Here is a 56937-nt window from a genome sequence, read left to right on the forward strand (position 1 = left end):
TGCCGGATCGCAATGTACTCATCGAGCGTTTCACGGGTCCGGCGGGCGATCCCTTCAAGCAGTTCCCCTGTGCCGGCAATATGTTCGTCGACATATTTCTTTGCTTCGACTTCCTTTTCGAGCATCAGGTAAAAACGCTCGATCCGGTTCTGGATTTCCGCGATCCGCTTTTTGATCACCTCGGTCTCGAGGGTACCTAAATCATGCTTCAGCTCTTCCAGTTCTTCTTCCATACCGTCGAGTTCCGAATCGAGTTCAAGATGGCCCAGGAAATAACCTTTCAATTCCATTTCATGGATGCCGCTCCGGATCTCTTTAATCGAAGCCGGGATTTTGGACGTGATCTCCGCAAGAAGTGCCGGAACTTCCTGGATGAGGGGGAATACCCGCTCCCCTTCTTCTGAAAGTTCGGCGACGATTTCCCGCGCCTGCAGGTAGTTGCCGTTGGCGCTCAGTTTTTCATACTCATCGAACTTCGGCGCGAATGCCTCCAGCCGTTTCTCGAGCGGTCCGGCTGCATTGCCGAACGTATGCTGATGGGCGAGAAGGGCCTTTCTGGCCTGTTTGTGCTGACTGATGAGCACTTCCATTTCCGAACGGTTTTTCGACTCGCTGTCCACGAGGTCATCGAGTTCCGCCAGGATCTGATTCATCTGGCCTTCGATCTTCCCGATTTCGTTTGCCGCCTCCGTCTCCAGCTGGCGCGCCTTCCCGAAGTGGAATTTATCGGCCGCTTCATCAGCACTGAGCAATTTGGCATTGATGGAAGGGACATGGACGTCCTTCACTTCCGACCACATGCTGCGCCATCGGGCGGTCAGTGCCTCTGTCTGGCCTGTCATGTTCAGGCGTTTCACGCGTTCAAGCTCTTCCAGCACCGGTTTGTTTTCAACCTGCAGTTTCTGGTCTTCCAGACGGTCAATTTCATTTTTATGTTCATTTCGCTTTATATACAGCACGATGAATGTCACGATCAAAAGAAGTATCGCAATGATGAGGAATGTCGTCATCATAAGCCCCCTGTTCCCATTTGCGTTAGCATCAACATTTACATTCCATTTTAACATGCTTTGCTTCGCTGTGTCGGCTAAATCCAAAGAAAGCGAAAAATTATTTCAGCAGGTCCTGGTATTTGCCAATAAAAACCGCTTCCCTCTATAATTGAAGCCACGATCAGAAAAGGAGAGACGCTCTATGTTTACACAAACCGCTTATTCCGGAACAGCCGCTGAGCAATACGGCCTGCTGGCCAAGCAGCTGGACGCGCTTCTTGAAGGCGAGACGAACCGCATCGCCAACTACAGCAATGCATCGGCGCTGCTGAACCAGTTCCTTGAAACGACGAACTGGGTCGGCTTTTATTTGATGGAAGACGGGGAACTTGTGCTCGGGCCGTTCCAAGGATTGCCGGCCTGCGTACGCATTCCGGTCGGGAAAGGGGTATGCGGGACAGCGGCAGCAGAACAAAAAACAGTCGTCGTGGAAGATGTCCATGCTTTCCCCGGCCATATCGCATGCGATGCAGCCAGCCAGTCGGAAATCGTCGTCCCGCTCGTGAAAAACGGCGAAGTGATCGGTGTGCTCGACATCGACAGCCCTGTCAAGAACCGCTTCAGCGAGGATGACCGCGCAGGCATCGAGCAGTTTGCCGAAGTGCTGCTGAAACATGTATGATCGGAAAAAGCCGGACAGCCGTCCGGCTTTTTTCGATTCCTTTTTTCGTTGCTTCCTTTACGCTTCCTGCAGCCGCTTGCTGTCAGGATTCACTTTTGCGAAAGCCTGTCGCAGGTCCGCTTCGATATCTTCCGCATTTTCCAACCCGACCGAAAGCCGCAGGAGCGAATCCGAAATCCCCATGGCTTCCCGGCTTTCTGCCGGTACCACAGCATGGGTCATGGACGCGGGGTGCTGGATCAGCGTCTCGGCGTCGCCGAGGCTGACAGCGATCTTGATCAACTTCAGTGCATTCATGAACGCCTGTGCCTCTTTCCGTCCGCCTTCGATCTCGAACGAAATCAGCCCGCCGCCTCTTCGCATCTGCTGACGGGCCGTCTCAGCCTGCGGATGGCCGCTATCCAGCGGATAGTAGATCGTTTTCACTTCCGGCTGTCCTTTGAGGAACCGGAGAACCGCTTCGGCGTTATCCGTGTGGCGGTCCATCCGGATGTGGAGCGTCTTCAGGCCGCGTAAAATCAGCCAAGCATCAAAAGGCGATATGATTCCGCCCACATCCTTCTGGACGGTCATGCGGAGCGCTTCCATTTCTTCGGCGTCTTTCCCGACAAGGACCCCAGCCACTACATCCCCGTGGCCGTTCAAGTACTTTGTTGCACTGTGGAGGACAAAATCTGCACCTGCCAGGAGCGGATTCTGCAAATACGGAGAGCAGAACGTATTATCCACCACCATTTTTAGTCCATGTCTCTTCGCGACTGCAGCAGCCGCTTGCAGATTGACGATTTCCATTGTCGGGTTGATCGGCGTCTCTACGTAAATGCACACTGTTTCGGGCCGGATGGAGCGCTCGATCTCTTCTTCCGTCCGCATGGCCGCCAAATCATGGGTGATTCCGTATTTTTCTTCCATCATTTCCAGAAGACCGAATGTGCAGCCATAGACACCCCGTGAAGCCAGAATGTGATCTCCGGCTTTGGTCAGATGAATCAAAACCGCACTTACCGCCGCCATTCCTGAGCCGAATGCAAGTGCGCCGGCTCCGTGTTCGATTTCAGCCATCCGCTCCTCGAGAACGCGGACCGTCGGATTGCCGAGCCGTGAGTAAATATTGCCCTGGTGCTCGCCGGCAAATCTTGCTTCCCCTTCTTCCGCTGTCGGAAATGTGAACGTCGACGTCTGGTAGAGCGGCACAGCTAAACTGTCGTGATGGCGGCTGCTCTCATAGCCTGTATGGATCAGTTCCGTTTCAAATTGCAACTTTTTTTCTCTCATCCTTTACACCCCTTCTTGTAATAGAAAGCGCTTTCATCCCTATCATCTCCATCTTATCACTTTCTCCTAAAAAAAAGAAAGTGCCCGTCTGGCGGGGACTTCAGGAAAAACCGAAAGGCATGAACTGAAAATCCGGTAATTATCCGTTATTTCGACGCAATCAGTTGACCGGCACCGAGAATCCGGGTTATACTGTTCGTTGTGTAAAATAATCGCAGCAGTTGCATGGGCGTGTCTGTCTATTTTATTCCTTTTAAAAGGTGTACCGCGTAACCCTTGGCTGCAGGGCGAAGGTGCAGGAACATAAAATAGCTGCCGCATGAATGCATCTGGTTTTTATTTTACGACAAAAACCAATTATGAGGAGGAGTCATCCATGGCTCGTTATACAGGTCCATCTTGGAAATTGTCCCGCCGCCTCGGAATTTCACTGAGCGGTACAGGAAAAGAACTCGAAAAACGCCCTTATGCTCCAGGCCAGCATGGTGCTAACCAGCGCAGAAAGATTTCTGAATACGGTCTGCAGCTTCAGGAAAAACAGAAACTCCGTTTCATGTACGGACTGACAGAACGCCAGTTCAGAAACTTGTTCGTAAAAGCCGGTAAAATGCAGGGCAAGCACGGTGATAACTTCATGATCCTTTTGGAGTCACGCCTTGATAACCTCGTTTACCGCATGGGCCTCGCGCGCACACGCCGCCAGGCACGCCAGCTCGTCAACCACGGCCACGTGCTCGTTGACGGTTCACGCGTCGATATCCCGTCATACACAGTGAAGCCTGGGCAGTCCATTTCACTCCGTGAAAAATCCCAGAACCTCGACATCGTCAACGAAGCGGTTGAAGTGAACAACTTCACACCGGATTATGTAACTTTCGATGGCGAGCAGAAAACCGGCACATTCACCCGCTTGCCTGAGCGCAGCGAACTGTCCGGCGAAATCAATGAAGCGCTGATCGTCGAGTACTACTCACGTTAAGCTAAATGCTTTTCAGGGTGCAGCATCCGAAATCCGAGATTCCTTGTTATATCAAGGAATCTCGGTTTTTTTTGTCTTTTTTTGCTCTACGTAAGAGTCTTCACTAAACTCATTTCTCAGCCTGAAGAAATCGCTTCAGGCGGACGCTTTCCGCGGGCAGGCGACAAGCCGCTTCGACCGCGAACGGTCTGCAGGGTCTTGCCTTGCCTGCTTTTCCCGCTGGAGTCGCCGCCTGCCGCTCTTTCTTCTGGAGTTCAGCCGCCGATTTCCCGGCTCAGCTGAATCAGAATCATAAAGTGCCGGTTAAAACGTCGTTTTTCCTGTTCCATTCTTCGAACACATTCCAGATCACCAGTGAATTTAACCGGTTTTCGACAGATGACAGGAACGTGCAGAAAAATAGTTCCTGCTGGATCGCCGTTCCAAGCAGCTGCTTCTTCATCTATGAACTCTCCTCTCTCAACGAGGTATATGCCACCTCTTCTGTAGCCTCCTAAGTTATTTCATTTACAAATTGAAATTAAGCTTTATCGGTTTTTGTCGAACAAAATTATCTATCTTCCCCTTATGTCCTATATACTGGGAAAAATGAGGAATATAAGTAATGAAAAAGTTCTTGAAATTCAGCCTGTACAGTATACTTGGTCTTATCGGTCTATTTGTCGTTCTACTCATCTTTGTGCCGACCGAAAATCCAAATGAACGTGCTGTTGTCGATAATCCAGAAGCCGTCGCTGATACTCCTGCAAAAGAAACTTCTGTAACTGAAGTTTTAACAGAAGAGCCTACGGAAGAAGAAACTGCTGCAGATCCGATCGGCACTCGTTCAAATCCTTTGCCATTCGGTGATACAATTACAGCAGATGTAAACATTTACGGTGATGGAATCGATGCTTATCCTGCTTCACTGGATTTGACGGTGACGGAAGTGATTCGGGGACAAGATGCATGGAATATCGTCCTCGCGGAAAACCAGTTTAATGAGTCTCCTACAGAAGGTTACGAGTACGCACTGGTGAAAGTTAAGGGGGCACTTAAAGATGCAGAAACTGAAAATTACCCATTCCACCTGTTCTCAATGGATTTTGAGTATGTAGACCAGGAGGGCACTACGTATCCGCTTGTGTCAACAGTTACTCCACAGGAGCTTAGTGGAGAACTATACAACGGGGGAGCTGTAGAAGGCTATGTCGCCAATCAAGTTAAAATTGGTGATAATTTTTAATGTAACATTCGAGCCGGCATTAGGCGCACCTATCTTTTTCGCAACTCAATAAAACGCAAAATGGCCCTCTACCGCTATTGGCAGAGGGCTATTACTTTTAGCGGATTAGAGAGGCTTGTGCGCAATCCGCGGATACATGTCAATCCAGCGAAATTAAGGATTGACAACCCATCTCAGAAGAAAGAGCGACAGGCGGCGACTCCGGAGGGATCAGCGGGCCAAGCGATACCCTGCAGGACGCGAAAGCGGCCGAAGCGGATCGCGGACCGCCCCTCGGAAAGCGTCCGCCTGAAGCGATTTCTTCGGGTCAGGATAATCACATTTTCCTCATACCCGCTCGATCAGTTTATCCGTAAACGCGCCTGTCGCATTCAATTTTTTCGTCCGTTCCAAGTGATCCGCCCTGTTCACGGTATAGACGTGCAGCAGCATGCCTTTTTCCCGGACTTTGCGGACGAAGGCGCCATTGAGGCTCTGATAGTTAATGCCGATGCCTGTCGCATAATCGCGGATCTCTTCCAATTCCTCATCTGTAAGATCTGCCTCTCCCATAAAGCGAAGAAGGCGGATCAAGGCGAGCTTTGGATACATGTTCTTCAGCCGCTTCAGACTTTCGCCATCGAACGACTGGATCACCACTTTCCCCAGCGGCAGTTCTTCTTCCAAAAGGCCATATTCCTCCAGAAGGAGAATCAATTTTTCTTCCACTCCCGGGTACTCGTGTGGCGCTTTCAGTTCAATGTAGTAATTGACGTCCGTCCCGAATTCCTCAAACACTTCCCGGAGAGCGGGCACTCTTACACCCGAAAATTCGGGACTGAAATACGAACCGGCATCCGCCTTCTTCACTTCTTCGAGTGTATGCTCTTTGACGAGCCCTTCCATATCGGTTGTCCTGTCCATTTGAATGTCATGCATGGCAACCAGTTCCCCATCCCGCGTCATCTGCAGATCCACTTCGATATAGTCCGCTTTCATCTCTTCAGCCAACCGGTATGCCTCCATGGTATGCTCTGGCGCAAAACCGCTCGCCCCCCGATGGGCGATGATCAGAAAATGATCAGGATCCAACAGTTTAACACCGCTCATTTGCTCATCCCCTTTTTCCCGAAAACACTCTGTTGTGTTTGTTTTCCCTGAACGTCCGATGCGAAACGCCTCCACTGTGCTACACTGAAATAAAGGAGGTGCCTTTCGTGCGTATCATATCCATTTGTCCAAGCAATACGGAACTACTGGTTTACCTGGATGCAGCCGACCAGCTGGTAGCGGTAGACGATTTCTCCGACTGGCCAAGCCAAGTGAACAGCCTTCCCCGGCTTGGTCCGGATCTCGCCATCAGGATGGATGAACTGGAAGCGATGGAACCGGACCTTGTCCTCGCTTCGCTCAGTGTTCCGGGAATGGAGAAAAATGTGGAAGAACTCGTTTCAAGGAAAATTCCGCATCTTGTCCTGGACCCCCAGTCGCTCAGTGAAATCGGACAGGATCTCCGGACCGTCGGCGAAGCGATCGGCATTGACCCGGAACCATTCCTGCAGCGGTACAATGAAATAATCCAGGAAGTGCAGTTACGCGGCAGCCGGGCACAGACGCACCCTTCCCTTTACTGGGAATGGTGGCCGAAACCGGTCTTCACACCGGGCGGAGTCAACTGGCTCACCGAAATCAGCCGGCTCACCGGGGCCCGGAATGTCTTTGAAGATGAAGATACACCGAGCCTGAAGACTGACTGGGATGCGGTCCGGCAGCGGGATCCGGATTACATTCTCCTCGCCTGGGTCGGTGTGCTCACATCCAAGATCAATCCGGCAGTCGTCAGGAAACGGCCCGGCTGGCAGGAAATGAAAGCGGTCGAACGGATTCATATAATGGAAGAATCTCTTTACTGCCGCCCTTCCCCCCGCCTGCTCGACGGCGCCATCCGGCTCGGCCGGCTCATTCATCCGGAGCAGTTCCGGGACATGCCGGTCCCGGACTGGCTGTCGGCGCCATGACAAAGCCGGCCGCTTTCCGCGGCCGGCTTCGTTTTATCCGAATTGGATCATATGGTACTTCTTTTTGCCTCTGCGGATAATCGTGAACGCGTCATCGAGGCGGTCTTCTTTACCCAGCGTGTACTCCAGGTCCTTCACTTTCTCGCCGTTCACGGAAATCGCTCCGTTCGTCACGTCTTCCCGTGCCTGGCGCTTTGATGGCGAAATCGCCGCCTCCACTAAAAGGTCTATGATATTGACCGGCGCTTTCGGGAAATCGGATGACGGCACATCCTTGAACGCATCCTTCATTTCAGCCGCAGTCAATGACTTCAAGTCCCCACTGAACAGTGCCTGGGTGATCCGGACCGCTGTTTCAAGGGCTTCTTCTCCGTGGATCAGTTTTGTCATTTCTGACGCAAGCGCCTTCTGGGCTTTCCGAAGGTGCGGTTCATCTTCAACGGTCTTCGCCAGCGCTTCGATTTCTTCCCGGTCCAGGAACGTGAATACCTTCAAGTATTTGACGACATCGGCATCCGCTGTGTTGACCCAGAACTGGTAGAACTCATACGGCGAAGTCTTTTCCGGATCCAGCCATACCGCGCCGCCGGCCGATTTACCGAATTTCGTCCCGTCCGCTTTCGTGATCAGCGGAATAGTGATGCCGAAAGCTTCGGCCTCTTCATCATGGGTTTTCCGGATCACTTCAAGCCCGGTCGTGATATTGCCCCACTGATCAGACCCGCCGACCTGCACGCGGCAGCCGAAGTGGTCGAACAAATGATTGAAATCAATCGCTTGGATCAGCATGTAAGAGAATTCCGTGAACGAAATGCCCCCTTCCAGGCGGGAAGCCACCGTATCTTTCGCCAGCATGTAATTGATGGATAAAAGTTTTCCGTAATCCCGGAGGAACTCGATGATATCCATATTGCCGATCCAGTCACGGTTATTGACGAGCCGCGCACCGTTCTCTGTCCGAAAATCAAATATCCGCTCCATCTGATTCCGGATGCCTTCCACGTTCCTGTCGATCTGTTCCACTGTCTGAAGCTGACGTTCTTCCGTCCGTCCAGACGGGTCACCGATCATCCCTGTTGCTCCTCCGACGAGAAGAATCGGCTGATGCCCATGCATCTGAAAGCGCCGCAGGACGAGAAGCGGGACGATGTGTCCGATGTGCATACTGTCTGCAGTCGGATCGACACCGCAGTAAAGGGCGATTTTTTCATCATTCAGCAGTTTTTCCAATCCTTCTTCGTCCGTCTGCTGGTAAAGCACGCCCCGCCATTTCAAGTCATCGATCAATTCATTCGCCATCTCTGCTCCTCCTTCTTCCTGAAAACAAAAAAGCCCTGCATGATCGGATCATCATGCAGGGGCGCTCAATGCGCGGTACCACCCGGCTTGGAGAAACATTCTCCCGCTCAAATGCGCCTTACGCGGCGCCGACGGCAAACTCCAAGCCTGTAATTCGCGACACGCAGCCTGTCCGGTTTCCACCAGCCACCGGCTCTCTGAATCAGGGAATGCGCATCCTACTTCGGACTCTTCTTCGTTTTCGGCTATTCAAATATACATATCAGTGTACTCCATCCTGCGCGATTGTCAATCCTTTCGTCATGAAGGAAGTATTATGCTATAATGGGAAAAGAATTTTAGGGGGGGAAGTAAGTGAAAGAACGCTTAACGGCTTGGTTCAATAAGGCCGAAGAGTCCTATGATAAATTTGTCTCCAGCCGCTGGATGAAGAGGCTCCGGATCACTTCCGGGGTCCTCTGGAACCTTGCACTGCTGCTGGCCGTCATTCTCGTGGCCGGCGGTGTGTTCGCCGCTTCCGCAGGGGCCGGCTATTTTGCATCGCTCGTCGATGAAACGAAGCTCCAGACAGAAGAAGAAATGCGTAAACAGATCTATACGTACACAGAAACTTCAGAACTGTACTTTGATGAAGAAAAGTACTTGGGGAAAGTGCGGACGGACCTGGAACGTGAAGAGACCCGTCTCGAAGATGTCGCACCTGTCGCGCTTGATGCCGTCCTTGCTACAGAAGACGAGTATTTCACAGAGCATCCGGGGGTCGTTCCGAAAGCTGTCCTTCGGGGACTGGTCCAGGATCTGACGAATGCCCCTGAACAGACGGGCGGTTCCACATTGACCCAGCAGCTCATCAAAAACCAGATCCTGACAAACGAAGTATCGTATGAACGGAAAGCGAAAGAAATGCTTCTTGCCATGCGATTGGAAAAATTCATGAGTAAAGATGAAATTCTCGAAGCGTATCTCAACATCATTCCTTACGGCCGCAATTCTTCCGGCGCCAACATCGCGGGGATCGAAACCGCCGCACAAGGGATATTCAACGTTTCAGCCAGTGAACTGAGCCTGCCGCAAGCGGCTTTCATCGCCGGCATCCCACAGGCGCCTTACCGTTATACTCCGTATACGAGCGCCGGTGAACTGAAAGGTCCGGAAGGGCTTCAGCCCGGCATCGACCGGATGAAGACGGTTTTGTTCCGGATGAAAGAAGTAGGCTATATTACAGAAGAAGAATATGAAGCTGCGATTTCCTACGACATCACAAAAGATTTCCGTCAGCACGAGAACCGTTCTTATGAAGAATACCCGTTTCTGACATTCGAACTTGAACGGCGCGCAATCCGCATTTTGATGGATGTTCTCGCCGAACAGGATGGCATTGAGCCGTCATCTCTTCTTGAAAACGATAAGCTGTATGAAGAATATGCGATCAAAGCTGAACGCGCCCTGCACTCGGGCGGCTACCGCATCCATTCGACCATCGACAAAGAAGTGTATGATGCCATGCAAAAAGCGAAAAATGAATTCGAGCAGTACGGATATACGTATCCTGAAGGCTCGCTCGATGCCAATGGCGAGCCGGTTGAAGTTCCGCAGCCTGTCCAGGTCGGAAGCGTCCTGCTCGATAACGAGACTGGCCGCATCATCAGTTTCATCGGCGGCCGCGACTACGACCTTGAAAAGTATAACCATGCGACGCAGGCTTACCGCTCGATCGGTTCGACTGCCAAGCCGCTGCTCGTCTACGGACCGGCCGTTGAACAAGGCGTGATCGGCGCCGGCAGTCCGGTCGTGGACGTAAAGTTCTCGCTCACGATTCCAGGACAGCCGACGTACAAGCCGTCGAACTATTATGCCTCCCAGGAACTTGGCATCATGCCGGCCCGCCGGGCACTGGCTTTATCACAGAACCTGCCGGCACTCCGGCTGTTCAATCAATTGCGGGATAACAAGCCCCTGCAGTATGCAATGAAAGCAGGCCTTACCCGCCTGACTCCTGATGATAATGTCCTGTCCGCCGCGCTTGGCGGCGGTGTCGAAGCGACTGTCGAAGAAGTCGCGAACGCATACTCCGTATTCGCGAACGGCGGTAAATTCATTGATGCTTACATGATCGACCGCATCGAAGACGCGGATGGGAATGTCGTTTTCGAACAGAAAACTGAACCTGAACAAGTCTTTTCTCCGCAGACAGCTTATATTCTGACTGACATGATGCGTGATGTATTCAATGAGTCGTACGGAACGGCGAACCGCGCCAACCGCGAACTGTCCTTCGATGGTGATTTCGCCGGGAAGACCGGGACCACCCAGCGTTCCGTGGACGCATGGCTAACAGGATATAATCCGAATGTGACACTTTCGGTCTGGCTCGGTTACGACAATGAGGAATGGACACTGGATGATGCGGCGAACAATCCATACCCTCATCCGGCGACCAGGAAGAACATGCTTTGGGCGGATCTCATGAACGCCGTCTACAGCACCGCGCCTGAATTGGTCGGTGCCGAAGAGGAGTTCAAAGCCCCTGAAGGCGTTGTCTCCCGTCCATTCTGCGCATTCTCCGGAATGGCCCCTGGCGGCGGCTGTACAGGTGCGCTCGTCCGGAATGACCTTTTCAATGCAAAAGCGATGGTTCCGTCGAAGCCTGACAACAGCATCACAAGCGGGACATACACGACAGTCGACGGCACGCGTTACACGGCGCTTCCATCGACTCCGGCCGACTTCACTGTGTCAGGAAGCAGAGGGGTCTCGGATGAGTTCGTCCGCCGGATGCTCGGTGAACTCGGCGGAGACGCTTCCAAACTGTTCCCGCCTGGATCTCCATACTCGAATATCGTTTCGGGACGTGAATTCCAGCCGGATGGCAATTCACCGACAGGCGTTTCTGCCAGCCTGTCAGGCGATACGATCCGCTGGAGTGAATCTCCATCCAGAGGCGTCGTCGGTTACCGGATTTACAGCAGCGGCGGCAGCCGGATCGCATCGATTTCGGAATCAGAAGGAAATTCCTATCTCCTCCCTGGTCCGGGAAGCTACTATGTTGTAGCGGTCGATATTACCGGTAAAACATCAGGACCGTCCAACAATGTGACAATCAGCGCTCCTGCACCTGAGCCGGAACCTGAACCTGAACCTGAGCCGGAACCGGCTGAGCCCGAGCCGGACACCGGCGAAGAACCGCCAACTGATGGCGGCAATGGTAACGGCGGCAATGGTAATGGTGGTAACGGCAACGGCGGAGGCAATGAACCGCCAGCCGATCCGCCTGCCGAAGAAGATGGAACTGAAGATGCCGCATAACAAAAACGCTCCGGAAACTTTACCGTTTCCGGAGCGTTTTTCTGTTCTGTCTTTATTCCCACATTCAGCGGAATCGCCGCATATCGGTATTTATTTCCGTCAGTCATCCATTGTGGACAGGTCACCGGTCGGCAGATCCAATTCCCAAGCTTTCAGCACCCGGCGCATGATCTTACCGCTCCGTGTCTTCGGCAGTTTGTCCTTGAATTCGATTTCCCGTGGCGCCGCATGTGCAGAAAGGCCTTTTTTGACGAACTGCTGGATTTCTTTCGTCAGTTCTTCCGTCGGTTCATGCCCTTCACGAAGCGCAATGAACGCCTTGATGATTTCTCCTCTGACCGGATCCGGCTTTCCGATAACACCGGCTTCTGCGACTGCCGGGTGTTCAATCAGTTTACTTTCGACTTCGAACGGACCGACACGTTCACCGGATGTCATAATGACATCATCTACGCGACCTTGGAACCAATAATAGCCGTCTTCGTCCACGTAAGCGGAATCCCCGGAAACATACCACTCATCATTCAAAAAGTACGATTCATATTTTTGCGGATTGTTCCAAATCTGACGCATCATGGACGGCCACCCTTTCCGGATGGCAAGGTTCCCCATCCGATTCGGCGGCAGCTCGTTCCCCTGGTCATCGACGATGGCGACGCTGATTCCCGGGAGCGGTTTTCCCATCGATCCCGGCCGGATCGCCAGCGTCGGATAGTTACAGATCATCATGGCTCCTGTTTCCGTCATCCACCACGTATCATGGATCCGCTTATCGAATACTTTCACGCCCCAGCGGATGACTTCAGGGTTCAGCGGTTCCCCTACAGACAGCACATGCCGCAAAGAAGACAAGTCATGCTCTTTCACAAGCGCGTCACCAGCTCCCATCAGCATCCGGAAAGCGGTCGGTGCACTGTACCAGACCGTGACCCCGTATTCTTCGATGGCACTGTACCAGGCGTCCGGTGAGAAACGGCCGCCGACGATCAGATTGGTCGCACCTGCAAGCCACGGCGCGAAGACACCGTACGACGTCCCCGTCACCCAGCCAGGATCGGCTGTACACCAGTAAATATCCTGGTCGTTCAAGTCGAGCACCCACTTGCCGGTCACGTAATGCTGGATCATCGCGTCCTGGACGTGCAGCACTCCTTTCGGCTTCCCTGTCGATCCGGAAGTATAGTGAAGGATCATGCCGTCTTCCCTGTCAAGCCATTCGATATCAAAATCATCGCTGCAGTTCTCCATCTGCCGGAGGACATCCACAGTGTTGTTCTCTTCCTGAATCCCTTCGCCCACCAGAAAAATCGTTTCAAGCTGCGGAAGCCTGTCGACCGGAACCCGTTCAAGAAGATCGGGCGTCGTGACGATCGCTTTCGCTCCGCTGTCTTCCAGCCGGTCAAAAACCGCCCCTTCCATGAAAGCTTCAAACAGCGGGCCAACTATGAGGCCCATCTTCAGGCCGCCGAGCAGTGTAAAGTAAAGTTCCGGGGAACGCGGCATGAAAATGAAAAGCCGATCCCCTTTTTCAAGTGTCGAATGGGCCTTCAGCATATTCGCCGCCCGATTCGTCATCCGCTTCATTTCGTGGAAAGTATACGCTTCTTTTCGGTTCTGATCCTTATAATAAAGCGCCACTTTGTTCTTTCTGTCAGATTCAGCGTGACGGTCGATCGCTTCATAAGCCATATTGACTTTGCCGGTCGTATGCCAGCTGAATTCTTTTTCAGCTTCCGCCCAATCGAAACCAGCGGCGAGTTCTTCGTAATTATGTAGTTGGTGGTCGCCCATGCGGGCCGGCAATTCTTCCGTCTTCATTGTCATCATCCTTTCCATTAGATACTCTTATATTCTACAACATTCTGACAATTACATGTAAACTAATATGCCTCGGCTGCAGATTTCCGCAGTTATTTTCATTTCCCCTTCCGCATCATGTATAATGGGGGTAATTGCGAGTACAGGCGGTGTAGAGATGGAGCATTCAAAAACTTATAATGCGATGGAACTGAAAACACGTCAGGGACGGATCATCGTGGAAGGTCCGATTTCCCCTGAAGAATTAGCAAGGCTGGACTTCCACGAAGACCTGACAGCTTTCCGTCCGCCGGAAGACCAGCATAAAGCGGTGATCGGAATTGCAAAGCTTCCGGAGGGGCGGATACTGATAGCCAGACATAACAATACCATTGTCGGCTACGTCACCTTCCTCTATCCGGATCCGCTCGAACGGTGGTCGGAAGGCAATATGGAAAATCTCATCGAGCTCGGCGCGATTGAAGTCATCCCGAAGTTCAGAGGCGAAGGGGTCGGCAAAGCGCTCCTGAAAGTTTCGATGATGGATGATTCGTTTGAAGATTATATCGTGATTACTACTGAATACTATTGGCACTGGGATTTGAAAGGAACAGGGCTCAATGTCTGGGAATACCGGAAAGTGATGGAGAAGATGATGCAGGCCGGAGGGCTGGAATATTATGCGACGGACGATCCCGAAATCAGTTCCCACCCGGCAAACTGTCTGATGGCCAGGATCGGTGCGCGGGTCGGCCCTGAATCCGTGCAGCAGTTTGATGCATTGCGTTTCATGAACCGCTTCATGTATTAATTGCCAAAGGAGTGCTGGAAAATGCTTTTGGAAGAAATAATGAATACGGAAATGTACACATTGGGACCAACTGACACAGTCAAAGATGTGCTCGAACTTTTCCGGGAGAAGCGGATCCGTCATGTGCCGATTGTGGATGAAGCCAGAAAAGTCATCGGTGTGGTGACGGAACGGGATTTGAAGGATGCCCGGTTTGCGGAAGACGCGCCGGCAGCCGCCGATTCTCTCTATGATCTCAAAGTCGAACAAGTGATGACCAAAAACCCGATTACCGGGCATCCCCTCGATGTTGTAGAAGAGACCGCGCTTTTATTTTACGAACAGAAAATCGGCTGCCTGCCAGTCGTCTCGAATGGCCAGCTGGTCGGATTTTTCACAGAAACGGACTTGCTTTACAAATACATCGAGCTGACAGGTGCCCACCAGCCCGGTTCCCAAATTGAGGTGAGAGTTCCGAATCGGGCCGGCGCCCTTTACGAAGTTTCGAAGATCCTGTACGAACATCATGTCAATGTGCTGAGTGTGCTCGTCTACCCCGACAAACGGAACGAAGCGAACAAAGTCCTCGTCTTCAGAGTCAAAACGATGAATCCGCTGCCGATTATCGAAGATATCCGAAAAGAAGGTTTTGATATCCTATGGCCAAACATTCCGGGAATGTAGAAATGAACGATGCGGTTTTCGTTTATTCGGAAGATCAGCTCGGCTATAAGTTTTCCGACTCACATCCGTTCAATCAAAAACGGCTGGTCCTCACCGTCGATTTGCTGAAAGAAATGAATGCGCTTTCAGATGACCGGATCATTCCCGTCCGCACAGCGACAGATGAAGAGCTCCTGCTGGCGCATGATGAACGGTACATCAACATCGTCAAAAAAGCCGGACTAGGAGAAGTGACACCGGAAGTCGGTGAAAATTATGGAATCGGGACAGAAGACACCCCGATGTTCGATCACATGCATGAAGCCGCTGCCCGCCTCGTCGGCGGCACACTGACGGCGGTCGATGAAGTGATGCAGGGCCGTGCGCTACACGCGCTGAACCTTGGCGGAGGTCTGCACCATGGCTTCCGGGGAAAAGCGTCAGGCTTCTGCATTTATAACGACAGTACCGTGGCAATAAAGTACATGCAGCAGAAGTACGGCGCGCGCGTCCTGTATATGGATACAGATGCCCACCATGGCGATGGCGTCCAATGGAGCTTCTACGATGATCCATCCGTCTGCACAGTCTCCATCCACGAGACCGGCCGCTATCTGTTCCCGGGGACGGGAAGCATCACTGAACGCGGCAGCGATAAAGGATACGGGACCTCATTCAACCTCCCGATCGACGCCTTCACAGAAGACGATTCTTTTTTAGAGACTTATCGGACCGCATTCCGGGAAATCGCTTCTTTTTTCAAACCGGACGTAATCCTGACACAGAACGGGGCGGATGCGCATTACCTGGACCCTCTCACCCATCTATACGGCACGATGGACATTTACAGGGAAATCCCGAAAGTCGCCCATGAAATCGCCCATGAGTTCTGCGGCGGCAAATGGATTGCCGTCGGCGGCGGCGGTTATGACATTTGGCGTGTCGTCCCCCGCGCATGGTCGCTTCTGTGGATGGAAATGAGCGGACAGCCGCTTCCGTTCGGAAAACTTCCCCAGAGCTGGCTGGACCGCTGGCAGCCGGATTCGCCTGTCCCGCTGATTCCGACATGGGAAGATCCGCAGGATTTGTATAAACCGATTCCCCGGAAGCCGGAGATTGAAGAAAAAAACCAGCAGATGCTCGAAAAAGCCCTTTATATGATCAGAAACGCCTGAAAGCTTCCGCTTTCAGGCGTTTCTCGTAGTGCCGCGATCTTCGATTCTGTGCGGCAGGATCACTTTGGTCTCCTCGACTTCCTCGCCGTTCATCAGTTTAGTCAAAAGCCTCATGGAAACAGCTCCGATGTCATAAAGCGGGAACGCGACGGACGTCAGGCGGGGCCGGACCATCTTCGCCAGTTTCGAATCTTCATAACTGATGACTTCGATATCTTCCGGAATCGCATAGCCGTCTTCCGTCGCGGCATGGATCAAACCGATTGCCAGTTCATCGCTCCCTGCAAAAAATGCGGTGGCGCCCGCATCTTTCAGCTGCTTGTATGACTCCATCCCTTCCTCATAGGAATTTCCGGTTTCCTTAATAAGATCTTCTTCGAACGGAAGTCCCTTTTCATTGAGCGCATCCGCGTAGCCCCGCAGTTTATAATGCCGGTTGATGTCGGCGGAAAAAGGCCCGGAGACGAAGGCGATCCGCTGATGGCCGGACGCAGCGAGTCTGCTGACAGCCTCGAACGCCGCCAATCGGTAATCGATATTGACGGAAGCGACGGTAGCGCTCTCATCCACCGTTCCCGCCAGTACGACTGGCACACTCGCCCGCTGCATATCTGTAAGCAGACTTTCAGAAATCGCATCGCTCATAAAGACAATGCCATCGACCTGCTTTCCGAGCATCGTTTCAAGCAGCAGCTCTTCTTTATCGCTGTTGCCATCCGAGTTCGACAGCAGGATGTTATACCGGTACATGGTCGCGATATCTTCGATCCCCCGCGCCAGTTCCGCATAGAAACTATTTGAAATGTCGGGAATGACCACTCCGACAGTGGTTGTTTTTTTGCTGGCAAGTCCCCTTGCCACCGCGTTCGGACGATAGCCCAGCTCTTCGATCACCCGGAGCACTTTCTTGCGGGTTGCCGGCTTGACGTTCGTGTTTCCGTTCACTACGCGTGATACCGTAGCCATGGATACATTCGCTTCACGCGCTACATCGTATATTGTGACAGGCATCGGTTCGCCCCCTTTCTACATCTGTATAAGCTGAAACGGTGTGACAGGCGGACTGCCCGGACAGCTTATATCTTTGCTGTACCCATCATACGATAATTCGAATTGCCTAATCAATAGAAAAAGCCGGAGAAGTCCGGCTTTAGCGATTCATTTCGTACTGTTTCATGAATTTCATGAGGGCATCATAGAATTCATCGAACTGCCCCAGGTCCATCTGCTGCTGCGCGTCGGATAACGCGACGGCCGGATCCGGGTGGACTTCCGCCATGACGCCGTCCGCGCCGATCGCAATCGCCGCTTTCGCTGTCGGCAGCAGCAAGTCGCGACGGCCCGTCGAATGGGTCACATCCACAAATACCGGCAGGTGGGTCTCCTGCTTCAAGATCGGCACAGCCGAGATATCGAGTGTGTTGCGTGTCGCTTTTTCATACGTCCGGATTCCCCGCTCACAGAGGATGATCTGATCGTTACCGTTTGAAATAATATATTCAGCTGCATTAATGAACTCGTCGATCGTCGCAGACATGCCACGCTTCAGGAGGACTGGTTTGTTCGTCGAACCGACCGCTTTCAGCAGCTCGAAATTCTGCATGTTCCGGGCGCCCACTTGGATGACATCCAAGTAATCCAGCGCTTCCTCCAGATGGCTTGGCGTCACGATCTCGGTGACGACCGCCAGCCCTTGCTCTTCAGCCGCTTTCTTCAGGATCTTGAGTCCTTCCAGACCCAGTCCCTGGAAGTCGTACGGCGATGTCCGTGGCTTATACGCACCGCCCCGGATCAATTTCTGGCCCTTATCCTTGATTGCTTTCGCCACGATTTCCACCTGATCGTAAGACTCGACTGCACACGGTCCGAAGATGAATGTCGGCTTTCCGTCGCCGATCCGTTCGCCGTTCACTTCAACGACTGTATCCTCCGCTTTCTTCTTCCGGGAAACAAGCAGTGCTTTCCGCTGTTCCTTCTCCTGCACATCGAGCGCCGACTTGAAGATCTCCTTGAACAGATGTTCCACCCGCGGCTGCTCCAGCGGACCGTCATTATGCTCTTTCAATAGATTCAGCATGTCCCGTTCCCGCACAGGATCGAAACGGTTCACCCCTTGTTTTTCTTTCACTTTCCCGATCTCACGGGCGACCGACGTCCGTTCGTTGATCAGTTCGAGTATTTTAAGGTTCAACTCATCCACTTTTTCTCTTAATACATCCAATTCTGTCTGACTCACTTTCACTCTACCCCTCTCTTCAGATCGCTGGTGCAATCTCTAGATGTGTATAAGGGCTATTATATGAAACTCAGCCAGAAAAGTCACGCTATTTCTTTTGCGCTTCAACGCGCGAAAGTGAATAAAGAAAACAGATGTCCGATTCACCCCTTTGCCGCCCATGAAAAAATCCGCAGACGGCGTTCACATCGCGAACTTCGTCTGCGGATTTGAAGTATCCGTCCTATTTTTCTTCAGGCAATGAATTCCTGCATCGCCTTGCTCGTGATGGAATCATGGGATTTGTTCCAATCCACCTTCTCTTCATAAAAGTGGAACACTTGCGGGGATTCATGTTTGATGCCTGTAATTTCCGCAAGCTGGTTGGACAGTTCCCGATCCTCCTGGACGATGAGGAACAGAAAAAGCTGGTTCGGGTGCATGGATGCATATTCACCGTATTCGTTCCATGCAGCCGCGGAAACCGGACACGTACTGCTGTGTTTCATCAGCCAAAAGGATTCCGTATCTTTCGTCAGCTGCTGAAATTCTTCCAGGCTGTGTACCCGTACGAAGTTATCCATAGCGCCCTCCCCGCTTTATTTCTTATTTTTATTGCCCGTGCTGCTTCCGCCGGCATTCGAGTTCGGGCTGTTGGTCTGTTTTTCTTCTTTCACTTCTTCGACCGCTTCCTTCAGCGCGTTCGCTGTGGAAGTGAAGCTTTCAGGCCCTTTTTTATTCTCCGTTTTTTCAAGACGGTCCTCAACTTTGTTCAGGACTTCCACTTGTTCTTCCCCTTCTGCCGATGCAGTGCCATCATCCATCGGTGACCGGGATTGGCTTCCGCTCGATCCAGCCATATTTTTCACTTTGTCGACGACTTTCGAGGACTGATCTTTCAGCTGCTGCGTCAGACCGCTGCCTGACTGGCCAGATGTGCCGCCCTGCTGGTCAGAGGACGAAGCGGTTTTTTCCTTGATTTTCGCAGCCTGGCTGTTGAGGTCACTCCGCAGCTCTTTACCTGGTTTCGGCGCAAGGAGCAGTGCCGCAGCCGCACCGGCCACCCCGCCGATGATCGCGCCGAGAAGGAAATTACCGGAGCTGGAGCTAGTATTGTCCTCGAATTCGTAAAGGTCATCATAAGGATTGGAACGCGTGCGCTGATTATAGGAATAGCCAGGATTTTGGCTGTATCCCTGCTGCACATAGCCGCCCTGGTCATACCGGGTCGGTGTGCCGCCGTAATTCGGCGTGTTCTGGACACCTGTATGCGCGCCGTTCTGAGAATAGAAGTCATTGTTGTACTTTGCGCCGTTATACGTGCGGTCGTTGTTTCCCTGATTATTCTGTGTCATGCTCGATTCCTCCCATTATCAGTTTGAATTTGAATCAATAGTCGCTTTCCGGCAGCCGCTTCTGCCCGGGGGCAGGTTTCTCGTAATGAGATGTCGTGCTTGTCTCATAAACCTTCCGCTCTTTCCACTTATCGCGGATACCGAGCGCGACGTTGCTCCACTGGACCACTTGCGCAATTTTGTCCTCATTCTGCTCGACTTGAGCGGAAACGGTAGTGGTGATTCGGCGGACCGTCGAGTTCAGATCCGTCACGGAATTGCCTACACCACGGACTGCATCCACCACTGTATTCAACTTCTCGGATTTGTCTTGTACATCCTCCGTCAGTTCGTTCGTCTTATGGAGCAGGTTCGTCGTTTCAAGCAAAACGCCCTGCAGCTGGTTTTCAAGGCCGGCCACCGTATCAGCCACTTCTTTCATGGTGTTCTTCAACCCCACGAGTAAGACGGCAAGGCCGATACATGCTGCCAGGAATCCGATTGCAGCCACAATCGCAGCTATGTAGAGCAGTATTTCCCAATCCATCCTATTTCCTCCTTCGAATAAATGACTTGACGTATATTATGTTTTGTACCCTTCGGACCTTTTCTATAAACCGTCAATTGAAGTTTTCTTGCGAATAATTAGAACGGATTGCCTACAAAAAAACCTGGCCTCTCGGGACCAGGTCAGACGGATGTCTGTGCTTTGATGACTTCTTCGAAGGCCCGCTGGAACTTTTGGATATCGCCCGCCCCCATAAAGAGGAAGACGGCGTTATCGTGTTCAAGGAGGGTTTCGATCTTCTCCGGGTCCAAAATCATGCTTCCATCGATTTTTTCCGCCAGATCCCCGATCGTCAGTTTCCCGGAATTTTCCCGCGCTGAACTGAAAATATCACACAAATACACGGTATCAGCCTCGGACAGGCTGTCTGCGAATTCCTGCAGGAACTTCTGTGTCCGCGTGAATGTGTGCGGCTGGAAGACTGCGATCGCCTCCCGGTCCGGGTATTTCTGTTTTGCCGACTGCAGTGTCGCTTTTATCTCTGTCGGATGGTGCGCATAGTCATCAATCAGGATGCGGTTCCCGATTTTCGTTTCTGTGAACCGGCGCTTGACACCTGCAAACGTCGCCAGCCGGTCTTTAATGATGGCTGCCGGGATATTTTCATAGTGGCACAGGGCAATGACGGACAGGGCGTTCTGAACTGCGTGGTCGCCGAACAGCGGAATGAAAAACGTTTCAAAATATTCATCCCTAACCATGACATCGAAAGCAGTGCCGTCAGTCGTTTTTTGGATATTCGTTGCCTGAAAATCATTTTCTTGATCAAATCCGTAATAGACGACTGGTACCGGCGCCTGGATCCGCTGCAGAAAAGAGTCATCCCCGCAAGCAATGATGCATTTCTTCACGCGCTGCGCCATTTCCTGGAATGCCTTGAATACATCTTCAATATCCGTGAAGTAATCCGGGTGATCGAAGTCGATGTTCGTCATGATGGCATAGTCTGGTTCATAGGCGAGGAAGTGACGCCGGTATTCACATGCTTCCAGGACGAAAAAACGGGAATCTTCCGTCCCTTGACCGGTCCCGTCACCGATGAGGTAGGACACCGGTTTATAGCCGGCCAGCACATGTGCCATCAGGCCCGTCGTGGATGTCTTGCCATGTGAGCCTGTCACCGCGACAGACACGAATTGCTTGAGCAGGTCCCCGAGGAACGTGTGATACCGGATGACGTCGGCTCCCAGCTCTTTCGCCTTCAGCAGCTCCGGATGGTCGTCCGGATATGCGTTACCTGCGATGATGGTCATATTTTCCGTGATATTCTGTTCATCGAATGGCAGAATCGAGATTCCCCGTTTATGGAGCAGTTCTTCTGTAAAAAAGAATTTATCGATATCGGAGCCTTGGACGCGCTCTCCCATATCATGCAGGATTTGGGCCAGCGGACTCATACCGGAACCTTTTATGCCGGTGAAATGAAAAACGTTCATGATGTAAGCCTCCTATGGAAGGTTCGAAAATGGATAACCGTATATGCAGAAATAACAACCTTCCCAGTATACCACCATCAAAGAACCGGAACAAAGTGAAATGGCAGATCAGCCGCTCAAAATATTTCTTCCAGTTCTTCTTCAGTCAATAAAACATCGCGTGCTTTGCTGCCATTCGGTTCAGAAACAAACCCATGTTGTTCGATCAGATCCATCAGCCGGGCTGCCCGATTATAGCCGATATGGAATTTCCGCTGCAGGAGGGATGTCGAGGCACTGCCTTGCGACAGAATGAATCTGCATGCTTCCTCGAACAGATCGTCATGCTGATCAGGAGAACCTTGGGGACTGATGAGTTCATCTTCTTTGAACAAGTAATCCGGCTGGCCCTGCTGACGGGCATGCGCGATCACTTCTTCGATTTCTTCATCCGTCACGAACGTTCCCTGAAGGCGGACCGGCGCGGACATCCCATGACCGAGATACAGCATGTCCCCCCTTCCCAACAGCCGTTCCGCTCCCTGTGTGTCGAGTATCGTACGGCTGTCGACTTGGGAAGAGACGGAAAAAGCGATCCGGGCCGGAACATTGGCTTTGATCAGGCCGGTGATCACATCAACCGATGGCCGCTGCGTCGCGACGATCAGATGGATTCCGCAAGCCCGGGCTTTCTGGGCGATACGGCAAATGGCATCTTCCACGTCCGCCGGAGCCATCATCATCAGATCCGCCAGTTCATCGATGACGATCAGCATATACGGGAGACGCTGGACGTAGTTCCCTTTTTCTTCCACCAATCGGTTGTACCGCGCGATATCGCGGACTCCGGTATGGGCAAACAGCTGGTAGCGCCGCTCCATTTCCCCGACCGCCCATTTCAGGGAAGCGGTCGCCGCTTTGACATCGGTGATGACCGGGCTCACCAGATGAGGAATATTATTATACGGCGCGAGTTCGACCATTTTCGGATCGATGAGCAGCAGTTTCAAGTCCTCTGGCGATGCTTTATACAAAAGGCTCACCAGGAGGGAATTGATGCAGACGCTTTTACCGGACCCGGTTGCACCGGCAATCAGACCATGCGGCATTTTCCGCAAATCCAAGGTCACCGGACGGCCGGTCAGATCGAGGCCGAGCGCGGCTTCGAGCGGCGACACGGCGCTGTCGAAACTGGGACTGCCGATGATCTCCGAAATCCGGACGGGCCGCGATACCCTGTTCGGAATCTCAATGCCGATTGAACTTTTCCCGGGGATCGGCGCCTGGATCCGAATATCCTTCGCTGCGAGGGCGAGTTTCAGATCATCCGCCAAGTTCCGGATTTTACTCACTTTCACTCCGTTCGCCACTTTCAGTTCGAACTGGGTGACGGCCGGACCCTGCATGATATCCATAATTTCCGCTTTCACCTGGAAATGGGACAGCGCTTCGATCAGCCGGTCTCCCTGATCGGAAAGCCATTGTTCATCCCGCTGATTTTCTTCGGGCTTGCGGAGCAAGATTTTCGGCGGGAATTCATAACTCCGGTTCCCGCTCTGTAACTGCGCCGGTTTTATTTCCGCCGTCGGAGTTGTTTCGGTCATCACCGGCGGGATAGTGCACTTTTTCAATTTCTCCTTATCCGACTTCAGCATGATGACATTGAACGGAGCAGTCTTCCCTCTTTCGGCAGGCCGCGGATTCTGTTTCTCTTGCGCATCTGCCGGTACAGGCGATACATCCTTTTCACCGGCAGAAGCTTCATCCGGGATGTCTTCCTTAACACGATCAGCCAGTACCGGGGCTTCCATATGTACTTCTTTCCGGGATAGTTCCGCAGCCGGCGCTGTTTCGGCCCCTTTCCCGTCGATTTCCCTGCTTTCCGTCAGCACCAGCTTGTCCGGCTTGTCCGGAGATGGACTCCCGATCTCTTTCGTCTGCTCATGTTCTTCCAGCAAGTCACGGATCGGTGCCGGGTCCTGGACCTTATGTTTCTGGAATCCGTGTACCGGAGATGGGACACGGCTCGGCTTATACCGAGGATTCGGCACCGGCTTCTTCCGTTCAGCCGGGGCTGCAGGAAAATCGTAAATGGTCGTCGTATGGACCGTCCGGGGCTGCCGGGCTTTCACCGGCCACTCCAATCCGGTTTCCGGCTCCTGGTGCGGTTCTGCCTGCGCCGCCGGTTCTTTGGAAACCGGCTGCCAGTCGATCCAGTCCGGTTCCTGGTCATAGGACGGCGTATAATTCCCCATCGCCTCTTCATCTGAAATGAGCGGAAACCGGAAAGGAGGCTTCGAAGTGAATTCCGCCTGTTCCGTTTCCCTTCTTTCGCTTTCTTCCGCTTCGGCGAACAGTTTACTCCATAATCCTTTCATCCAATTCATCTGATCATCCCTCAGCCTTAAATGGCGCACCGGTCTCCGCATCTGCCGGCAGCACAAGAATCCCTTTTTCCGCCGGTGCGTCCGGAAGAGCCAGTTCTTTTGCCGAACAAATCATGCCGCTGGACGGGACACCGCGCAATTCAGATTCTTTGATCAGCATTCCCGACGGCATGACTGCCCCGGGTTTCGCCACGACCACTTTTTGCCCTGCCTCGACGTTCGGAGCACCACAGACGATCTGCAGCTTTTCTTCCCCGACATCGACTTGGCAGACATGCAATTTATCCGCATTCGGATGTTTTTCCATCGATTCTACGAATCCCACGACGAATTTGGGCGACAAATCCACTTCCAGCGTAACATCGACATCGTTTTTCCCGAGCGCATTCTGTATGTCTGTCACGAGGCTTTCCGAAAGCGTCTCCGGAATACCCTCTTTCAAGTCGGTATACCTGGAAGCATGGAATAAATTGAATCCCGCCAGCTGCCCTTCGCTATCCCGGATCAGCGTGACATCACCGTTTGTTTCTGTCTGGATGTTTTCAGGTGTTCCCGGCTGGAGCCGGACGAGAAGAACATCACCGACCCCTTCCCGATTATAAAATACATTCATTCCTTGTCTTCCTCCTTTGGCGTTCTGTTCTTCGCCAGAATGAAAATCGGCTCCAGAACGCCGTCCTCGTAAACGAACGACAGCGACGTGATCGGCACTTTCCCTTCTGTGAAGAAGTGCATGGCCATTTGTGCCAGCACATCGTAACCGGTCTCATTCCGGATATCCCCGACGATCAGCACATCCTGATGCGGCACGGACACCGTCATATCGCCTTCGATCTTCGATTTCATTTCTTTTAAAAACGCATCATTCAATATACGAGAGGCATCATAGCCGTCATTCTCATTCAAAAAATAAAATACGTTTCCTGCCACACGGTCTTCCTTGACCGAAACCGGCAGTTTGCGGACTTGGAATTTCGCGATTTCCTTCACTTGTTCCGCTGTCAGCTGTATTGAATTTAACATATTTTCATCAATAAGGCGATAAGCCGTTCCGGTATCCAATGCGTAAAAAACCCTTGTTTCTGCTGTATGGTCAGTTGTCACGAACCGGCTTCCCCCGTTCGATTCCAGCGGAAAGGAAGTCGATCGGATCACCGGGAAGACCGCTTTCTCCGATGGCAGTTCCCCGCGGGATTCCTTCTCCATCGCGTCGAATGTCTCACGGATGGTGTAGGCCACTTCGTCCAGCACTGTTGCACCCCGTGTTTCTGTTTTGGCCGAAACGGAGCCGAGCGACAGTGACATCCCCTTGCCGATTTCATTGTGTTCGATCCGGACAGTATCTTTTTCTTGATCAAAACTCCAAGTGAGCGGCCGGTCTGATAGTTTCCGTTTCAATGCGCTGAGAATTTCAGTCGATTTCATAGTACAGTCCCTCCATTATAAAGAAGACGGTTCACCTGGGGGCGAACCGTCCTGATCATTGCAGTCCGTCAAGGAATGACTCGATTTCCGCTCGTGTTTTTCTGTCCTTGCTGACAAACCGGCCGATTTCCGCACCATTCCTGAATGCGACAAAACTCGGAATCCCATAAACGTCCAAATCCCTGCATAAATCGATGAACTGGTCGCGGTCCACAGAGACGAATGTAAAATCGCTGTAAGCTTCCTCGATCTCAGGCAGCACGGGTTCGATCACCCGGCAATCCGGGCACCAGCCTGCAGTAAACAGAAAAACAGCTGTATCCTGCGTCTTTAATTCCTGGAATTCTTTAGCAGAATCCAAAATCTTCATCTAGTTCCACTCCTTCATTCCGCATCAGCGGACCGGACGATTTTCATCATTTCGGTCAATTGTTCTTCAATATCCCCTTTTCCGGCGAACCCGGTCAGTTGGGCGTCCCCGGTTCCGGCGATCACTTCGAACCTGTCTTCTCCTGCTTTGCCTACTGCCACGAATCCGAACCTGCCTGCATACTCGAACGTTTCCGCGGCCAGCCATTCAGCATCTTCAGAAGCGGCGAGCATGTCATAAAAATAACGGCTATTTTCACTTTCGTTCGGGTTGAACTCGAGGACGGCGACCCCTTCCCCGTTCAAAAGAGTGATCGTATTATTATCGGCAGAATCTGTGAGTTCGTAACCGTCCGGGAGAAAAAGTTCTGTACCGTCTTCCAGCTCCTCTGCCGCCGGGGAATCCTGCTCAAAGACAGCGCGTGCTTCTTCCACGCCTTCTGTGATTTCCTGTTCCGCTGTTTCGGCACACCCGGCCATTCCCGCAGCCGACAGCAGCAGGACAGCCGCCATTTTATAGACCAATCCGATTCCTCCTCAGCTTGTCTGCTTTTATTTTACTGGTCATCCCGGCCGGTTGCAACCAGCCGGATACCGGAAACAATATTGACCGGCCAGCAATCTGACGACATGCTCGAACATCGAACGCCGGGTAATGAAACCTTCTGTCAGGACACCTACCGCTCCTTTATGCTTCCGGATACCGGTTTCTTCCGCAAAGCGATCCATGACAGGTCCCAGCTCCTCTCCAGCCCTGACGGCCGCCGCCACCACTTCCGGCAGCGGGATTTGAGCACCTCCGGCTGTCAAAACAGGACCGCCAGGCACAGCCAGTGCGCCCCAGTTGCAGAGATACAGCGCTCCCTGCAATTCGTATACTCCGCCCTCCAAGCCGACCGCCAAATCCGCATCGTTTTCCTGGAGGGCTTTTTTCGCCCGGTTTATCGCTCCGTTCAGCGTTTCTTCGGCAGTCAACGGCTGAGCTGAGACGCCGGAGTCCGTTTCCCGCCCTTCGACCCGGATTGCAGGGAACGTTTCTTCAAGAACTGCGGCCGCCGCTCCTACTTTGGCCGGATTCCGCGAGGCGACAATCGCTCTCATATCTATTCCTCCATTCGAAAAAGAGCCGCTGAGGGCTCTTCAGGTTTCATGCCATAAGCAATTTTCCGGCCAGGACCGGCTCTGACATCAGCTATTCTGACGGATTGTTTCGACTGTTGTTTTGTCCGCCGCTTTCACAAGTTTAACGAGCAGCTCTTTCGCCGCTGCGTAGTCGTCCGTATGGATGATCGAAGCTGCCGTATGGATGTAGCGGGAGCAGATGCCGATGACCGAGCTGGGCACCCCTTCATTTGAGAGATGGACCCGCCCTGCGTCTGTTCCGCCCAACGAGATGAAGTACTGATACGGGATATCATGCGTCTCGGCCATATCCAGGACGAATTCCCGCATTCCGCGGTGTGTCACCATACTTCTGTCGAAGATCCGCAGCAGCGTCCCTTTTCCAAGCTGGCCGAATTCCGTCTGATCGCCTGAAGCGTCATTGGCCGGACTTGCATCCAGCGCAAAAAACAGATCCGGATTGATCAGATTGGCCGCTGTCTGTGCGCCCCGGAGGCCCACTTCTTCCATGACAGTCGCTCCGGAGTACAGCCGGTTCGGCAGTTCCGTGCCTTTCAGTTCCCGCAGGAGTTCAATGGACAAGCCGCAGCCATACCGGTTATCCCATGCTTTCGCCATGATCTTCTTCGGATTCGCCATCGGCGTGAACGGGCAGACCGGTACAATCTGCTGGCCCGGCCGGATGCCGAACGATTCCGCCTGTTCCTTATCATCAGCGCCGATATCGATGAGCATGTTCTTGATCTCCATCGGCTTATTCCGGACTTCATCGCTCAGGATGTGCGGCGGGATCGAACCGATCACTCCTTCGATCTTGCCGTCACTGGTTACAATTTCAACCCGCTGTGCAAGAAGCACCTGACTCCACCAGCCGCCAGCCGTCTGGAACCGGATCATCCCGTTATCCGTGATGGATGAAACAATGAAGCCCACTTCGTCCATATGGCCCGCAACCATGACCCGGGGAGCTCCTTCCGGCCCGTTCTTCACGCCGAACACACTGCCCAGGTTATCTTGGATGACTTCGTCGGAAACTTTGGCCAGTTCTTCACGCATGAATGCTCGCACGGCATGTTCGTTGCCGGGAGCTCCCGGAAGCTCCGTAAGTGTTTTAAATAATTCAAGGGTTTCGTTATTCATCAGTTCAGCCTCCTATGTACATTCGCACTTTCCAGTGTAGCGATTTTTTCAGAACATTTCCATCATCTTATTTTGGTTAACGAAAGAAAGTTTCAGGGAATAGGCGGGTGTGTTACAATTATCTCCAATAAACTCGGGAGGGATGCAACTGATGAAAAAACGGGATATAGTGATCGGCACCGCAGCCGGAGCTGCTGCCGGCCTCGCGGTCAGAGGACTTGTCGACAGGCAGGACAAGTTCTATTCGGCGGAGGAAGTACTGAAGAACGTCAAAAACGCTTTCAAGGCGGAAGGCCCGATCGACGGTTCCTGGATCGTCATGAAACCGGAACCTTTCAGTCAGTATGCCATCACATCGGATGTATACCGCGGCGGCATCACACGCCAGCAGAACGGCGAACTCGAGCAGTTCGAATTCCTGGCGGATGCCCGCACCGGCTCTGTCATAGAAGTCCGGAAATTATAAAAGGAGCCCTTGAGGCTCCTTTTTACAGTTCCAGTTCTTTTCGTTTCACGGATTCAATGATTTCTTTGCCGTCTTCGGACCAGCGGATGACCCGGTAGTGCCCGTCATGATAGAAGCTGAAGTACCAGCCGCCCGCGAGCGCTTCCTTCATCAGTTTTTCCTTGGCGAAGACCGATGTCATCGGATAGTCGTCATATGCGAGGACCCACAGCGGATTCTGATGGGCATGAGTCGGCATGAGATCCGCCATGTGGATCAGTGTATCGTCGCCGGCAGTGATTTTGATGACCGCATGGCCGTCCGAATGGCCGCCGGTATGGATCATTTCGATGTGGTCGTTCAGGCGGAATGTCCCGTTGAACGGCACGACCTGATCCTGGATCGGCTCCCAGTTCTCTTTCCAGTACGTGTTGCGGGATCGGATATTCGGATGGCGCATTTCATTCCATTCCGTTTCGGACACATGGATTTCCGCGTTCGGAAATGCAGGTACGTAGCTGTCCCCCTCTTTTTTCGTCAGTCCGCCAGCATGGTCGAAATGCATGTGCGTCATCAGGACGATATCGATGTCAGCCGGTGTCAGTCCGAACGGTTCGAGACTGTCTTCGATTTTCGAGTGATCCGTCACTCCATAGTTCCGTAGCTGTTTTTCAGACAGCTTGTCCGTACCTGCTCCGGATTCAATTAGAATGTTCTGCCCGTCATGCTGGATCAGAATCGGGTCACAGCGCAGCTCGATCTGATTTTTGTCGTTCACTGGGTATTTTCTGGACCAGAGCGCCTTGGGTACGACACCGAACATAGCGCCACCGTCCATGTACGTGTCCCCTCCGTTCAGCCAGTTCAGCGTGATTCCGTGAAAGTCGAATTTCTCCATTCCCATTCCTCCCATGTTATGAATGCTTTGGATACTTTGCCTCGAGCCGGTAAATCGGCTGGCCTTTCTGCGAAAACTTTTCTTCATACTCCGTCATGACATTTCCCTCTGGCTCAGCTGCATGCAAATCGAGGGATACGTCTTCCAAGAGGAGACCGTAGTGCGACAAGCTGATAAGGGAATACTCGAAAAGTCCCCGGTTGTCCGTCTTGAAGTGGATTTCCCCTTCCTCAGGGAGAATCCGTTCGTACAATCCCAGGAAATTTTCATGCGTCAGCCGCCGCTTGGCATGGCGGTTTTTCGGCCACGGATCCGAAAAGTTCAAGTATACCCGTCCGATTTCGCCTTCTTCAAAAAATTCGGTCAGCCCTTCCGCGTTGACGTTCAGCAGCCTGAGGTTCGGTACCGGCTCCGGTTCATCCAGGATCCGCTCGAGGGCGGACAGCAGGACACTGTCATATAATTCAATGCCGATGTAATTGATATCCGGGTTCTGCTTCGCCATGCCCAAAATGAACTGGCCCTTCCCCATGCCGACTTCGATATGGATCGGGTTCCGGTTGCCGAATGCTTCTTTCCATTTCCCCCGGTATGCCGCGGGATCCGGAACCACGATCCCCGGATTTTCGCTGATGATTTCACCTGCTCTTGGTTTATTGCGTAATCTCATAAAACCTTCCCTTTCTTCAATAGCTGTTCAGTCATCCGGTGATTCCATATGGTTGTCCTGTTGCTCTTTAACGCTGTAAGAGACCGTCACTGCCGTGCTGAGAAGCGCTTCCGCCGCCTGGAACTGCGCCCGCTTGAACGGACCGCCCATCGCCGACATTTTCCGGAACCACTCCGGAGCTCCGCGCTTGTCCGTCACTTCCACTCCGTACAGAGGAGAAGTGATATCAAAGAACCCGGTGCGGCTGAGAAGGACTTTCCGGACCGGCAATTCGATGCCGCGCTGCCGCAGAATCCGGGAAACGACCGCCTCCGTCCGGTCGAGGCTGATGAGGGGGCTCAAAAATCGCTGTTCGCTGAACTGGCTCCTTTTTTGCCAGAATCTCCCGGTCCCTCCCGAAAAAACCGCATCTTCTTCATCTTCGACGGCCGTGACACAACAGCAGAAGGACGGCCCGATCAGGACGATATCGAGTTCGACCGGCGCGTTCTTAAGCTGGAGGACCGGCCGGTACAGCATCAGATAGCTGTCAGGCAGCGAACGGAGCAGCTCGCGGAGCAGTGTATCGCGATAATACTTGCTGTGGACCACAGATTGTTCGGACATGGCGGAACTTGCCCACTTCAGCTGAAAATAAAAAAGCTGGTCCGCGAACATTTTTTTCAGTTCCGCTTCCGTATCCGGTTCATAGACGAAATCCGGAACAAACTGTTCGTCTGATTCTTCTGATGCCGCTTCGGCTTCCGGTTCATCATCAGATAGAGCGCCCCGCTGCTGCCGCCAGCCCGCCCAACGCGGAAAACGGGAAAGTTTCCCGCTTTCCGCTGCCGCGCCTCCGCCGTCCCCCTCTTCCGTGCCGGCATCTGCCAGCCGTTTCTTCGCTTTCAGCCACTGCTCGCGCTTCAAGCGGATGAATTGAGAAGGGTAGCGGTTCAAATCATCCGCATAGCGTGATACACAGTCCTGCAATTTGATCAGCTGCGCCATTCAGTCACCTGCTCCCAACGGAAATGTATAGATTGCTTCATAACGCGGTGTCTGGCCAAGATTCACTTTGAACAGGGAAAATTCACGGACCGGGAAAGACACGGGCCGGAGTTCAAGCTTCCGGTCGAGGGACGCAGTTCCCCGCCACTTCTTAGCAAGCGTGATATGGGGCACATAGGGCCGTCTGTCCGGCCGGAGGCGGAAAGGTTCCAGGGCATCCGATACTTCTTGCTGCAGCGCCCGCAGCCGGCTGTTTTCCCCGATTTTCCCGTATATCACCCGCGGCGTCTCCGGGTTTCCGAATGTCCCGGTCCCGCTGACCGTCACCTCGAAGGGCTGCTGTTCGATCTGCCGGAGCGCTCTTTGGACATCCGGCAGTTCGCCGTACGGGTCTGCTCCGATATACACGAGTGTGATATGCATATCGACGGACGGAATCAGCTGTTTATGGGACCGGAGTTTCCAGTTGTCCCGGTCTTCAGCCAGCTTTCCGGCCGCCTCCGCCGTCAGCCCGATGCCGATGAAATAGTGGTTGGACATAACATCACCTTCAATCAGTTTATCATTTGCCCGCCGTTCTTACCATTGGGTGCGGCAAACAGAAAAACCGGCCTTCCTCAAGAAAGGCCGGAATTCTTTCATACATGTACCGGTGTTTTTAGGCCCAATTTCCGTTCGAATCCCTGCTGGAGCTTTCTTGTCGTTGCCCCGGGTGTTCCGTCGCCGATCTGTTTGCCATCCATAGAAACGAGGGGCAAAATTTCCGCCGTCGTCGATGAAATGAACATTTCATCCATTTCCAGCGCCTCGCTTTTTGTGAATGCCGTCTCCCTGACGGGTACACCGACTTCTGCGCACACTTCGAGAATCGTTCGGCGGGTGATGCCGTTCAAGATGAAATTATTGGCCGGATGCGTGTAGACAGTCCCGTCCTTAATTCCGTAAACATTGGAAGAAGATCCTTCTGTCACGGTCCCATCGCGGTGGAGGATCGCTTCAAAGCAGCCTTCCGCAATCGCTTCCTGTTTGGCAAGGACGTTGCCGAGGAGGTTCAGGCTTTTGATGTCGCACCGGAGCCAGCGTACATCTTCAGCGAATTTCCCGCTGACTCCGTCGCGCATCCCCTGCAGCGGGCGTTCCACAAGATTCGTATAAGCGGTCAGCACAGGGGACGCCTGCTCGGGGAATTGATGCTGCCGGGGAGCGGCTCCGCGGGTGATCTGCATATAAATATAGCCGTTCACGACTTCATTCGCTTCAACCAGGTCGTATATAAGCTTATGGAGCACATCTTTTGTGTACGGGATCACGAGCTTTATCTTATCGGCGCTTTCATAGAAGCGGTCCATGTGCTCTTTCATAGTGTACAGTTCCCCTTCGTACACCCGGATGACTTCATATATCCCATCGCCGAACTGATATCCGCGGTCTTCTTTGGAAATTGTCAGCTGTTCCTCTTTGATCAGTTGGTCATTCAGTAAAATCCATTCCATTCCCGATGCCTTCTTTCATGATTTTTTGCACGCCAGCTCATAAATCGCTTCCGCATAAATCGCTGTCGCTTTCACTAAATTCTCAATGTCTGCGAACTCGTCCGGCTGGTGGGCCACATCCGCTTCCCCCGGGAACAGCATGCCGAAAGCCACTCCTTTATCGAGCACGCGCGCATACGTTCCGCCGCCGATCGCCAGCAGCTCTGCGTGATTTCCTGTTTGCTTTTCATATACACGCTGGAGTGTGCGGATAAACGGGTCATTTCCATCGACATGGTGAGGCTCTGAATTTGATGTTACATCGAGCGCGAACTCCGCAGGAATGAACGAACCGATCCGTTCGCTGAACGGATAGGTGACAGAATACCGGAAACTGACCTCGATTTCAGCCAGCCGGCCCCTGTCATAGCGGATGATTCCCGGATTCAGTGTCGTATCCCCGGATGCTTCATCGGAGTAATCGAAGCCGAGCGCGTGCCCTCTCGAGTCGTTATAAAAGGAATCGGCCAGGAAAGATACGAAACGCTCCCCGTCACCCGTCAGTTCCCCTTTCAAAAAAGCGGCAAGCAATACGCCGGCATTCTTACCGGCATCTGGTTCCATGGCATGTGCTGATTTGCCGTGCAGAATAAATTCCGTCCGGCCGCCGGCGTCTTTGATTTCCCCGAGAACACCTTCCTTACCGCAAAAAGCGCTGAAGCGATCCTTCAGTTCTGCGGCATCTCCATCAATGGAAGCGATCGCCGTATCCGGTACCATATTCGTGCGTTCGCCGGAACGGAACGAAATGAGCCGACCGGGCTGTTTCATCTGCCGCTGGCTGAAAACGAGGACGGCAATCCCTTTTTCTGCATTGATGATCGGAAAATCCGCGTCCGGCGCGAATCCCGCATCCGGCATTTCCTCTGTCTGGAAATACCGTTTCATGCAGCGGAATCCGCTTTCTTCGTCTGTCCCGATGATCAGTCTTACTCTTTTATCGAACACGGCACCGGAATCTTTAACGATTTGAAGCGCTGTCCACGCCGCAATGGTCGGTCCCTTATCATCGATCGCTCCGCGGCCGTAAAGCCGGCCGTCGGCAACCGTCCCTTCAAAAGGAGGCACGGTCCAGCCGGCGCCGGCGGGTACGACATCGACATGGCCCAGAATGCCGAGCAGTTCTTCCCCTTCCCCGATTTCCAGATGGGCGGCCATATCATCCGTGATTTTCGGGCGATAGCCGTTCGCTTCCCCTTTTTCCGTGAACCAGCTGAGCGCGCGCCTGACTTCTTTTCCGAAAGGAGCGCCGGCTGCAGGATCGCCCAGCACGCTCGGAATCGCGATCAGTTCCTGTAATTCCTGAATCATGAGGTCTTTCTTCTTCTCTGCATCTTTTTGCCAGTCCATGCGTCACGCTCCTTTATAATACGGAATATTCTACACGTTTTCTGCGGAAATGAAAGACGTTCCGGGTAAAATTTATTTTCAATTTCCGCCTGCATGATGAAAGTCCTTCATGCGGAGGAATTCTATTACACTGTAAAGTTTCAGTAAATTTTACCGAAATGATAGAAAAGTCGCAATCATTGATTTATAATGAAGTTGTCAGACAATAGGTCTTGACGATTACTCACCGAAAAGGAGATGTCTAAAGGCAGAACATCACCGGGTTTCCAACTTGTTCAGCCGCCGTCCGCTAGTCTTTGCCAGGAGAAAAATGATGAAGGAGTGGTTGCCCATGCAATCTTCAACTGACCGGATGCTCATCCGAATCAAAGACATGTATCGCTATATTCTCGAGAACGGGACTGTTACGACACAGGACTTAGTGGATGAGTTCGGTATCACTCCCCGCACGATTCAGCGTGACCTGAACGTGCTGGCTTTCAACGAGCTGGTGACAAGCCCAGCCCGCGGCAAATGGACCACGACGAAAAAGAAAGTGAAAATGACATCTTAAACCGGATTGAAAAATGACCGCACGGCTCGCGTGCGGTCATTTTTCCTGTTTCAGTCCCTTCAGCTCCTGCTCGGTCAGCGGCCGGTATTCACCAGGACCGAGTGACGGGTCCAGCCGGAGCGTCCCCATCGACAGCCGCTTCAAGTAAACAACTTCTTTCCCGACACTTCGGAACATCCGCTTCACTTGGTGGAACTTCCCTTCTGTGATCGTCAGTTCGATTTCGGATTCCGGACCCGCGGACAGAATCCGGAGCGTCGCCGGCTTCGTCTTGTAGCCGTCATCGAGTATGACGCCTTCCCGGAACGCTTCCGCATCCTCTGCGGTCACTTCCCCATCGATGCGGGCAAAATACGTCTTATCGACGTGCTTCCTCGGTGACAGCAGCTCATGCGCGAGCTTGCCGTCGTTCGTCAGCAGGAGAAGCCCTTCCGTGTCTTTATCAAGCCGGCCGACCGGAAACGGGTTGAAATGCCGCTCCGCCGGTCCGAGCAGATCGACGACTGTCCGGTCGCGACTGTCTTCCGTCGCGGACACCGTACCGGGCGGTTTATGGAGCATTAAATAAATGAATTCCGTGTAAAGAATTTCTTCTCCATTGACGGTGATTCGGTCCGTTTCCGCTTCCACGTGCCGTTTCGGATCTTTTTCCGTTTTCCCGTTCACTTCCACGGCGCCGGACTTCAAGAGCGGTTTCACTTCTTTCCGGGAACCGAGCCCCATATTCGACAAGTATTTATCCAGTCGCATAACTGCCTCCTAGAAACCGAATTTCCGTGTCAGTCTGGTGAGCCGGTCGCCGAGGAGCTTCTGTGCCAGCCCTGTTTTTATTCCCAGGAATCCGTAAACCGCCACACCAGCCAGTCCGACAAACAGGATCCGGAGCAGCGCCAGCCCTTTCGATTCGAGCGGGATGAACCACTCGACACCCGTCAGAACGAGCCAGGCAGCCGCACCCATCGCAATCGTCAGCAGAATAATAAGCGTAATCCGCCGGATGACGAGAACGGAACGGTAATTCAAGTCTTTGGAAATGATATACAGGCTCATCGAAATGGCCACGCCGTACCCGATCATCGTCGACGCAATCGCCCCATCGACTTCCCAGAGCCGTACGAGCGGGATGTTAAGGATCAATTTCAAAATGAGTCCTGTTCCTAACGTGTAGACGATCCATTTCTGCCGGTTGATGCCCTGCAGGATGGCAGCGGTCACCGGAAACAGACTGAACAGGACAGCGGCGGGCAGATAGGAAGCGAGAATCGCTGAACCGTAAATGCTTTCTTCATAAAACACATAGTACAGCTCATCCGCCAGCAGAATCATGCCCGCGACTGCAGGAAGCGTGAGGAATAATAGCACCTGGTACGTCTTGTCGAGCGTATGGGTCAGAAGCCGTGGCTGATCAGTCGTGAAATATTTCGTGATGAGCGGAATGAGCGCCATTGAAAATCCTGTCGCCAGCATGACCGGAATGAGCACAAGCTTGTGGGCATTGAAATTCAGGATGCCCAGCAAAACGTCAGACTCCGAAGCGAGCGGTGTTTCCGCCATCGCCTGGTTGAATGTCAGCAGATCCACGAACTGGAAAAGCGAATTCGCGCTGCCGAGGAAAATGACGGGCAGTGCATAGACCGCGATTTCCTTGTACATATCCTTAAGCCCGATGTCGTGCGGCTTAGCGGAATCTGCCACAAGTTCATCGTAATGCGGTTTCTTTTTGCGCCAAAAATAATACAGGACCGCGAGACCGCCGAGTGAACCGATAAACGCTGAAAAGACAGCGACTTGGATGGCCGTCTCTTCCGAACCGCCAAGCCAGTAAAGGACGACAAACGCACCGCCGAGCAGGAACAGAATCCGCACAATCTGTTCGACGAGCTGGGAAACCGCAGTGGGCGTCATAAAGTTGTATCCTTGGAAAAAACCGCGCAGCAGACTCATGAATGGCACCGCGAGGAGCGCGAATGACACCCAGCGGATCACTTCCGTGACATCCGCGACGGTGAAAATCTGCTCTTCATCTGCGATGATGACGGAGGCAAGCGGCGCCGCCATCAAAAACAGGAACAAAAACGACACGAAGCCGGTTATAATCATCGCTGTAAGTCCGGACTTCAAAAGCCGCCTCCCCGTCCTGTAATCCCCGAGCGCATTGTACTTCGAGACGAATTTCGAGAACGCAAGAGGCGCTCCTGCTATGGCCACCGACAGCATCAAGTTGTACGGTATGTAGGCATACATATAAAGCGGGATATTTTCTTCGCCGACCATGGCATAGAACGGGATGACATACAGCACACCGAGCACCCTGGACAGGAAAAGCCCGGCTGTCAGGATCGCCGTCCCTTTCAGCAAAGTAGACATGACACACTTCCTATTCTGTTCTTTCTAAAAAACAATCTACTCGTCAGTTTACACCTGTTCAGCGAATCAATCAACGCCGGATGCGCCGTCGTGTATAATGAAAACAAAAACGAAAGAGTGATTGTTCCATGTTCGACGTAATCGTCATCGGCGGCGGACCGTCCGGCCTGATGGCTTCGGCCGCGGCGGCGCGTGCCGGCAGCCGCGTGCTCCTCATTGAAAAAGGGGCGAAGCTCGGCAAGAAGCTGACCATCTCGGGCGGCGGGCGCTGCAATGTCACGAACCGGCTGCCTTTGGAAGAAATCGTGAAAAACATTCCGGGAAACGGCAAATTCCTGTACAGCCCATTTTCCGTTTTCAACAATGAAGACATCATCGCCTTTTTCGAAGGACTCGGCGTCAAACTGAAAGAAGAAGACCACGGCCGCATGTTCCCCGTATCGGACCGCGCACAGGATGTGGCCGATGCGCTCATCGGGGAACTGAAGCGGCTAGGGGTCGAGATTTTATTGAAATCGAAAGTGAAGAAACTGCTCATGGATGAAGGCGCGGTCCGCGGCGTCCGGCTGGAGGATGGCGGTGAATTCACCGCAAAAGCGGTCGTCGTGGCGGTCGGCGGCAAGGCGGTGCCGCAGACGGGTTCCGAAGGCGACGGCTATCCGTGGGCGGAAAAAGCGGGCCATACGGTGACCGACCTGTACCCGACCGAAGTGCCGCTCCTGTCCGTTGAACCGTTCATCAAAAGCCGCGAACTGCAGGGCCTCGCGCTGCGCGATGCGGCCGTTTCCGTCTTGAATAAAAAAGGAAAACCGCTCGTGACCCATCAAATGGACATGCTATTCACCCACTTCGGGCTGAGCGGCCCGGCTATCTTACGCTGCAGTCAGTACGTCGTGAAAGAACGCAAGAAGAACGGCGGCAAGCCGGTCGAAGTGCGCATCAATACCTTGCCGGAAGACAATGCGGAATCGGCGTTCCAGAAATTGAGTGCCCTTGCGAAAGACGAGCCGAAAAAAGCGGTGAAAAACAGCTGGAAAGGCATCGCGCCGGAACGGTGGCTGCTGTTCCTGATGGAACGTGTGGGAATCGACCCTTCCGCCGCAGGCAACGCGGTCGCTGCCGATAAAATCCGTGCACTCGGTGAAGCGCTGACCGGTTTCATCGTGCATGTGAACGGCACGCAGCCGATCGAGAAAGCGTTCGTCACCGGCGGCGGAGTGTCGATCAAAGAGATCGAGCCAAAGACGATGGCTTCCAAAAAGAAGCCGGGACTGTATTTCTGCGGCGAAATTCTCGATATCCATGGCTACACCGGCGGCTATAATATTACGAGCGCCCTTGTGACAGGCAATGTCGCCGGGCGGAGTGCCGGCGCATTTGCGGCTGCGTCCAGTGCAACTCCTTCGATTCGAGAATAAAGAACTTGTTTTCGAGAATAAACCGGGTTAATTCGAGAATAACGGCATCCTTTTCGAGAATAACGGCATCCTTTTCGAGAATAACCCCACGAATAAAACGAGGACCGGCACATCGCCCGGTCCTCGTTTTCCATTTCACCCTACCACTATATTGACAAGTTTCCCGGGCACAGCGATCACTTTGCGCACTTTTTTGCCCGCCATCGCTTTTTCGACAGCTTCGTCTGCGAGCGCCGCCTGCTCCAGGTCTTCTTTCGTGCTCGTCTTCGCTACCATGAGTTTCGTTTTGATTTTGCCATTCAGCTGAACGACGATTTCCACTTCATCCTCCGTCAGCTTCGACTGATCGAACACCGGCCACTGCTCGTAGGTGATCGTGCCCTCATGGCCGAGCAGCATCCACAGTTCCTCTGCCAGGTGCGGCGCAATCGGCGACAGCATTTTCACGAAGCCTTCCGCATATTCCTTCGGCAGCACGTCCGCTTTATTCGCTTCATTGACGAATACCATGAGCTGCGAAATCGCCGTGTTGAAGCGCAAGCCCTCGATATCCTCCCCGACTTTCTTCACCGACTGATGGTACACTTTCTCCAGTTCTCCGTCGTTTTCTTCCTTGATTTTCGCGCTCAAGTCTCCTTCATCCGTAAACAGCCGCCAGACGCGGTCGAGGAAACGGCGCGCGCCGTCCAGGCCGTTCGTCGACCAGGCGACGGATGCTTCCAGCGGCCCCATGAACATTTCATACAGCCGGAGCGTATCCGCACCGTGGCTTTCGATGATTTCATCCGGGTTGACGACGTTGCCTTTCGACTTCGACATTTTCTCATTGTTCTCACCGAGAATCATGCCTTGATTGAACAGCTGCTGGAACGGTTCTTTCGTCGAGACAGCCCCGATATCGTACAGCACTTTATGCCAGAACCGTGCATACAATAAATGAAGGACCGCGTGCTCCGCGCCGCCGATGTAGATGTCGACCGGCAGCCAGCGCTTCAGCAGTTCCGGATCGGCCAGCATTTCATCATTGTGCGGATCGATATAGCGCAAGTAGTACCAGCAGCTGCCTGCCCACTGCGGCATCGTGTTCGTCTCCCGGCGCCCCTTCATGCCGGTTTCGGGATCCGTCACATTGACCCATTCGTCGATGTTCGCAAGCGGTGATTCACCGGTGCCGCTCGGCTTGATGTCTTTCGTCTTCGGCAGCATGAGCGGCAGTTCCGCTTCATCGACCGGTGTCATCGTGCCGTCTTCCCAGTGGATAATCGGAATCGGCTCCCCCCAGTAGCGCTGGCGGCTGAACAGCCAGTCGCGCAGTCGGTAGGTGATTTTGCGTTCGCCCGAGCCGTGCTCTTCCAGCCAGCTGATCGCTTTGTCGATCGCCTGTTCTTTATTCAACCCGTTCAGGAAATCCGAATTGATCAGTTCACCGTCACCTGCATACGCTTCTTCATCGATGTTGCCGCCGGAGACGACTTCCTTGATCGGCAGATCGAACTGTTTCGCAAACTCATAGTCACGCTCGTCATGCGCCGGCACGGCCATGATGGCGCCCGTCCCGTATGAAGCGAGCACGTAGTCGGCGATCCAGATCGGCATTTTCTCGCCGCTCACAGGATTGACGGCGTAGGCGCCTGTGAACACACCGGTTTTATTTTTCGCGAGGTCCGTCCGCTCCAAATCGCTTTTCGTGTTCACTTCCTGGATGTACGCCTCGACCGCCGACCGCTGTTCATCGGAAGTGATTTGCGGAACGAGTTTATGTTCAGGAGCAAACACCGCATATGTGGCACCGAAAATCGTATCCGGCCGCGTCGTGAACGCACGGAATGAGTTATCCGTCCCGTCGATCGGGAAGGTGATTTCCGCCCCTTCCGACTTGCCGATCCAGTTGCGCTGCATGTCCTTCAGGCTGTCCGGCCAGTCGAGTCCGTCCAAATCTTCCAGCAGCCGGTCGGCGTATTCAGTGATCCGCAGCACCCATTGGCGCATCGGTCGCCGCTCGACCGGATGGCCGCCGCGTTCCGACTTGCCGTCGATGACTTCCTCATTGGCCAGCACTGTGCCGAGCGCCGGGCACCAGTTGACCGCCACTTCATCGACATAGGCGAGCCCTTTTTTATACAGCTGGATGAAAATCCACTGCGTCCATTTATAGTAAGCGGGGTCGGTCGTGTTGATTTCCCGATCCCAATCATACGAAAAGCCGAGCTCTTTGATCTGCCGCTTGAATGTCGCGATGTTTTGCGCCGTGAATTCCGCCGGGTCATTCCCGGTATCCAGCGCGTACTGCTCCGCAGGCAGGCCGAACGCGTCCCACCCCATCGGGTGAAGGACGTTGAACCCTTGCATCCGCTTATAGCGGCTCACGATATCCGTCGCCGTGTAGCCTTCCGGGTGCCCGACATGGAGTCCTGCCCCTGACGGGTACGGAAACATATCCAGCGCATAAAACTTCGGCTTGTCCGGCTCGTTCTCCATTTTGAATGTTTTGTTCTGTTCCCAGAACGCCTGCCACTTTTTCTCAATCTTCTTGTGCTCAAACGACATGTCCATTCCTCCTCAAAATAAAAACTTCCGTCCCTCAATGTAAGGGACGGAAGTCATTCCGCGGTACCACCCAAATTGACGCACCTGCGCCCAACTTGATTCCTTAACGCGGAAAACGGTGTACGTTACTGTAAATTCACATACACGGACTCCTAGGCGAGTTCGAACGCTTCATCCGCCGGCTTGCACCGTCCGCCGGCTCTCTTGGGGAATGAATGCGGTCTACTGGTCCTGTTCACAGTCCGATTCGATTTGAATTCATTGTAGCGTTTCTCCTAACGGGTTGCAAGCGCTCACGAAACTTTGACGCGGTCCGTATTCAGCGGCGCTTCAGTCGAATTCACTACGTCTTCGACCGTAAACCCTTCAAACACTTCACTCAGCACGAGGCCGGACTCCGTCACGTCGATGACCGCACGCTCCGTGATGATCTTGTCGACGACCCCTTTGCCTGTCAGCGGCAGACTGCAGGTGTTCTTAATCTTAGGCGACCCGTCCTTGGAGACATGCTCCATGATGACGATGACTTTCTTCGCGCCGTGCACAAGGTCCATCGCGCCGCCCATCCCTTTGATCATCTTGCCTGGGATCATCCAGTTCGCGAGGTCGCCGTCCTTCGACACTTCCATCCCGCCGAGGATCGCGACATCGATGTGGCCGCCCCGGATCATCGCGAATGATTCCGCGCTTGTGAAAAACGCGGCCCCCGGAATCGCCGTGACGGTCTCTTTGCCGGCATTGATCAGATCGGGATCCACCTCTTCTTCCGAAGGGTACGGCCCGATGCCGAGAAGACCATTCTCCGACTGAAGGACGACTTGTTTATTGTCTGAAATGTAGTTCGCCACAAGCGTCGGCATCCCGATGCCGAGATTCACGTAATCGCCGTCGTTGATTTCCTTTTCCGCACGCCGCGCAATGCGTTCGCGCACTTGTTTCTTATCCATTTCCAGTCACCTTCCCTTCCGTCAGCTTCCGCTTGTCGTCAGCCGTTCGATTCGTTTTTCCTGCTCCGCCTGAATCAGCCCCTGCACGTAAATGCCTGGCGTATGTATATGATTCGGGTCGAGCTCGCCCGTCTCGACGATTTCCTCCGCTTCCGCAATGGTCACGCGAGCCGCAGCCGCCGCGAGCGGATTGAAATTCTGCGCCGTCTTATTATAGACGAGGTTCCCCATTTTATCCGCTTTCGCCGCCCGCACAAGCGCGAAATCCGCCCGGAGCGATTCCTCAAGCACGTATTCCTTGCCGTCGAACTTCCGGATTTCCTTCCCTTCCGCGATCGGTGTGCCGACACCAGCCGGAGTGAAGAATGCCGGAATACCCGCGCCGCCCGCGCGCATTTTCTCAGCGAGTGTCCCTTGCGGCGTCAGCTCGACTTCGAGTTCCCCCGACAGCACCTGCCGTTCGAATTCCTTGTTCTCGCCGACGTATGAGCCGATCATTTTCTTGATCTGCTTTTTCTGGAGCAAAAGTCCGAGCCCCCATTCATCCACGCCGCAGTTGTTCGAAATGACAGTCAAGTCCTTCACGCCTTTTTCGACGAGCGCGAGAATGAGCTGTTCGGGGATGCCGACGAGCCCGAAACCGCCGACCATGAGCGTAGCGCCGTCCTGGATCCCTTCGACCGCTTCGCGGGCCGAATTATAGATCGGTTTCATCACCATACCTCCTTTATGGAATCAACCAAAATTATGCAAACGCTTTCCTTTTCATTATAGTCAGAACTCTTTAAAAAACGCAACGCCCGCACAGCAGGAAGCCATGCGGACGTTCAAGGGTTTATTATACCGTTTCCGCCTTGCCGATTTCCGGTTTGAGCGGCCGGTCGTAGACGAGCGATGAGAAGATCGCGAAGATGAGCAGGACCGTGAGCAGGATGAACAGCGCCTGCATGCTGTACAGATCGACCATGATTCCGCCGAACAGCGGGCCGACCATGCGGCCGACAGTTGCGGTCGAGTTGACGATGCCCTGGTAGAACCCTTCCCGCCCTTTCGGCGCCAGCTGGCTCGCAACGGCCGGCACCGCCGGCCACACGAACATTTCGCCGATCGTCAGCACCGCCATTGCGACCGCGAACATGGCGAACTGCTCCGCGAAGCCGACGACGAGGAACGACGACATCATAATGACGATTCCGGTGACGAGCTGTGCTTTGATGTTGTTTTCCATCCGGCTGACGAACGGCTTGATGAACGGCTGGCCGAGGACGATGAGCGCGCCGTTCAGCGACCACAGCAGGCTGTACTGCTTCAGCGAAATACCGATTTCCTGCGTGTATGCCGAAATCGTCGACTGCCACTGCACGTAGCCGACCCAGCACAGCAAATAGCCCGCCAGCAGAATGAGCAGTGCGTAAAACGGCTTGAAGTTCCGGATTTTCTTGCTTTCATTCAACAATGTTGTATGGGCGGCCGCATCGATGCTCATTGATTTAAAACCGAAGAGGGCAATAAAAAAGAAGAGAATGTACGTGCCGAGATTCGCCATGAAAATATAGTCGAAACTTGCCGCCGCCAGGAATCCCGCGAGCGCCGGTCCGACAGCGACACCGACATTCTGGGCCAAATAAATCGCATTGAACGCTTTCCGCCCGCCTTCCGGCCAGACAGTGCCCACCATGGCATACATGCTCGGGAATACGATGCCCCCGCTGAATCCCATAATGATCAGAAAAACCGTGTATGGCCAAAACGTATGCCAGACCGTCAAGCCGGTCAGCGCGACGAGCGTAATGATGATTCCAGCCATAATGGATTTATAGCCGCCGATCCGGTCAAACAGCACACCGCCCAGCAGATTGCCGACAATGGCGGCCCCGGCATTCGCCATCAGCACGAGTCCGGCCGCCGACAGCGAGACTCCCAGGTGATCATGCATATAAATCGTATTCAGCGGCCATAAAAACGAATTTCCGGTGACATTGACGAACATTCCGATGATTAACAGCCAGACGCGCTTCGGCAAGTTGATTCCTCCAGTAAATAATTTCCTCCCGTATTGTAGTCCTTTTCCTTCTCCCCGGCAAGCAATTATTTTGAGTGCCGAATTTTCTGTTTCCGGCCCACCGTCCATGCTACAATGACCGTGTTAAGGAGTGATTGAACCAATGGAAAATCCTTTCCCCTTTCCATCCGACGGAAAACGGTATTATACATGGAACCGCTACTTGCGGAATGAATTCGGGCATAAAGTGATGAAACTCGCCCTCGACGCCGGTTTCGACTGCCCGAACCGCGACGGCACTGTCGCGCACGGCGGCTGTACGTTCTGCAGCGTCGCCGGCTCCGGCGACTTTGCCGGCGACCGGGCGGAACCGATCGGCGCCCAGATCCGCGAACAGAAAGAAAAGATGCACAAAAAATGGAAAGACGCCAAATACATGGCGTACTTCCAGGCGTATACGAACACACATGCCCCGCTTCCGGTGCTGAAAGAAAAGTTCGAAGCGGCACTTGCTGAACCGGGGGTGATCGGTCTGTCGATCGCAACACGTCCCGACTGCCTGCCGGACGACGTCGTTGAGTACTTGGCGGAACTGAACAGCCGGACCCACCTGTGGGTGGAACTCGGCCTGCAGACCGTGCATGAAAAAACGGCGCAGCTCGTCAACCGCGCGCATGATTACCGGACGTATACGGAAGGTGTCAGCAAACTGCGTGCAAAAGGAATCCGCGTCTGCACGCACATCATCAACGGTCTGCCGCTTGAAGACCGGGACATGATGATGGAGACGGCCCGTGAAGTGGCAAAACTCGATGTGCAGGCAATCAAAATCCATTTGCTTCATTTATTGAAAGGCACCCCGATGGTGAAGCAGTACGAGAAAGGGCTTGTCGAATTCCTCGGAAAAGACGACTACATCCGGCTCGTCTGCGATCAGCTGGAAGTGCTGCCCCCGTCGATGGTCGTGCAGCGGATCACGGGCGACGGACCGATCGGCCTCATGATCGGGCCGATGTGGAGCGCGAACAAGTGGGACGTTTTGAACGGCATCGACCGGGAACTGACTGCGCGCGGCAGTTTCCAGGGCAAATTCTTTACGAGCGGGGTATCCGTATGACGCTCCAGCGGGTCCTCCCTTTTTCCAAAGAGCTGCTGAAGCAGGTGGTGGCGCCCGGCGACCTCGTCATCGACGCCACCGCCGGCAACGGGTACGACACACTATTTCTCGCGGAACTTGTCGGCCCCTCCGGGCGTGTCGTCGCGTTCGACATCCAGGAAGCGGCCATCGAATCGACGCGCCAGCGGGTGAAGGACCACAGCCACGTCGAGCTCGTCCTCGGCAGCCACAGCGAACTCGACCGCTTTGCCGACCGGCCGGCATCCGCTGTCGTCTTCAATCTCGGCTACTTGCCGAAAGGAGACCACAGCATCATCACGAAGCCGGACAGCACGCTCGAAGCGATTACGAAAAGCCTCGATATCCTAAAGGAGGGTGGCCTCGTCCTTCTCGCCATCTACTACGGTCACGAAGGCGGAGCGGAAGAGCGGGATGCCGTGCTGTCATTCGTCAGCGGTCTGCCTCAAAAAAAGTACGACGTGCTGCGATATGGATTTATCAATCAGCAGAATTCCCCGCCGTTTTTGATTGCCATTGAAAAAAAGCGTTCGTGAGCAGGACTCACGAGCGCTTTTTCATCTCTTCAGCGATCAATCGGAACGATTCCAGCTTATCCTGAAAATCATGCGTAATCGTCACCAGCATCACTTCTTCCGCCCCATGGGCCGCAGCGAGCTCTTCAAGACCATCCGCCACTTGCTGCGGCGTCCCTACAATCATGCGCTTCCGGTTTTCTTCAATGGCTTCCCGTTCAAACTTGGAATACGGGTACCGTCTGGCTTCCTCAGGATGCGGCGTCCCGTCAGACGGTTTCCCCTGTGCGAATAAAACAAGTGACAAATCCTGTGAAGACGCGGCGTATTCCGCCTGTTCTTCCGTCTCCTGACAGATAGTGAAGACAGCGACACTATTCCGGGGCCGGCTTCCATGATGGGACTTGAAACGCTCCCGGTACGCGCGGGCCGCCCGAGTGTCCCCTTCTGCATTGATGAATTTTGCATACATATAAGGAAGTCCTTTTTCAGCTGCAAGAAGCGCCGAATTCACGCTTGATCCGAGCATCCAGACCGGCGGCGCGGATTCCGTCACAGGCGTCGCTTTCATGCCGTAATACGGATGCTCTTCCGGGAGGGCATCATGTAAATACATCAAGAGGTCATCCACTTGCTCCGGAAATTTACTGGCATCCCGGGGTTTTCCGTCATTGAGCGCATAAGACGCGCGCGGCATGCCGCCGGGTGCCCGCCCGACACCGACATCGATCCGCCCCGGATACAGTGCTTCGAGCAATTTGAAATTCTCCGCCACTTTGTAGGCAGCGTAATGCGGCAGCATGACACCTCCCGATCCTAAACGGATTTTGTTTGTCACCGCCCCCAAGTGTGAAATGAGGATTTCCGGTGATGATCCCGCGAGCGTCGGCGCATCATGATGCTCGGATACCCAAAATCGTTTATATCCCCATGCTTCTGCATGACGGGCCAGTTCCGCTGTCTGTTTCAGTGCTTCTTCCGGTGTACTGTTTTGGGATATCGGCGATTGATCCAGAATGCTTAACTGAATTGACATCAAAATTCCTCCTCGCATGGCCGCATTTCGACTCTGCAGCACGCTATTTCGACTCTGCAACCACCTATTTCGACTCTGCAGCGCCGCATTTCGACTCTGCAACACAACATTTCGACTCTGCAGAAAAATGACCGGCAGCACCCAGACTTCCGAACCCGAACAGAATATTCTCCGCCACTTATGGTACGATGATTTTATCCTATACCTATCCAATGGAGGTTTACCATGATCTACCCTTATCGCGGCAAAGAACCGAACATCGACCCATCCGTTTTCCTGGCCGACCACACGACCGTCTCCGGGGACGTTACGATCGGCCCCGAATCCACTATCTGGTTCAACACCGTCATCCGCGGCGATGTCGCCCCAACGGTCATCGGCCGCAAAGTGAACGTGCAGGATCTGTGCTGCCTGCATCAGAGCCCCGACAATCCGCTTGTCTTAGAAGATGAAGTGACAGTCGGTCATCAAGTGACACTCCACAGCTGCATCATCCGAAAAAATGCGCTGATCGGCATGGGCTCCATCATCCTCGATGGCGCGGAAATCGGAGAAGGCGCATTTATCGGCGCCGGCAGTCTTGTACCGCCAGGCAAAAAAATCCCGCCCGGTGTCTTAGCGCTCGGCCGTCCGGCAAAAGTCGTCCGTGAACTAACGGATGCCGACAAAAAAGACATGGAACGAATCACCCGGGAATATGCTGAAAAAGGCGCTTACTACAAATCCCTTCAGAAATAAATAGCAGAAACAAAATACAGCCCGGCAAGCGCATCGCTCGCCGGGCTGTCATTTGTTCAATTACGCATTCGCCTGTTCTTTAAGCATATCCGCTTTATCTGTCCGCTCCCACGGCAGATCGATATCCGTACGTCCGAAATGGCCGTACGCCGCTGTCTGTTTGTAGATCGGACGGCGGAGATCGAGCATCTTGATGATGCCTGCCGGACGGAGATCGAAATTATTCCGAACCAGCTCGATCAGCTTGTCTTCATCCACTTTCCCCGTGCCGAATGTATCTATGGCAATTGAAACCGGCTGTGCTACACCGATGGCATAAGCCAGCTGGACTTCGCACTTATCCGCGAGTCCTGCAGCTACGATATTCTTCGCCACATAACGCGCTGCATAGGCCGCCGAACGGTCTACTTTTGTCGGATCCTTACCGGAGAATGCCCCGCCGCCGTGGCGCGCATATCCCCCGTACGTATCGACGATGATTTTCCGTCCTGTCAGACCGGCATCGCCCTGCGGACCGCCGATGACGAATCGGCCGGTCGGATTGATAAAGTATTTCGTATCATCGTCCAGCCATTTTTCCGGCACCACTTCATTGATTACGTATTCTTTCAAGTTCCGTTCAATCTGTTCCGCCGTCACTTCAGGATGGTGCTGCGTCGAAATGACGATCGTATCCACACGGACCGGCTGGTCGTTCTCATCATACTCGACCGTCACTTGCGTCTTGCCATCCGGACGCAAATACGGAAGGATTTCTTCTTTACGCACTTCCGCGAGGCGGCGCGACAGCTGGTGAGCGAGTGAGATCGGCAGCGGCATCAGTTCCGGCGTTTCATTTACGGCGAATCCGAACATGAGGCCCTGGTCCCCTGCCCCGATCGCTTCCAGCTCATCTTCCGTCATGCTGCCTTCCCGCGCCTCCAGCGCAGTATCGACGCCTGCAGCGATATCCGCTGACTGCTCATCGATGGCCGTCAGCACGGCGCTTGTTTCCGAATCAAAGCCGTATTTCGCCCGCGTATAGCCGATATCGCGGACTGTGCTGCGCACGACTTTCGGGATGTCCACATAAGTGGATGTCGTGATTTCACCCGCCACGAGGACGAGGCCTGTTGTCACGGATGTTTCGCACGCTACACGCGCGTTTGGATCTTCTGCCAGGATCGCGTCCAGAATGGAATCCGAAATCTGATCACAGATTTTGTCCGGATGTCCTTCTGTTACGGACTCTGACGTGAATAACCGTCTGTTTGCCAAATCAATTCCTCCTAGAACCTGATGCGGCCGTTTATTCTTCCGCACCGTAATTTACAACCTGCACTGAAACTGAACCGGAACCCGCTTCCGTGTCGGACCGCCCGGGAGCCTGATCGGTTCTGACAGCTGAATATCAGCCTGCACATAGAGACCAGGAACATGCCAATAAAAAAATCCCTTCCTTTATTACTTCGAGGAAAGGATGATTCGTCCGGTTCGCCTTTCACTCTTATCGACCAAGGCCGTATCACCTTGCCTCAGGTTTGGCACCTTCGCCTCAGCAGCCAGGTTGCCGGGTTTCGCAGGGCCTGTCCCCTCCACCAGCTCGGAATAAGAGTATCCGTTCAATTTTTCATCATACGGAAACGGTGATTCGATGTCAACGGATTTCTATCTCGTCGAGGGGAATTATTACATTTATGTTTCCGCTGGTCATTAGTATAGACTAATTACTATAATGTGTTATACTAATTCCGTAAATAACACCCGCCCTACCCGGCCCGGGAATACTAGAAAAGGAAGGTAGCTACTATTATGGTATCTGTGAACCGCCCGACTGAACTCAATGATCTTTTAAATGGTCAGAATGTGCATATGCAGCTTTCTGTACCCGAACTCGTCGAACAGGCGACGCGCCGCGGTGAAGCGATCTTGACAGCTGAAGGGGCGCTGCGTGCTGAAACCGGCAAGTATACGGGCCGATCCCCTAAAGATAAATTCATCGTTGAAGAACCTTCGACGAAGGATCGGATTGACTGGGGGAATGTCAACCGGCCCATTTCACCTGAGAAATTCGAGGCGCTCCTCGAAAAGGTGACCGAGCATCTGAAACGGCAGGATGCCTTATACGTCTTCAAAGGTTTTGCGGGAGCGGATCCGGAATCCCGGCTGCCGATCCAGACCATCAACGAGTTCGCCTGGCATAATCTGTTCGCTCACCAGCTGTTCATCCGCCCTTCGGCTGAAGAGCTGGAAGCGCATGAAGCGGGCTTCACAGTCATTGCCGCTCCGACATTCAAAGCGGATCCGGAAACGGACGGAACTGAATCGGAAACGTTCATCCTTGTTTCATTCGAAAAACGGATCGTCCTGATCGGCGGCACTGAATACGCCGGGGAAATGAAAAATCGATTTTTCCGTCATGAATTTCCTGCTGCCCGAACAGGGGATCCTCCCGATGCACTGTTCAGCCAACGTCGGGAAAGACGGCGATGTCGCCTTGTTCTTCGGCCTTTCAGGCACCGGTAAAACGACGCTGTCAGCGGACGCAGACCGCCAGCTGATCGGCGATGATGAACACGGCTGGTCCGACAACGGCGTCTTCAATATGGAAGGCGGCTGCTATGCGAAGACCATCAATCTCTCCAAAGAGAATGAACCGCAGATCTACAATGCCATCCGCTTCGGCTCTGTTCTCGAGAACGTGGTCGTCGACCCTGTCACACGCATCCCGGATTATGATGACGGCACGCTGACAGAGAACACCCGGGCGGCGTATCCGCTCCAGGCAATCGACAATATCGTCGAGCCATCGGTCGGCGGACATCCGAAAGCCATCGTTTTCCTGACAGCTGACGCGTTCGGCGTACTGCCGCCGATCTCAAAGCTGACGAAAGAACAGGCGATGTACCATTTCCTCAGCGGCTACACATCGAAGCTTGCCGGTACAGAACGCGGGATCACTTCTCCGGAAACGACGTTCTCGACTTGCTTCGGATCACCGTTCCTGCCGCTCCATGCGACGGAATATGCGGAAATGCTCGGTAAAAAAATCGATGAGCACGAAGCGCAGGTTTATTTGGTCAACACCGGCTGGACAGGCGGCGTATACGGCACCGGCCAGCGGATGAAACTTTCATACACACGGCGCATGGTCCGGGCAGCGCTGAACGGCGAACTGGACGGAAAAGAGACGGAAACAGAAGCCGTATTCGGTCTCGAAATCCCGAAATCGGTGGATGGCGTCCCTTCTGAAGTGCTGAATCCGCGCCATGCTTGGGATGACAAAGAAGCGTATGATGTCAAAGCCCGTGAACTGGCGGAAGCATTCAATAAAAACTTCAAAAAGTTCGGGACCGTTTCAGCTGATATCAGCCAAAAAGGCGGCCCCGCAATCAACTAATCCATTCAAAAGCCTGGCCCTGCGCCAGGCTTTTTTAATTTGGCTTCCGCTGCCTTGATCAGTGCCTTCATTCCGTCGTCTTTCATCAGGAAACTGAACCGGTCATCCAGCGCTAGCGTTTCCAAGAACACCCGTCCATTCGTTTCCGAAGCCGGAACTTCTTCCAGCCGGTCCGCTTCCCCGTAAAAAGCCGCCTTCACGAACGGATCGCCGCCAAACACTGCGTACTCGCCGAGCCACTCCAGCCGCCCCATGACAGCACCCGTCTCTTCATATACTTCCCGGACCGCCGCTGCCTCAACAGATTCTCCGGCTTCCCGCTTGCCGCCGGGAAATTCCAGTCCGCGTAGCGGGTGTTCTGTCAGCAGCCAGTCCCCCCGGTAACGGGCCAGCACAATAACATGGCCGGTTCGATCATCCGGGCTTCTTTCAGTCAGCGACAGCCTGCAGTCATGGCCATTCAGATCTCTATACTGCAATGTATAATCCCTCCGCAAAAAAAGCGCATGCTGTCAGAGCAGCATGCGCCGGCTGATACTATTTATTCTACTTTCTCACCGAGGAATGCGGCAAGCATCCACTTATGTTTTTCGAGATTCTGATGAATTTCATTCAGCATATCCTGGGTCATGTCATCTCCGATTTCCCCGGAGATTTCACGCCCCCGCTTCAGCGACTGCATGATTGTCTCGAAGTCACTGATGACGGAATCGACCATTTCCTCCGCATTTTCCGTTTTCTTCGCTTCCTTGACGTCTGAAAGTTCCAGCTGCTCCTGCATCGTCGCTACTGGCTTGCCGCCAAGCGCGAGCAGGCGTTCCGCAATCTCATCAAGGTATTGGGAAGATTCATTATAGAGCTCCTCGAATTTCTCATGCAAGGTAAAGAACTGCTTGCCTTTCACGTACCAGTGGAAATTGTGGAGCTTCGTGTACATCACGGACCACATCGCCACTTGCTTGTTCAATTCCTGATTCAGTTCTGCTGACATTCCGGTCACTCTCCTTCAAAAGTCTGTCTGCTTTCCTTTTACCACTGCCTTCCTTACAATAAACATAACAACCCGACTGGAGTGACATACCGTGAAACGCTTTTTGACCGGCGGCATCCGCTTTTATCAGCGGTTTATTTCCCCGCTGACACCGCCCTCCTGCCGTTTTTATCCGACTTGCTCCCATTATGGCCTCGAAGCCGTCCAGCACCATGGCGCCATGAAAGGGACGTACCTTGCCGTCCGGCGCGTTCTCCGCTGCCATCCATTCCATAAAGGCGGTTTCGATCCCGTTCCCGAAGAATGGCCTCCGAAAAAATGATTCGGAGGTTTTTCTTGTGTTTTTTCGCACCCTCGTGTAAACTTCTGTTTGCGGAATAAAACGTAATGATTACTATTTACGAGGTGCTTTATGAAAAAAATGATTTTGGCGGCTGTGATCATGATCATGCTGGCCGCATGCAGCCAGGCTGGTGAAGCCGGTACTGAAGAAGCTGTAAACGAAGAATTGCAGATTTATACGACTGTTTATCCGTTGACCTATTTCACGGAACGGATCGGCGGTGAGCACGTGAACACTGAATCTGTCTATCCTGCAGGCGCAAACGAACATACCTTCGAACCGACACAGCAGGACATGATCGCCCTCGCTGAAGCGGATGCTGTTTTCCATATCGGACTCGGACTGGAAAGCTTCATTTCCGATGCCAAGCAGACGCTGACCGGCGAAGACGTGGAATTCATCGCGACGGGTGAATCGATTCCGGAAGAGGAGCTTCTGACTGCCGGACATGAGGAAGGCGAAAGCGAAGAAGAACATGCGGCGCATGAGCATGGAGAAGTGGATCCCCATGTCTGGATTTCCCCTGTCCTCAGCAAGTATCTGGTCCAGTCCATCCAGGAAACGCTTTCCTCAATGGATCCTGAGAATGCCGCCGAATACGAGAAGAATGCGGAAGAGCTGATCGCGGAACTGGAAGCTCTTGATTCTTCCTTTGCGGAACTTTCGGAAACCGCCGAAAGGGACACTTTCTTCGTCTCCCACGCCGCATTCGGCTATTTTGCAGAGACATATGGATGGGAACAAGTAGCCATCGCCGGGCTGAACAGCCAGAGCGAACCGTCTCAGCAAGAATTGACGAAAATCGTCGATATGGCAGAAGAGATGGGCACCGAGCATATCATCTTCGAACAGAACGTGTCATCGAACCTGACGGAAGTCGTCCAGCAGGAAATCGGTGCGGAAGCGCTCCAAATGCACAATTTGAGCGTGCTGACCGAGGAAGACATCGCTGCCGGCGAAACCTACTTCACGCTCATGGAACAGAACCTGGAAACACTTCGGACAGCTCTGAATTAAAAGTGCAGAAATAATCCCAATGAAAAAACGGCCCATACGGCCGTTTTTTTGTGTGCAGGGGATCAAAAATCCACCTGGAATCCGATGCCCGGCTGATCGGGCAGTGTAATCTGTCCGCCTGCCACACCGATTCCAGGTCTCACAATATCTTCTTCCCAGTAGTGGGAAGAAGCGGAAAAATCGCCCGGCAAGTCGATTCCTGGCAGAGAAGCCAGTGCCAGATTATGCGCTTTCGATACACCGAAGTCGATCATTCCGCCTACCCACATCCGGATTCCGGCTTTCCGGAAAAGCTGATAAACTTCGAGCGTTTCCTGCCACCCGCCGAGCCGGCCCATTTTTAGGACCGCCGCACTGCCTGCCCCTTCCTGGAGCATTCGCCTCGCGGCATGCCGGCTCGTCAGGCTTTCATCCAGGCAGATCGGCGTGCGGAATTCCGCTGAGGATTTTGCATGGAGCGCCCATTCTTCTTCACCGAAAGGCTGTTCAATAAGAGTAAACCCGCATTGATCGAACCGCTTAAGCTCCTCATAGGTGTCAGCGGAAAACGCCCCGTTCGCATCCGCAAAAAAAAGCATCTCCGGAAATTCCGATCGGATCCGGGCGAGTTCAACGGGATCAGATGCGGTACATATTTTCAGTTTAACCCGCTTATATCCCTCCGATGACGCTTGCCCGACGCGCTCGTGCAGTTCTCCTTCCCCTGCGGCGACAACTGTTCCGGCCGGCACCTGTGCTTGGACTCCCCCTACATATTTCCAGAGCGGGACACCGCTTTTTTTCGCAAATAAATCCCAGACGGCTGTTTCGACGGCCGCCTTCGCCATCCGGTTCCCTTTGACAGAAGCCATCTTTCGTGACACTTCCGCGGGATGACTGAACGTTTTGCCATTCAGTATAGGAACGAGCACTTCATTCAAGACGAACCGGCAGCTGCTGACCGTTTCCTCCGTATACCACGGAGTGGAAAATGCTGTGCACTCCCCGAAACCTGTCTGCTCGCCGCTCGCCACGGAGACGATGAGCGATTCCCTTACCTTCACTTCCTGCAAATGTGTCCTGAAGGAGGTTTTCAGCGGCCGCGAAACATCTTGGATCCGGAAATCATCAAGTGTCAGATCCATTTCCTCAGCTCTCTTCTTAACAATTTGTTGGATGCATTGCGGGGAAGGGAATCGGTGAAAACGATTTTCTTCGGAATTTTATAAGGCGCCAGCTGCTTCTCACAGAAAGTCTCCACTTCTTCCGAAGAAAGCGCGTCAGCAACGATAAATGCAGCCGGAACTTCTCCCCACTCTCTATCCGGAATTCCGCACACCCCCGCTTCCAAGATTCGCGGGTGGCTCATCAGGACATTTTCGATTTCTGCGGGATAAATGTTTTCACCGCCGGATACAATCAAATCGGACCTTCTGTCGAGGACAAAAAGAAAACCGTCCTCATCGATCCAGCCAATATCGCCCGTTTTCAGGTAGCCGGCGTCTGTCGGATTTTTGTCACTGAACTTCCCGACATATCCGGGCGTCACATGCGGACCGCGGATCAGGATTTCATTATCTTCAGCCAATTTCACGTCATACAGAAACAGCGGTTTACCCGCAGAACCGGGTTTACGGGCGGCGTCTGCCATGGAGAGTGTAGTGGTCTGGGAAGCGGTTTCGGTCATTCCGTACGTCTGCAGAACCGGGATGCCAAATCGTTCCGCCCTTTCCAGATGGCTTGTTGCGATAGGTCCGCCCCCTGCAAGCATCACCCGGAATGCCGGCGATACCGTCCATCCTTTTTGATCGAGTTCATCCAAAATACGGGCAAGCGTCACGCCGACAACCGACATGTGAGTGACCGCACCGCTCGCCAGTTCTTCGGCCGCCTTCACTTCGTCGAATTTCTGATAAAGATGCACACCCGCGCCATAAATAAGCGACCGCATGAGAATCGAAAACCCGCTGATATGAAACAGCGGAACCATGCAGAGCCACTTGTCTTCCGGTGAAATTCCGATATTCAGGCTGGAAGCCATTGCACTTGAAAAATGGTTTTTGGCCGTCTGCTTCACGCCCTTTGGATAGCCGGTCGTGCCGGACGTGTACATGATGGAAATGACTTGATCATCAGTCCACATATTGCTAAAAGGAAAATCTGCCGCCTCCAGTTTTGTGATGTCACTGAACAGCCACTGCCGCGGGTGACTGATCCGGTCCTGCAAGGCGTCGTCCATCAGTACAGCTTCTACCTCCGCATCGTCCAGCTGATAGGCCAGTTCCTGTGCAGTCAGTCGCTCGTTCAGCATGACCATTTCACACCCGAGGTGCAGGCAGCCATAAATCATAAAGACAGCCTCTTCGCGGGATTTAGCCAAAATAGCGACACGGCTGCCCGCTTCCAGTCCGGCTGCCGCCATTTTGCCCGCGCGGTCTTTCGCGATACGGTCAAGTTCTCCGAATGTCCAGGTTTGCCCTTCGAACACAAGTCCGATCCGGCTGCCTGTGAGATCCGCCCTTTTCGTCAGCCAATTCGGGTACATAGTATCAAGCTCCTTCAAAAAAGACTGCCCGCCAGGCGGACAGTCTTTTGTATCATACTGATCAAGGGAAACGCGGAAACTGACCGAAGTCCGGTTTGCGTTTTTCCTTGAAGGCGTCGCGGCCTTCCTTCGCTTCATCTGTTGTGTAATAAAGCAGCGTTGCATCGCCAGCCATCTGCTGAAGTCCCGCGAGGCCGTCCGTATCAGCATTCATCGCCGCTTTGATAAAGCGGAGGGCTGTCGGACTCTTCTCCAGCATTTCTTCGCACCACTTCACCGTTTCTTCTTCGAGCTGGTCAAGCGGGACGACCGTGTTGACGAGGCCCATGTCGAGCGCTTCCTGTGCATTGTACTGCCGGCATAAGTACCAAATTTCACGCGCTTTTTTATGTCCGATGATGCGGGCAAGGTACCCTGAACCGTAACCGGCATCAAATGATCCCACTTTCGGTCCTGTCTGGCCGAAAATCGCATTATCTGCAGCGATCGTCAAGTCACAGACGACATGCAGCACATGTCCCCCGCCGATCGCATAGCCAGCCACCATCGCGACGACCGGCTTCGGCGTGACGCGGATTAAGCGCTGCAAGTCCAAAACGTTGAGGCGCGGAATTTCATCCTCTCCGACATATCCGCCATGTCCGCGGACCGATTGGTCGCCGCCTGAACAAAACGCTTTTTCGCCTTCCCCGGTCAGGACGATGACACCGATCTTCGAATCATCCCGTGCGTAAGAGACTGCATCGATCATTTCGGTCACCGTTCTCGGCGTGAATGCATTGCGCACTTCCGGCCGGTTGATCGTGATTTTCGCAATTCCATTGTACGTCTCATACTTGATGTCTTCATATGTACGTTCTTTTACCCATTCACGAGCCATATTGCCCCTCCTGTATCTCAAAGATTTAACTGCTTCTTTATTATTGTAGCAAACTCTGCCGGTTTTTCCACGTGAAGTGCGTGGCCGGCGTCCAGTTCCACGTGTCTGCCCGATTTCAAACACTGCATCATCCGTTTTGCGATACCGGAAAACTTCTCGTCTTTTATCCCGGTCAGAAGCAAAACAGGGAATGACAGACGTTCGAGGCAGCTCCAATAGGATGCTTGCGCTCCGGTCCCCATTCCGACCAGGCTTCCCGCTAACCCCTTTGGGTCCTGGCTGAGCCGCTCTTCCCGCACCGCCCGCCTGACAGCTGCCGGCAGCTCTTTTTGAGTCCGGAACATTGGTATTTGTTCCCAGAAACCGACGAACGAATAGATTCCCTCATCCATGATCCGTTCAGCGAGCCGGCTGTCTTGGAGCCGGCGTTCAGCCTGTTCTTCGTCAGAAATCAGACCAGGAGAAGCACTTTCCAAAACGAGCCGGCTAATGCTGTCCGGATATGTAC

At 53.3% G+C, this 56937-nt stretch carries 55 protein-coding genes, 1 pseudogene, 1 riboswitch and 1 other annotated feature (1 of these 58 only partly in view); of the genes and pseudogenes, 17 read left to right on the forward strand and 39 right to left on the reverse strand.

Going from position 1 to position 56937, the window contains the following annotated elements; genetic code table 11:
* Positions 1 to 1010, reverse strand: a 1010-nt coding sequence (locus tag CCE92_RS00170; RefSeq protein WP_277621508.1) for a septation ring formation regulator EzrA, incomplete at its 3' end; no start/stop codon positions are given.
* A gap of 184 nt (positions 1011 to 1194) precedes the next feature.
* Between CCE92_RS00170 and msrC the strand changes: the two genes are divergently transcribed.
* Complete coding sequence (gene msrC / locus CCE92_RS00175; RefSeq protein ID WP_088005527.1) at positions 1195 to 1674, forward strand: free L-methionine (R)-S-oxide reductase MsrC; 480 nt, start codon at positions 1195 to 1197, stop codon at positions 1672 to 1674.
* A 57-nt stretch (positions 1675 to 1731) separates the two neighbouring features.
* Here the strand turns inward: msrC and megL are convergent, their stop codons facing one another.
* On the reverse strand, positions 1732 to 2949 hold the full coding sequence (gene megL / locus CCE92_RS00180; RefSeq protein ID WP_088005529.1) for a methionine gamma-lyase: 1218 nt from the start codon (positions 2947 to 2949) through the stop codon (positions 1732 to 1734).
* Positions 2950 to 3325: 376 nt separating this feature from the next.
* Between megL and rpsD the strand changes: the two genes are divergently transcribed.
* Entirely contained in the window at positions 3326 to 3928 is a 603-nt protein-coding gene (gene rpsD, locus CCE92_RS00185) for a 30S ribosomal protein S4 (RefSeq protein ID WP_088005530.1), read from the forward strand.
* Between the two features lie 289 nt (positions 3929 to 4217).
* Here rpsD and CCE92_RS15775 read toward each other — a convergent pair whose 3' ends face one another.
* The gene (locus CCE92_RS15775; RefSeq protein ID WP_155522818.1) at positions 4218 to 4370 is read right to left on the reverse strand and encodes a hypothetical protein; all 153 of its coding nucleotides are present in this window, start codon (positions 4368 to 4370) and stop codon (positions 4218 to 4220) included.
* Between the two features lie 162 nt (positions 4371 to 4532).
* Here CCE92_RS15775 and CCE92_RS00190 point away from each other — a divergent pair, with 162 nt between their 5' ends.
* Positions 4533 to 5153, forward strand: coding sequence for a hypothetical protein (locus CCE92_RS00190; protein ID WP_088005531.1), 621 nt, complete (start codon positions 4533 to 4535; stop codon positions 5151 to 5153).
* A gap of 327 nt (positions 5154 to 5480) precedes the next feature.
* Here the strand turns inward: CCE92_RS00190 and CCE92_RS00195 are convergent, their stop codons facing one another.
* Complete coding sequence (locus CCE92_RS00195) at positions 5481 to 6242, reverse strand: glycerophosphodiester phosphodiesterase family protein (RefSeq protein WP_088005532.1); 762 nt, start codon at positions 6240 to 6242, stop codon at positions 5481 to 5483.
* Between the two features lie 107 nt (positions 6243 to 6349).
* Here CCE92_RS00195 and CCE92_RS00200 point away from each other — a divergent pair, with 107 nt between their 5' ends.
* Positions 6350 to 7150, forward strand: a complete 801-nt coding sequence (locus CCE92_RS00200; RefSeq protein WP_088005533.1) for a cobalamin-binding protein — start codon at positions 6350 to 6352, stop codon at positions 7148 to 7150.
* Between the two features lie 33 nt (positions 7151 to 7183).
* Here the strand turns inward: CCE92_RS00200 and tyrS are convergent, their stop codons facing one another.
* A complete protein-coding gene (tyrS, locus tag CCE92_RS00205; RefSeq protein WP_088005534.1) occupies positions 7184 to 8449 on the reverse strand; it encodes a tyrosine--tRNA ligase in 1266 nt (421 codons plus the stop codon).
* A 354-nt stretch (positions 8450 to 8803) separates the two neighbouring features.
* On the opposite strand from tyrS, the gene CCE92_RS00210 reads away from it, so the two are divergent.
* The gene (locus CCE92_RS00210) at positions 8804 to 11755 is read left to right on the forward strand and encodes a transglycosylase domain-containing protein (protein ID WP_088005535.1); all 2952 of its coding nucleotides are present in this window, start codon (positions 8804 to 8806) and stop codon (positions 11753 to 11755) included.
* A 99-nt stretch (positions 11756 to 11854) separates the two neighbouring features.
* Here CCE92_RS00210 and acsA read toward each other — a convergent pair whose 3' ends face one another.
* Positions 11855 to 13573 (reverse strand): acetate--CoA ligase, encoded by a 1719-nt coding sequence (acsA, locus tag CCE92_RS00215; RefSeq protein WP_088005579.1) that lies wholly within the window; start codon positions 13571 to 13573, stop codon positions 11855 to 11857.
* A gap of 157 nt (positions 13574 to 13730) precedes the next feature.
* Between acsA and CCE92_RS00220 the strand changes: the two genes are divergently transcribed.
* Genes CCE92_RS00220 through CCE92_RS00230 form a run of 3 tightly spaced genes read left to right on the forward strand, consistent with a single transcriptional unit; the run spans position 13731 to position 16180 of the window.
* Positions 13731 to 14363 (forward strand): GNAT family N-acetyltransferase, encoded by a 633-nt coding sequence (locus CCE92_RS00220; RefSeq protein ID WP_088005536.1) that lies wholly within the window; start codon positions 13731 to 13733, stop codon positions 14361 to 14363.
* A gap of 21 nt (positions 14364 to 14384) precedes the next feature.
* Entirely contained in the window at positions 14385 to 15026 is a 642-nt protein-coding gene (locus CCE92_RS00225; protein ID WP_088005537.1) for an acetoin utilization AcuB family protein, read from the forward strand.
* Positions 15002 to 16180: an acetoin utilization protein AcuC gene (locus CCE92_RS00230; protein WP_277621509.1), complete on the forward strand. Its 1179-nt coding sequence runs from the start codon at positions 15002 to 15004 to the stop codon at positions 16178 to 16180. The genes CCE92_RS00225 and CCE92_RS00230 overlap by 25 nt, the downstream gene beginning before the upstream one ends.
* 12 nt (positions 16181 to 16192) lie before the next feature.
* Here CCE92_RS00230 and ccpA read toward each other — a convergent pair whose 3' ends face one another.
* The 13 genes from ccpA to CCE92_RS00295 all read right to left on the reverse strand — a co-directional run bounded on the left by ccpA (position 16193) and on the right by CCE92_RS00295 (position 28155).
* On the reverse strand, positions 16193 to 17191 hold the full coding sequence (ccpA, locus tag CCE92_RS00235; RefSeq protein WP_088005538.1) for a catabolite control protein A: 999 nt from the start codon (positions 17189 to 17191) through the stop codon (positions 16193 to 16195).
* 139 nt (positions 17192 to 17330) lie between these two features.
* On the reverse strand, positions 17331 to 18416 hold the full coding sequence (locus CCE92_RS00240; RefSeq protein ID WP_088005581.1) for a bifunctional 3-deoxy-7-phosphoheptulonate synthase/chorismate mutase: 1086 nt from the start codon (positions 18414 to 18416) through the stop codon (positions 17331 to 17333).
* A 233-nt stretch (positions 18417 to 18649) separates the two neighbouring features.
* Positions 18650 to 18979 (reverse strand): bacillithiol system redox-active protein YtxJ, encoded by a 330-nt coding sequence (gene ytxJ, locus CCE92_RS00245; RefSeq protein ID WP_088005539.1) that lies wholly within the window; start codon positions 18977 to 18979, stop codon positions 18650 to 18652.
* A gap of 15 nt (positions 18980 to 18994) precedes the next feature.
* Positions 18995 to 19750 carry a YtxH domain-containing protein gene (locus tag CCE92_RS00250; RefSeq protein ID WP_088005540.1) on the reverse strand — a complete coding sequence of 252 codons (756 nt, stop codon included), beginning with the start codon at positions 19748 to 19750 and terminating at the stop codon, positions 18995 to 18997.
* A gap of 34 nt (positions 19751 to 19784) precedes the next feature.
* Entirely contained in the window at positions 19785 to 20276 is a 492-nt protein-coding gene (locus CCE92_RS00255) for a DUF948 domain-containing protein (protein ID WP_088005541.1), read from the reverse strand.
* A 143-nt stretch (positions 20277 to 20419) separates the two neighbouring features.
* A complete protein-coding gene (gene murC, locus CCE92_RS00260; protein WP_088005542.1) occupies positions 20420 to 21733 on the reverse strand; it encodes a UDP-N-acetylmuramate--L-alanine ligase in 1314 nt (437 codons plus the stop codon).
* A 116-nt stretch (positions 21734 to 21849) separates the two neighbouring features.
* The gene (locus CCE92_RS00265) at positions 21850 to 24099 is read right to left on the reverse strand and encodes a DNA translocase FtsK (RefSeq protein ID WP_144390950.1); all 2250 of its coding nucleotides are present in this window, start codon (positions 24097 to 24099) and stop codon (positions 21850 to 21852) included.
* Positions 24100 to 24103: 4 nt separating this feature from the next.
* Positions 24104 to 24712: a YtpR family tRNA-binding protein gene (ytpR, locus tag CCE92_RS00270; RefSeq protein ID WP_088005543.1), complete on the reverse strand. Its 609-nt coding sequence runs from the start codon at positions 24710 to 24712 to the stop codon at positions 24104 to 24106.
* Positions 24709 to 25524 (reverse strand): DUF1444 family protein, encoded by an 816-nt coding sequence (locus CCE92_RS00275; RefSeq protein ID WP_088005544.1) that lies wholly within the window; start codon positions 25522 to 25524, stop codon positions 24709 to 24711. Before CCE92_RS00275 ends, ytpR begins: the two co-directional genes overlap by 4 nt.
* A 55-nt stretch (positions 25525 to 25579) precedes the next feature.
* Positions 25580 to 25894 carry a thioredoxin family protein gene (locus CCE92_RS00280; RefSeq protein WP_088005545.1) on the reverse strand — a complete coding sequence of 105 codons (315 nt, stop codon included), beginning with the start codon at positions 25892 to 25894 and terminating at the stop codon, positions 25580 to 25582.
* Between the two features lie 14 nt (positions 25895 to 25908).
* Positions 25909 to 26418, reverse strand: a complete 510-nt coding sequence (locus tag CCE92_RS00285; protein WP_088005546.1) for a hypothetical protein — start codon at positions 26416 to 26418, stop codon at positions 25909 to 25911.
* Between the two features lie 39 nt (positions 26419 to 26457).
* Positions 26458 to 26994 (reverse strand): DUF84 family protein, encoded by a 537-nt coding sequence (locus tag CCE92_RS00290; RefSeq protein WP_088005547.1) that lies wholly within the window; start codon positions 26992 to 26994, stop codon positions 26458 to 26460.
* An 87-nt stretch (positions 26995 to 27081) separates the two neighbouring features.
* Complete coding sequence (locus CCE92_RS00295) at positions 27082 to 28155, reverse strand: M42 family metallopeptidase (protein WP_088005548.1); 1074 nt, start codon at positions 28153 to 28155, stop codon at positions 27082 to 27084.
* A gap of 151 nt (positions 28156 to 28306) precedes the next feature.
* On the opposite strand from CCE92_RS00295, the gene CCE92_RS00300 reads away from it, so the two are divergent.
* A complete protein-coding gene (locus CCE92_RS00300) occupies positions 28307 to 28621 on the forward strand; it encodes a hypothetical protein (protein ID WP_088005549.1) in 315 nt (104 codons plus the stop codon).
* A gap of 22 nt (positions 28622 to 28643) precedes the next feature.
* Here the strand turns inward: CCE92_RS00300 and CCE92_RS00305 are convergent, their stop codons facing one another.
* The 6 genes from CCE92_RS00305 to pepV form a co-directional block, all read right to left on the reverse strand.
* Complete coding sequence (locus CCE92_RS00305) at positions 28644 to 29498, reverse strand: YtnP family quorum-quenching lactonase (RefSeq protein ID WP_088005550.1); 855 nt, start codon at positions 29496 to 29498, stop codon at positions 28644 to 28646.
* A 16-nt stretch (positions 29499 to 29514) separates the two neighbouring features.
* Entirely contained in the window at positions 29515 to 30168 is a 654-nt protein-coding gene (gene trmB / locus CCE92_RS00310; protein ID WP_088005551.1) for a tRNA (guanosine(46)-N7)-methyltransferase TrmB, read from the reverse strand.
* Between the two features lie 27 nt (positions 30169 to 30195).
* Positions 30196 to 31155, reverse strand: a complete 960-nt coding sequence (locus tag CCE92_RS00315; RefSeq protein ID WP_088005552.1) for an NERD domain-containing protein — start codon at positions 31153 to 31155, stop codon at positions 30196 to 30198.
* A complete protein-coding gene (thpR, locus tag CCE92_RS00320) occupies positions 31156 to 31695 on the reverse strand; it encodes an RNA 2',3'-cyclic phosphodiesterase (protein WP_088005553.1) in 540 nt (179 codons plus the stop codon). It lies immediately after the preceding gene.
* Positions 31696 to 31793: 98 nt separating this feature from the next.
* Complete coding sequence (dat, locus tag CCE92_RS00325; protein WP_088005554.1) at positions 31794 to 32648, reverse strand: D-amino-acid transaminase; 855 nt, start codon at positions 32646 to 32648, stop codon at positions 31794 to 31796.
* A gap of 15 nt (positions 32649 to 32663) precedes the next feature.
* Positions 32664 to 34037, reverse strand: coding sequence for a dipeptidase PepV (pepV, locus tag CCE92_RS00330; protein ID WP_088005555.1), 1374 nt, complete (start codon positions 34035 to 34037; stop codon positions 32664 to 32666).
* Between the two features lie 331 nt (positions 34038 to 34368).
* Between pepV and CCE92_RS00335 the strand changes: the two genes are divergently transcribed.
* Positions 34369 to 34590, forward strand: a complete 222-nt coding sequence (locus tag CCE92_RS00335; RefSeq protein WP_088005556.1) for a DeoR family transcriptional regulator — start codon at positions 34369 to 34371, stop codon at positions 34588 to 34590.
* A 36-nt stretch (positions 34591 to 34626) separates the two neighbouring features.
* On the opposite strand, the gene CCE92_RS00340 is transcribed toward CCE92_RS00335, so the two are convergent.
* Together CCE92_RS00340 and CCE92_RS00345 are read right to left on the reverse strand one after the other, a co-directional pair.
* On the reverse strand, positions 34627 to 35340 hold the full coding sequence (locus CCE92_RS00340; protein WP_088005557.1) for a pseudouridine synthase: 714 nt from the start codon (positions 35338 to 35340) through the stop codon (positions 34627 to 34629).
* A gap of 9 nt (positions 35341 to 35349) precedes the next feature.
* Positions 35350 to 36957: a putative polysaccharide biosynthesis protein gene (locus CCE92_RS00345; RefSeq protein WP_088005558.1), complete on the reverse strand. Its 1608-nt coding sequence runs from the start codon at positions 36955 to 36957 to the stop codon at positions 35350 to 35352.
* A gap of 128 nt (positions 36958 to 37085) precedes the next feature.
* Here CCE92_RS00345 and CCE92_RS00350 point away from each other — a divergent pair, with 128 nt between their 5' ends.
* A complete protein-coding gene (locus CCE92_RS00350; RefSeq protein WP_088005559.1) occupies positions 37086 to 38375 on the forward strand; it encodes a BaiN/RdsA family NAD(P)/FAD-dependent oxidoreductase in 1290 nt (429 codons plus the stop codon).
* A 135-nt stretch (positions 38376 to 38510) separates the two neighbouring features.
* Here the strand turns inward: CCE92_RS00350 and leuS are convergent, their stop codons facing one another.
* The 4 genes from leuS to CCE92_RS00370 all read right to left on the reverse strand — a co-directional run bounded on the left by leuS (position 38511) and on the right by CCE92_RS00370 (position 43892).
* On the reverse strand, positions 38511 to 40922 hold the full coding sequence (gene leuS / locus CCE92_RS00355; protein ID WP_088005560.1) for a leucine--tRNA ligase: 2412 nt from the start codon (positions 40920 to 40922) through the stop codon (positions 38511 to 38513).
* Positions 40923 to 40961: 39 nt separating this feature from the next.
* Positions 40962 to 41170: a binding site (T-box leader), on the reverse strand.
* Between the two features lie 45 nt (positions 41171 to 41215).
* Complete coding sequence (locus CCE92_RS00360; RefSeq protein ID WP_088005561.1) at positions 41216 to 41869, reverse strand: 3-oxoacid CoA-transferase subunit B; 654 nt, start codon at positions 41867 to 41869, stop codon at positions 41216 to 41218.
* A 21-nt stretch (positions 41870 to 41890) separates the two neighbouring features.
* On the reverse strand, positions 41891 to 42583 hold the full coding sequence (locus CCE92_RS00365; protein ID WP_088005562.1) for a CoA transferase subunit A: 693 nt from the start codon (positions 42581 to 42583) through the stop codon (positions 41891 to 41893).
* Between the two features lie 124 nt (positions 42584 to 42707).
* Entirely contained in the window at positions 42708 to 43892 is a 1185-nt protein-coding gene (locus CCE92_RS00370; RefSeq protein ID WP_088005563.1) for an MDR family MFS transporter, read from the reverse strand.
* A gap of 142 nt (positions 43893 to 44034) precedes the next feature.
* Between CCE92_RS00370 and mnmL the strand changes: the two genes are divergently transcribed.
* Both mnmL and mnmM read left to right on the forward strand, forming a co-directional pair.
* Entirely contained in the window at positions 44035 to 44988 is a 954-nt protein-coding gene (gene mnmL, locus CCE92_RS00375; protein ID WP_088005564.1) for a tRNA modification radical SAM protein MnmL/YtqA, read from the forward strand.
* Positions 44985 to 45542, forward strand: a complete 558-nt coding sequence (gene mnmM / locus CCE92_RS00380) for a tRNA 5-(aminomethyl)-2-thiouridylate-methyltransferase MnmM (protein ID WP_088005565.1) — start codon at positions 44985 to 44987, stop codon at positions 45540 to 45542. The genes mnmL and mnmM overlap by 4 nt, the downstream gene beginning before the upstream one ends.
* 7 nt (positions 45543 to 45549) lie before the next feature.
* Here the strand turns inward: mnmM and CCE92_RS00385 are convergent, their stop codons facing one another.
* On the reverse strand, positions 45550 to 46557 hold the full coding sequence (locus tag CCE92_RS00385; RefSeq protein ID WP_088005566.1) for an LLM class flavin-dependent oxidoreductase: 1008 nt from the start codon (positions 46555 to 46557) through the stop codon (positions 45550 to 45552).
* A 225-nt stretch (positions 46558 to 46782) separates the two neighbouring features.
* Here CCE92_RS00385 and CCE92_RS00390 point away from each other — a divergent pair, with 225 nt between their 5' ends.
* Positions 46783 to 47295, forward strand: coding sequence for a gamma carbonic anhydrase (locus tag CCE92_RS00390; RefSeq protein ID WP_088005567.1), 513 nt, complete (start codon positions 46783 to 46785; stop codon positions 47293 to 47295).
* Positions 47296 to 47355: 60 nt separating this feature from the next.
* Here CCE92_RS00390 and metK read toward each other — a convergent pair whose 3' ends face one another.
* Complete coding sequence (gene metK, locus CCE92_RS00395) at positions 47356 to 48552, reverse strand: methionine adenosyltransferase (protein WP_088005568.1); 1197 nt, start codon at positions 48550 to 48552, stop codon at positions 47356 to 47358.
* A 226-nt stretch (positions 48553 to 48778) separates the two neighbouring features.
* Positions 48779 to 48889: riboswitch (SAM riboswitch) on the reverse strand.
* Positions 48890 to 49086: 197 nt separating this feature from the next.
* Between metK and pckA the strand changes: the two are divergent.
* Positions 49087 to 50674: pseudogene (gene pckA / locus CCE92_RS00400) on the forward strand (phosphoenolpyruvate carboxykinase (ATP)).
* 5 nt (positions 50675 to 50679) lie between these two features.
* Here pckA and CCE92_RS16280 read toward each other — a convergent pair.
* Positions 50680 to 51153 carry an NUDIX domain-containing protein gene (locus tag CCE92_RS16280; protein ID WP_088005569.1) on the reverse strand — a complete coding sequence of 158 codons (474 nt, stop codon included), beginning with the start codon at positions 51151 to 51153 and terminating at the stop codon, positions 50680 to 50682.
* Positions 51154 to 51215: 62 nt separating this feature from the next.
* Positions 51216 to 51665 (reverse strand): Dps family protein, encoded by a 450-nt coding sequence (locus CCE92_RS00410; protein WP_088005570.1) that lies wholly within the window; start codon positions 51663 to 51665, stop codon positions 51216 to 51218.
* A 91-nt stretch (positions 51666 to 51756) separates the two neighbouring features.
* On the opposite strand from CCE92_RS00410, the gene yidD reads away from it, so the two are divergent.
* On the forward strand, positions 51757 to 51987 hold the full coding sequence (gene yidD / locus CCE92_RS00415) for a membrane protein insertion efficiency factor YidD (RefSeq protein WP_088005571.1): 231 nt from the start codon (positions 51757 to 51759) through the stop codon (positions 51985 to 51987).
* A gap of 90 nt (positions 51988 to 52077) precedes the next feature.
* Positions 52078 to 53025: a metal ABC transporter substrate-binding protein gene (locus CCE92_RS00420; RefSeq protein WP_088005572.1), complete on the forward strand. Its 948-nt coding sequence runs from the start codon at positions 52078 to 52080 to the stop codon at positions 53023 to 53025.
* A 62-nt stretch (positions 53026 to 53087) separates the two neighbouring features.
* Here the strand turns inward: CCE92_RS00420 and menC are convergent, their stop codons facing one another.
* The 4 genes from menC to menH all read right to left on the reverse strand — a co-directional run.
* On the reverse strand, positions 53088 to 54149 hold the full coding sequence (gene menC / locus CCE92_RS00425; protein ID WP_088005573.1) for an o-succinylbenzoate synthase: 1062 nt from the start codon (positions 54147 to 54149) through the stop codon (positions 53088 to 53090).
* Positions 54140 to 55549, reverse strand: coding sequence for an o-succinylbenzoate--CoA ligase (locus tag CCE92_RS00430; protein ID WP_088005574.1), 1410 nt, complete (start codon positions 55547 to 55549; stop codon positions 54140 to 54142). The genes menC and CCE92_RS00430 overlap by 10 nt, the downstream gene beginning before the upstream one ends.
* Positions 55550 to 55610: 61 nt before the next feature.
* Positions 55611 to 56429, reverse strand: coding sequence for a 1,4-dihydroxy-2-naphthoyl-CoA synthase (gene menB / locus CCE92_RS00435; protein WP_088005575.1), 819 nt, complete (start codon positions 56427 to 56429; stop codon positions 55611 to 55613).
* Between the two features lie 17 nt (positions 56430 to 56446).
* Positions 56447 to 56937, reverse strand: the 3' portion of a protein-coding gene (menH, locus tag CCE92_RS00440; RefSeq protein WP_088005576.1) for a 2-succinyl-6-hydroxy-2,4-cyclohexadiene-1-carboxylate synthase. The gene runs 310 nt beyond the window's last position; only the last 491 of its 801 coding nucleotides appear in the window; the start codon falls outside the window, past its right edge; its stop codon occupies positions 56447 to 56449.

The organism is Indiicoccus explosivorum (assembly GCF_002167005.1).
GTDB classification, from domain to species: domain Bacteria; phylum Bacillota; class Bacilli; order Bacillales_A; family Planococcaceae; genus Indiicoccus; species Indiicoccus explosivorum.

What these genes read in the sequence shown, in the direction of transcription:
- rpsD (WP_088005530.1), top strand. Translation starts at nt 3,326, where the DNA reads ATGGCTCGTTATACAGGTCCATCTTGGAAATTGTCCCGCCGCCTCGGA.
- CCE92_RS00385 (WP_088005566.1), bottom strand. Translation starts at nt 46,557, where the DNA reads ATGTCAATTCAGTTAAGCATTCTGGATCAATCGCCGATATCCCAAAAC.
- CCE92_RS00265 (WP_144390950.1), bottom strand. Translation starts at nt 24,099, where the DNA reads ATGAATTGGATGAAAGGATTATGGAGTAAACTGTTCGCCGAAGCGGAA.
- CCE92_RS00365 (WP_088005562.1), bottom strand. Translation starts at nt 42,583, where the DNA reads ATGAAACCGATCTATAATTCGGCCCGCGAAGCGGTCGAAGGGATCCAG.
- msrC (WP_088005527.1), top strand. Translation starts at nt 1,195, where the DNA reads ATGTTTACACAAACCGCTTATTCCGGAACAGCCGCTGAGCAATACGGC.
- CCE92_RS00280 (WP_088005545.1), bottom strand. Translation starts at nt 25,894, where the DNA reads ATGAAGATTTTGGATTCTGCTAAAGAATTCCAGGAATTAAAGACGCAG.
- trmB (WP_088005551.1), bottom strand. Translation starts at nt 30,168, where the DNA reads ATGAGATTACGCAATAAACCAAGAGCAGGTGAAATCATCAGCGAAAAT.
- acsA (WP_088005579.1), bottom strand. Translation starts at nt 13,573, where the DNA reads ATGAAGACGGAAGAATTGCCGGCCCGCATGGGCGACCACCAACTACAT.
- CCE92_RS00305 (WP_088005550.1), bottom strand. Translation starts at nt 29,498, where the DNA reads ATGGAGAAATTCGACTTTCACGGAATCACGCTGAACTGGCTGAACGGA.
- tyrS (WP_088005534.1), bottom strand. Translation starts at nt 8,449, where the DNA reads ATGGCGAATGAATTGATCGATGACTTGAAATGGCGGGGCGTGCTTTAC.
- CCE92_RS00335 (WP_088005556.1), top strand. Translation starts at nt 34,369, where the DNA reads ATGCAATCTTCAACTGACCGGATGCTCATCCGAATCAAAGACATGTAT.
- CCE92_RS00295 (WP_088005548.1), bottom strand. Translation starts at nt 28,155, where the DNA reads ATGAATAACGAAACCCTTGAATTATTTAAAACACTTACGGAGCTTCCG.
- CCE92_RS00390 (WP_088005567.1), top strand. Translation starts at nt 46,783, where the DNA reads ATGATCTACCCTTATCGCGGCAAAGAACCGAACATCGACCCATCCGTT.
- CCE92_RS00250 (WP_088005540.1), bottom strand. Translation starts at nt 19,750, where the DNA reads ATGACACAGAATAATCAGGGAAACAACGACCGCACGTATAACGGCGCA.
- CCE92_RS00410 (WP_088005570.1), bottom strand. Translation starts at nt 51,665, where the DNA reads ATGTCAGCAGAACTGAATCAGGAATTGAACAAGCAAGTGGCGATGTGG.
- CCE92_RS00255 (WP_088005541.1), bottom strand. Translation starts at nt 20,276, where the DNA reads ATGGATTGGGAAATACTGCTCTACATAGCTGCGATTGTGGCTGCAATC.
- CCE92_RS00275 (WP_088005544.1), bottom strand. Translation starts at nt 25,524, where the DNA reads ATGAAATCGACTGAAATTCTCAGCGCATTGAAACGGAAACTATCAGAC.
- CCE92_RS00195 (WP_088005532.1), bottom strand. Translation starts at nt 6,242, where the DNA reads ATGAGCGGTGTTAAACTGTTGGATCCTGATCATTTTCTGATCATCGCC.
- CCE92_RS00300 (WP_088005549.1), top strand. Translation starts at nt 28,307, where the DNA reads ATGAAAAAACGGGATATAGTGATCGGCACCGCAGCCGGAGCTGCTGCC.
- CCE92_RS00190 (WP_088005531.1), top strand. Translation starts at nt 4,533, where the DNA reads ATGAAAAAGTTCTTGAAATTCAGCCTGTACAGTATACTTGGTCTTATC.
- CCE92_RS00420 (WP_088005572.1), top strand. Translation starts at nt 52,078, where the DNA reads ATGAAAAAAATGATTTTGGCGGCTGTGATCATGATCATGCTGGCCGCA.
- mnmL (WP_088005564.1), top strand. Translation starts at nt 44,035, where the DNA reads ATGGAAAATCCTTTCCCCTTTCCATCCGACGGAAAACGGTATTATACA.
- CCE92_RS00290 (WP_088005547.1), bottom strand. Translation starts at nt 26,994, where the DNA reads ATGAGAGCGATTGTCGCCTCGCGGAATCCGGCCAAAGTAGGAGCGGCG.
- leuS (WP_088005560.1), bottom strand. Translation starts at nt 40,922, where the DNA reads ATGTCGTTTGAGCACAAGAAGATTGAGAAAAAGTGGCAGGCGTTCTGG.
- CCE92_RS00225 (WP_088005537.1), top strand. Translation starts at nt 14,385, where the DNA reads ATGCTTTTGGAAGAAATAATGAATACGGAAATGTACACATTGGGACCA.
- dat (WP_088005554.1), bottom strand. Translation starts at nt 32,648, where the DNA reads ATGGAATGGATTTTACTGAATGACCAACTGATCAAAGAGGAACAGCTG.
- CCE92_RS00340 (WP_088005557.1), bottom strand. Translation starts at nt 35,340, where the DNA reads ATGCGACTGGATAAATACTTGTCGAATATGGGGCTCGGTTCCCGGAAA.
- menC (WP_088005573.1), bottom strand. Translation starts at nt 54,149, where the DNA reads ATGGATCTGACACTTGATGATTTCCGGATCCAAGATGTTTCGCGGCCG.
- murC (WP_088005542.1), bottom strand. Translation starts at nt 21,733, where the DNA reads ATGAACGTTTTTCATTTCACCGGCATAAAAGGTTCCGGTATGAGTCCG.
- CCE92_RS15775 (WP_155522818.1), bottom strand. Translation starts at nt 4,370, where the DNA reads ATGAAGAAGCAGCTGCTTGGAACGGCGATCCAGCAGGAACTATTTTTC.
- ytxJ (WP_088005539.1), bottom strand. Translation starts at nt 18,979, where the DNA reads ATGGATAACTTCGTACGGGTACACAGCCTGGAAGAATTTCAGCAGCTG.
- ccpA (WP_088005538.1), bottom strand. Translation starts at nt 17,191, where the DNA reads ATGCCTGTCACAATATACGATGTAGCGCGTGAAGCGAATGTATCCATG.
- CCE92_RS00315 (WP_088005552.1), bottom strand. Translation starts at nt 31,155, where the DNA reads ATGGCGCAGCTGATCAAATTGCAGGACTGTGTATCACGCTATGCGGAT.
- megL (WP_088005529.1), bottom strand. Translation starts at nt 2,949, where the DNA reads ATGAGAGAAAAAAAGTTGCAATTTGAAACGGAACTGATCCATACAGGC.
- mnmM (WP_088005565.1), top strand. Translation starts at nt 44,985, where the DNA reads ATGACGCTCCAGCGGGTCCTCCCTTTTTCCAAAGAGCTGCTGAAGCAG.
- CCE92_RS00220 (WP_088005536.1), top strand. Translation starts at nt 13,731, where the DNA reads ATGGAGCATTCAAAAACTTATAATGCGATGGAACTGAAAACACGTCAG.
- CCE92_RS00350 (WP_088005559.1), top strand. Translation starts at nt 37,086, where the DNA reads ATGTTCGACGTAATCGTCATCGGCGGCGGACCGTCCGGCCTGATGGCT.
- ytpR (WP_088005543.1), bottom strand. Translation starts at nt 24,712, where the DNA reads ATGAATGTATTTTATAATCGGGAAGGGGTCGGTGATGTTCTTCTCGTC.
- CCE92_RS00360 (WP_088005561.1), bottom strand. Translation starts at nt 41,869, where the DNA reads ATGGATAAGAAACAAGTGCGCGAACGCATTGCGCGGCGTGCGGAAAAG.
- CCE92_RS00230 (WP_277621509.1), top strand. Translation starts at nt 15,002, where the DNA reads ATGGCCAAACATTCCGGGAATGTAGAAATGAACGATGCGGTTTTCGTT.
- pepV (WP_088005555.1), bottom strand. Translation starts at nt 34,037, where the DNA reads ATGGACTGGCAAAAAGATGCAGAGAAGAAGAAAGACCTCATGATTCAG.
- CCE92_RS00345 (WP_088005558.1), bottom strand. Translation starts at nt 36,957, where the DNA reads ATGTCTACTTTGCTGAAAGGGACGGCGATCCTGACAGCCGGGCTTTTC.
- CCE92_RS00430 (WP_088005574.1), bottom strand. Translation starts at nt 55,549, where the DNA reads ATGTACCCGAATTGGCTGACGAAAAGGGCGGATCTCACAGGCAGCCGG.
- thpR (WP_088005553.1), bottom strand. Translation starts at nt 31,695, where the DNA reads ATGTCCAACCACTATTTCATCGGCATCGGGCTGACGGCGGAGGCGGCC.
- menB (WP_088005575.1), bottom strand. Translation starts at nt 56,429, where the DNA reads ATGGCTCGTGAATGGGTAAAAGAACGTACATATGAAGACATCAAGTAT.